45 protein-coding genes and 13 pseudogenes (1 of these 58 running past the window's edge) are annotated in these 57,526 nt (G+C 66.7%); 37 read left to right on the top strand and 21 right to left on the bottom strand.

The window, feature by feature from the left end; all coding sequences use genetic code 11:
• Positions 1–171 precede the first annotated feature (171 nt).
• Positions 172–504 carry an ArsR/SmtB family transcription factor gene (locus ACMATS_RS37510; RefSeq protein ID WP_414170584.1) on the bottom strand — a complete coding sequence of 111 codons (333 nt, stop codon included), beginning with the start codon at positions 502–504 and terminating at the stop codon, positions 172–174.
• A gap of 77 nt (positions 505–581) precedes the next feature.
• Here ACMATS_RS37510 and ACMATS_RS37505 point away from each other — a divergent pair, with 77 nt between their 5' ends.
• From ACMATS_RS37505 to ACMATS_RS37445, 13 genes and pseudogenes are all read left to right on the top strand, one after another.
• A complete protein-coding gene (locus ACMATS_RS37505) occupies positions 582–2,600 on the top strand; it encodes a heavy metal translocating P-type ATPase (RefSeq protein ID WP_414170583.1) in 2,019 nt (672 codons plus the stop codon).
• Between the two features lie 42 nt (positions 2,601–2,642).
• On the top strand, positions 2,643–3,473 hold the full coding sequence (locus ACMATS_RS37500) for a DUF998 domain-containing protein (RefSeq protein WP_414170582.1): 831 nt from the start codon (positions 2,643–2,645) through the stop codon (positions 3,471–3,473).
• Positions 3,451–3,852 (top strand): annotated as a pseudogene (locus tag ACMATS_RS37495) (IS5/IS1182 family transposase); the annotation flags it as partial. The gene ACMATS_RS37500 and the pseudogene ACMATS_RS37495, both read left to right, overlap by 23 nt.
• A 310-nt stretch (positions 3,853–4,162) precedes the next feature.
• Complete coding sequence (locus ACMATS_RS37490) at positions 4,163–4,804, top strand: hypothetical protein (protein WP_414170581.1); 642 nt, start codon at positions 4,163–4,165, stop codon at positions 4,802–4,804.
• Positions 4,804–5,631 carry an ABC transporter ATP-binding protein gene (locus ACMATS_RS37485; RefSeq protein WP_414170580.1) on the top strand — a complete coding sequence of 276 codons (828 nt, stop codon included), beginning with the start codon at positions 4,804–4,806 and terminating at the stop codon, positions 5,629–5,631. Before ACMATS_RS37490 ends, ACMATS_RS37485 begins: the two co-directional genes overlap by 1 nt.
• The gene (locus ACMATS_RS37480; protein WP_414170579.1) at positions 5,628–6,401 is read left to right on the top strand and encodes an ABC transporter permease; all 774 of its coding nucleotides are present in this window, start codon (positions 5,628–5,630) and stop codon (positions 6,399–6,401) included. Before ACMATS_RS37485 ends, ACMATS_RS37480 begins: the two co-directional genes overlap by 4 nt.
• 96 nt (positions 6,402–6,497) lie before the next feature.
• On the top strand, positions 6,498–7,517 hold the full coding sequence (locus ACMATS_RS37475) for an ABC transporter substrate-binding protein (RefSeq protein ID WP_414170578.1): 1,020 nt from the start codon (positions 6,498–6,500) through the stop codon (positions 7,515–7,517).
• Positions 7,518–7,768: 251 nt separating this feature from the next.
• Positions 7,769–8,573, top strand: a pseudogene (locus ACMATS_RS37470) (IS5/IS1182 family transposase).
• A 119-nt stretch (positions 8,574–8,692) separates the two neighbouring features.
• Entirely contained in the window at positions 8,693–8,836 is a 144-nt protein-coding gene (locus ACMATS_RS37465) for a hypothetical protein (protein WP_414170577.1), read from the top strand.
• Between the two features lie 126 nt (positions 8,837–8,962).
• Positions 8,963–9,712, top strand: a complete 750-nt coding sequence (locus ACMATS_RS37460; RefSeq protein WP_414170576.1) for a transposase family protein — start codon at positions 8,963–8,965, stop codon at positions 9,710–9,712.
• Positions 9,713–10,894: 1,182 nt separating this feature from the next.
• Positions 10,895–13,285, top strand: a complete 2,391-nt coding sequence (locus ACMATS_RS37455; protein ID WP_414170575.1) for an FG-GAP-like repeat-containing protein — start codon at positions 10,895–10,897, stop codon at positions 13,283–13,285.
• A 180-nt stretch (positions 13,286–13,465) separates the two neighbouring features.
• Positions 13,466–13,768, top strand: a complete 303-nt coding sequence (locus ACMATS_RS37450) for a transposase (RefSeq protein ID WP_414170574.1) — start codon at positions 13,466–13,468, stop codon at positions 13,766–13,768.
• Positions 13,769–13,834: 66 nt separating this feature from the next.
• Positions 13,835–14,785: pseudogene (locus tag ACMATS_RS37445) on the top strand (ISAzo13 family transposase); the annotation flags it as partial.
• Between the two features lie 17 nt (positions 14,786–14,802).
• On the opposite strand, the gene ACMATS_RS37440 reads toward ACMATS_RS37445, so the two are convergent.
• On the bottom strand, positions 14,803–16,152 hold the full coding sequence (locus tag ACMATS_RS37440; RefSeq protein ID WP_414170573.1) for an IS4 family transposase: 1,350 nt from the start codon (positions 16,150–16,152) through the stop codon (positions 14,803–14,805).
• 72 nt (positions 16,153–16,224) lie between these two features.
• Between ACMATS_RS37440 and ACMATS_RS37435 the strand changes: the two are divergent.
• The 3 genes and pseudogenes from ACMATS_RS37435 to ACMATS_RS37425 form a co-directional block, all read left to right on the top strand.
• A pseudogene (locus ACMATS_RS37435) lies at positions 16,225–16,491 on the top strand (ISAzo13-like element transposase-related protein); the annotation flags it as partial.
• Between the two features lie 105 nt (positions 16,492–16,596).
• The gene (locus ACMATS_RS37430) at positions 16,597–16,989 is read left to right on the top strand and encodes a hypothetical protein (protein WP_414170572.1); all 393 of its coding nucleotides are present in this window, start codon (positions 16,597–16,599) and stop codon (positions 16,987–16,989) included.
• A 7-nt stretch (positions 16,990–16,996) separates the two neighbouring features.
• Positions 16,997–17,899, top strand: a pseudogene (locus tag ACMATS_RS37425) (IS3 family transposase); the annotation flags it as partial.
• A gap of 357 nt (positions 17,900–18,256) precedes the next feature.
• Here the strand turns inward: ACMATS_RS37425 and ACMATS_RS37420 are convergent.
• The gene (locus ACMATS_RS37420; protein ID WP_414170571.1) at positions 18,257–19,489 is read right to left on the bottom strand and encodes a sensor histidine kinase; all 1,233 of its coding nucleotides are present in this window, start codon (positions 19,487–19,489) and stop codon (positions 18,257–18,259) included.
• A 404-nt stretch (positions 19,490–19,893) separates the two neighbouring features.
• Between ACMATS_RS37420 and ACMATS_RS37415 the strand changes: the two are divergent.
• The 3 genes and pseudogenes from ACMATS_RS37415 to ACMATS_RS37405 all read left to right on the top strand — a co-directional run bounded on the left by ACMATS_RS37415 (position 19,894) and on the right by ACMATS_RS37405 (position 25,685).
• Positions 19,894–20,704: pseudogene (locus ACMATS_RS37415) on the top strand (IS5 family transposase).
• A 726-nt stretch (positions 20,705–21,430) separates the two neighbouring features.
• The gene (locus ACMATS_RS37410; RefSeq protein ID WP_414170570.1) at positions 21,431–23,053 is read left to right on the top strand and encodes a hypothetical protein; all 1,623 of its coding nucleotides are present in this window, start codon (positions 21,431–21,433) and stop codon (positions 23,051–23,053) included.
• Positions 23,054–23,561: 508 nt separating this feature from the next.
• On the top strand, positions 23,562–25,685 hold the full coding sequence (locus ACMATS_RS37405; RefSeq protein WP_414170569.1) for a glycosyltransferase family 4 protein: 2,124 nt from the start codon (positions 23,562–23,564) through the stop codon (positions 25,683–25,685).
• Here the strand turns inward: ACMATS_RS37405 and ACMATS_RS37400 are convergent.
• Together ACMATS_RS37400 and ACMATS_RS37395 are read right to left on the bottom strand one after the other, a co-directional pair.
• Positions 25,571–25,853: pseudogene (locus ACMATS_RS37400) on the bottom strand (transposase); the annotation flags it as partial. The gene ACMATS_RS37405 and the pseudogene ACMATS_RS37400 sit on opposite strands and share 115 nt — an antisense overlap.
• 544 nt (positions 25,854–26,397) lie before the next feature.
• Positions 26,398–26,589 (bottom strand): transposase, encoded by a 192-nt coding sequence (locus ACMATS_RS37395; RefSeq protein ID WP_414170568.1) that lies wholly within the window; start codon positions 26,587–26,589, stop codon positions 26,398–26,400.
• 430 nt (positions 26,590–27,019) lie between these two features.
• Between ACMATS_RS37395 and ACMATS_RS37390 the strand changes: the two genes are divergently transcribed.
• Positions 27,020–27,841 carry an IS5 family transposase gene (locus ACMATS_RS37390; protein ID WP_414166345.1) on the top strand — a complete coding sequence of 274 codons (822 nt, stop codon included), beginning with the start codon at positions 27,020–27,022 and terminating at the stop codon, positions 27,839–27,841.
• On the opposite strand, the gene ACMATS_RS37385 is transcribed toward ACMATS_RS37390, so the two are convergent.
• Together ACMATS_RS37385 and ACMATS_RS37380 are read right to left on the bottom strand one after the other, a co-directional pair.
• Positions 27,768–28,331, bottom strand: coding sequence for a hypothetical protein (locus tag ACMATS_RS37385; RefSeq protein WP_414166346.1), 564 nt, complete (start codon positions 28,329–28,331; stop codon positions 27,768–27,770). The two genes, ACMATS_RS37390 and ACMATS_RS37385, sit on opposite strands and share 74 nt — an antisense overlap.
• Positions 28,332–28,415: 84 nt before the next feature.
• The gene (locus ACMATS_RS37380) at positions 28,416–28,694 is read right to left on the bottom strand and encodes a hypothetical protein (protein WP_414166347.1); all 279 of its coding nucleotides are present in this window, start codon (positions 28,692–28,694) and stop codon (positions 28,416–28,418) included.
• A gap of 635 nt (positions 28,695–29,329) precedes the next feature.
• Here ACMATS_RS37380 and ACMATS_RS37375 point away from each other — a divergent pair.
• From ACMATS_RS37375 to ACMATS_RS37350, 6 genes and pseudogenes are all read left to right on the top strand, one after another.
• Positions 29,330–31,297, top strand: a complete 1,968-nt coding sequence (locus ACMATS_RS37375; RefSeq protein WP_414166348.1) for a glycosyltransferase family 4 protein — start codon at positions 29,330–29,332, stop codon at positions 31,295–31,297.
• A 59-nt stretch (positions 31,298–31,356) separates the two neighbouring features.
• On the top strand, positions 31,357–32,049 hold the full coding sequence (locus tag ACMATS_RS37370) for a PIG-L deacetylase family protein (RefSeq protein WP_414170619.1): 693 nt from the start codon (positions 31,357–31,359) through the stop codon (positions 32,047–32,049).
• Between the two features lie 41 nt (positions 32,050–32,090).
• Positions 32,091–32,810 carry a WbqC family protein gene (locus ACMATS_RS37365; RefSeq protein WP_414166349.1) on the top strand — a complete coding sequence of 240 codons (720 nt, stop codon included), beginning with the start codon at positions 32,091–32,093 and terminating at the stop codon, positions 32,808–32,810.
• On the top strand, positions 32,807–33,784 hold the full coding sequence (gene galE, locus ACMATS_RS37360) for a UDP-glucose 4-epimerase GalE (protein ID WP_414166343.1): 978 nt from the start codon (positions 32,807–32,809) through the stop codon (positions 33,782–33,784). Before ACMATS_RS37365 ends, galE begins: the two co-directional genes overlap by 4 nt.
• A gap of 239 nt (positions 33,785–34,023) precedes the next feature.
• A pseudogene (locus ACMATS_RS37355) lies at positions 34,024–34,961 on the top strand (transposase).
• 144 nt (positions 34,962–35,105) lie between these two features.
• A pseudogene (locus ACMATS_RS37350) lies at positions 35,106–35,582 on the top strand (transposase family protein); the annotation flags it as partial.
• 97 nt (positions 35,583–35,679) lie between these two features.
• On the opposite strand, the gene ACMATS_RS37345 reads toward ACMATS_RS37350, so the two are convergent.
• From ACMATS_RS37345 to ACMATS_RS37335, 3 genes are read right to left on the bottom strand one after another with little or no spacing between them, the layout of a single operon-like run.
• Entirely contained in the window at positions 35,680–36,120 is a 441-nt protein-coding gene (locus tag ACMATS_RS37345) for a DUF6262 family protein (protein WP_414166350.1), read from the bottom strand.
• Positions 36,110–38,380, bottom strand: coding sequence for a tyrosine-type recombinase/integrase (locus ACMATS_RS37340; protein ID WP_414166351.1), 2,271 nt, complete (start codon positions 38,378–38,380; stop codon positions 36,110–36,112). Before ACMATS_RS37340 ends, ACMATS_RS37345 begins: the two co-directional genes overlap by 11 nt.
• On the bottom strand, positions 38,377–39,486 hold the full coding sequence (locus tag ACMATS_RS37335; RefSeq protein WP_414166352.1) for a site-specific integrase: 1,110 nt from the start codon (positions 39,484–39,486) through the stop codon (positions 38,377–38,379). The genes ACMATS_RS37340 and ACMATS_RS37335 overlap by 4 nt, the downstream gene beginning before the upstream one ends.
• A gap of 116 nt (positions 39,487–39,602) precedes the next feature.
• On the opposite strand from ACMATS_RS37335, the gene ACMATS_RS37330 reads away from it, so the two are divergent.
• The 3 genes from ACMATS_RS37330 to ACMATS_RS37320 are packed head-to-tail and all read left to right on the top strand — an operon-like array spanning position 39,603 to position 41,243.
• Positions 39,603–40,166: a transposase gene (locus ACMATS_RS37330; RefSeq protein ID WP_414170867.1), complete on the top strand. Its 564-nt coding sequence runs from the start codon at positions 39,603–39,605 to the stop codon at positions 40,164–40,166.
• Positions 40,167–40,189: 23 nt separating this feature from the next.
• A complete protein-coding gene (locus ACMATS_RS37325) occupies positions 40,190–40,693 on the top strand; it encodes a transposase (protein ID WP_414170567.1) in 504 nt (167 codons plus the stop codon).
• Positions 40,638–41,243 (top strand): Tn3 family transposase, encoded by a 606-nt coding sequence (locus ACMATS_RS37320; protein ID WP_414170866.1) that lies wholly within the window; start codon positions 40,638–40,640, stop codon positions 41,241–41,243. Before ACMATS_RS37325 ends, ACMATS_RS37320 begins: the two co-directional genes overlap by 56 nt.
• A 19-nt stretch (positions 41,244–41,262) precedes the next feature.
• Here the strand turns inward: ACMATS_RS37320 and ACMATS_RS37315 are convergent, their stop codons facing one another.
• Positions 41,263–41,988 carry a dienelactone hydrolase family protein gene (locus ACMATS_RS37315; protein WP_414170566.1) on the bottom strand — a complete coding sequence of 242 codons (726 nt, stop codon included), beginning with the start codon at positions 41,986–41,988 and terminating at the stop codon, positions 41,263–41,265.
• 387 nt (positions 41,989–42,375) lie between these two features.
• Positions 42,376–43,116 (bottom strand): annotated as a pseudogene (locus ACMATS_RS37310) (IS630 family transposase); the annotation flags it as partial.
• A 264-nt stretch (positions 43,117–43,380) separates the two neighbouring features.
• Between ACMATS_RS37310 and ACMATS_RS37305 the strand changes: the two are divergent.
• The 3 genes and pseudogenes from ACMATS_RS37305 to ACMATS_RS37295 form a co-directional block, all read left to right on the top strand.
• Entirely contained in the window at positions 43,381–43,857 is a 477-nt protein-coding gene (locus ACMATS_RS37305) for a carboxymuconolactone decarboxylase family protein (RefSeq protein WP_390779303.1), read from the top strand.
• A gap of 148 nt (positions 43,858–44,005) precedes the next feature.
• Positions 44,006–44,929, top strand: a complete 924-nt coding sequence (locus ACMATS_RS37300; protein ID WP_390779304.1) for an RNA polymerase sigma-70 factor — start codon at positions 44,006–44,008, stop codon at positions 44,927–44,929.
• A gap of 224 nt (positions 44,930–45,153) precedes the next feature.
• A pseudogene (locus tag ACMATS_RS37295) lies at positions 45,154–45,858 on the top strand (IS5 family transposase); the annotation flags it as partial.
• Here ACMATS_RS37295 and ACMATS_RS37290 read toward each other — a convergent pair.
• Both ACMATS_RS37290 and ACMATS_RS37285 read right to left on the bottom strand, forming a co-directional pair.
• Complete coding sequence (locus ACMATS_RS37290) at positions 45,852–46,652, bottom strand: alpha/beta fold hydrolase (protein WP_414170565.1); 801 nt, start codon at positions 46,650–46,652, stop codon at positions 45,852–45,854. The pseudogene ACMATS_RS37295 and the gene ACMATS_RS37290 overlap by 7 nt on opposite strands.
• Before the next feature lie 71 nt (positions 46,653–46,723).
• On the bottom strand, positions 46,724–47,086 hold the full coding sequence (locus ACMATS_RS37285) for a MerR family transcriptional regulator (protein WP_390779306.1): 363 nt from the start codon (positions 47,084–47,086) through the stop codon (positions 46,724–46,726).
• 75 nt (positions 47,087–47,161) lie between these two features.
• On the opposite strand from ACMATS_RS37285, the gene ACMATS_RS37280 reads away from it, so the two are divergent.
• From ACMATS_RS37280 to ACMATS_RS37265, 4 genes and pseudogenes are all read left to right on the top strand, one after another.
• Positions 47,162–48,376, top strand: coding sequence for an MFS transporter (locus ACMATS_RS37280; protein ID WP_414170564.1), 1,215 nt, complete (start codon positions 47,162–47,164; stop codon positions 48,374–48,376).
• Positions 48,377–48,731: 355 nt separating this feature from the next.
• Complete coding sequence (locus ACMATS_RS37275) at positions 48,732–49,772, top strand: vWA domain-containing protein (RefSeq protein ID WP_390779308.1); 1,041 nt, start codon at positions 48,732–48,734, stop codon at positions 49,770–49,772.
• A gap of 348 nt (positions 49,773–50,120) precedes the next feature.
• Positions 50,121–50,438, top strand: a pseudogene (locus tag ACMATS_RS37270) (winged helix-turn-helix domain-containing protein); the annotation flags it as partial.
• 55 nt (positions 50,439–50,493) lie between these two features.
• A pseudogene (locus ACMATS_RS37265) lies at positions 50,494–51,003 on the top strand (IS630 family transposase); the annotation flags it as partial.
• Between the two features lie 105 nt (positions 51,004–51,108).
• On the opposite strand, the gene ACMATS_RS37260 reads toward ACMATS_RS37265, so the two are convergent.
• Together ACMATS_RS37260 and ACMATS_RS37255 are read right to left on the bottom strand one after the other, a co-directional pair.
• The gene (locus tag ACMATS_RS37260; RefSeq protein WP_391156745.1) at positions 51,109–51,519 is read right to left on the bottom strand and encodes a VOC family protein; all 411 of its coding nucleotides are present in this window, start codon (positions 51,517–51,519) and stop codon (positions 51,109–51,111) included.
• Between the two features lie 305 nt (positions 51,520–51,824).
• A complete protein-coding gene (locus ACMATS_RS37255; protein WP_414170562.1) occupies positions 51,825–52,466 on the bottom strand; it encodes an MBL fold metallo-hydrolase in 642 nt (213 codons plus the stop codon).
• Here ACMATS_RS37255 and ACMATS_RS37250 point away from each other — a divergent pair.
• On the top strand, positions 52,453–52,671 hold the full coding sequence (locus ACMATS_RS37250) for a hypothetical protein (RefSeq protein WP_414170561.1): 219 nt from the start codon (positions 52,453–52,455) through the stop codon (positions 52,669–52,671). The genes ACMATS_RS37255 and ACMATS_RS37250 overlap by 14 nt on opposite strands.
• Before the next feature lie 419 nt (positions 52,672–53,090).
• Here the strand turns inward: ACMATS_RS37250 and ACMATS_RS37245 are convergent, their stop codons facing one another.
• From ACMATS_RS37245 to ACMATS_RS37225, 5 genes are all read right to left on the bottom strand, one after another.
• Positions 53,091–53,381, bottom strand: coding sequence for a hypothetical protein (locus ACMATS_RS37245; RefSeq protein ID WP_414170560.1), 291 nt, complete (start codon positions 53,379–53,381; stop codon positions 53,091–53,093).
• Between the two features lie 695 nt (positions 53,382–54,076).
• Positions 54,077–54,985 (bottom strand): DMT family transporter, encoded by a 909-nt coding sequence (locus tag ACMATS_RS37240; protein ID WP_414170559.1) that lies wholly within the window; start codon positions 54,983–54,985, stop codon positions 54,077–54,079.
• A complete protein-coding gene (locus ACMATS_RS37235) occupies positions 54,982–56,289 on the bottom strand; it encodes a PLP-dependent aminotransferase family protein (protein WP_414170558.1) in 1,308 nt (435 codons plus the stop codon). The genes ACMATS_RS37240 and ACMATS_RS37235 overlap by 4 nt, the downstream gene beginning before the upstream one ends.
• Entirely contained in the window at positions 56,286–57,221 is a 936-nt protein-coding gene (locus ACMATS_RS37230) for a phytanoyl-CoA dioxygenase family protein (RefSeq protein ID WP_390779317.1), read from the bottom strand. Before ACMATS_RS37230 ends, ACMATS_RS37235 begins: the two co-directional genes overlap by 4 nt.
• 13 nt (positions 57,222–57,234) lie before the next feature.
• Positions 57,235–57,526, bottom strand: partial view of an alpha-hydroxy acid oxidase gene (locus ACMATS_RS37225; RefSeq protein ID WP_414170557.1) — the 3' end only. 839 nt of this gene lie beyond the right edge of the window; only the last 292 of its 1,131 coding nucleotides appear in the window; the start codon falls outside the window, past its right edge — the gene reads right to left on this strand; the stop codon is at positions 57,235–57,237.

Raw genomic sequence — 57,526 nt, 5'->3', positions numbered from 1 at the left:
TACCGGCCTCTGCCTGGGCAGGGTTCGTCTGCGTCGCTTTCGTCGTGGAGGTCTGCTCCCGGAAAGTCGTCGTCGGCGGGCCGTCGGCCGCGAGCGCACCGATCTCTGCTGGATGCCCTGGGGATGTGTGAGGCGCGCCTTTCTGCGGCGGCGCTCTCGCCAGTCCGCGGATCAGGCGGTGTGGTGTCCGGGGGTGTGGTGGGCCACATGGTCCACGGTCTGCTGCACGAGCGTTGCGACGTGCTGGTCGTGGATCTCGTAGTGGACCTGGCGGCCTTCGCGGCGGCCGGTGACCAGACCCAGGTGGCGCAGCAGCCTCAGGTGGTTGGAGACGGCGGGCTGCTCCATGGCGACGGCTGTGGCGAGTTCGCCGACGGTGCAGGGCGAGCGGCGCAGTCGGTCGAGGATGCGGACGCGAACTGCCGAGGACAGCGCTTGCATGATCTCAGCCACGGCGGTGGCCTGCTCGGGTGAAATCAGTTCGCGGTCATCGCCTGTGGTCATGCGCTCAACTTTATCTGCAGGTGACAGTCCATGGAACACCAGGTCAATAAATAATGATGTCATGATACTTTGAATTCATGACATCAAAGTATCAGTCCTCGGGCATAGCCTCAGCGCGGCCCGCTGCCCCCCGCGAGAGCGGATCCCATGACCACGCGGACGGCTTCTTCGGGCGGGCCGGCGAACTCGTCTTCGCGGGGCTCGCTGCCGCCACCTTCTTCGCCGGGCTGCTGCTGAATCTCGTGGCGAAAGAGCCTGACATGGCCTTCGGCTTCTTTGTCGCCACCTACTTCTTCGGCGGCTTCTTCACGGTGCGCGAGGCCATCACCACTATTCGCGACGGCCGGTTCGAGGTGGACTTCCTCATGCTGGTCGCTGCCGCGGGTGCGGCGGCCGTGGGCAAGTGGGAAGAGGGCGCGGTCCTGTTGTTCCTGTTCAGCGTCGGACACGCCCTGGAGTCGTACGCCATGGGACGCGCGCGGCGCTCCATCGAGGCGCTGGCCGAACTCGCCCCCTCGACCGCCCTGCTGCTGCGGGACGGCGAGAGGTGCGAAGTGCCGGTGGAGTCCTTGGTGTTCGGCGACGTGGTGGTGGTCAAACCGCATGCCCGCATCCCGGCCGACGGCTTCGTCCTGACCGGAACCAGCTCGATCGACCAGGCTTCGGTCACCGGCGAGAGCATTCCGGCCGACAAGCGCCCGGTCGCTGACAGGGAAGTGGCGCTGCGCGCCCCTGTGGCCGTCCCCGCCGACAGCCGTGTTTTCGCGGGAACGGTCAACGGTTCCGGAATGCTGGAAATTGTCACCACCGGCGCTGCCAAGGACAGCACGCTGGCCCGCGTGGTCGAGCTGGTGCGCGACGCGGAGTCCCAGCAATCGCCGACGCAGGTGTTCACCGCCCGCTTCCAGCGGGTCTTCGTCCCCTTCGTCCTCGCGCTCGTGACCGTGCTGCTGCTGGCGGGACCGCTCCTGAACGAGCCTTTCTCGGCGACGTTCTACCGGGCCATGGCCGTACTGGTTGCCGCCAGCCCGTGCGCCCTGGCCATCGCGACGCCGGCGGCCGTCCTGAGCGCAGTGGCCCGTGCGGCTCGCAGCGGTGTTCTCGTCAAGGGAGGCGGGCCGCTGGAGCGTCTGGGCAGGCTCACTTCCTTTGCCTTCGACAAGACCGGCACCCTCACCGAGGGCCGTCCCCGCTTGACCGATGTATACCCCTCCCCCACGGTGAGCGAGGGTGAACTGCTGGCCGTGGCCACCGCCGTCGAGCGCCTGAGCGACCACCCGGTGGCATCGGCAGTGGTGCGCGATGCTGCGGACCGGCTGGCGGATGCCGATGTTCCCCAGGCGGAGGCTCTGAAGGCAGTCGTCGGACGGGGAGTTATGGCCCGCGTTGGCGATGACACCGTATGGATCGGCAGCAGTGCTTTCTTCGACGGCCTCCCGGGCGCCCAGCCCCCTCATTCGCTCATCGCCCAGGTCAAGAAGCTGGAGCAGGGCGGCCGTACCGTGATGATCGTGCGACAGGGCGAGCGCTACCTGGGGGCGCTGGGTGTCATGGATACCCCCCGTGCGGATGCCGCGCTCGTCGTCGCGCAGCTCCGCGCGCTGGGGATCCGGCGAGCGGTGATGCTCTCGGGCGACAATCAGGCCGTTGTGACAGCGGTGGCACGGCAGATCAACCTCGACGATGCTCGTGGTGGTCTGCTGCCCGAGGACAAAGTAGCTGCGGTGGCACAACTCGACGCCGGCGCGGGCAAGGTCGCGATGGTGGGCGACGGGGTCAACGATGCCCCTGCCATGGCCAACGCCACCGTCGGTGTGGCCATGGGCGCCGCGGGCTCCGCCGTCGCGCTGGAAACCGCCGACATCGCCCTGATGTCCGATGATCTCGGCCGGCTGCCGATGGCCACGGGGCTGAGTCGCAAAGCCAGCCGAATCATCAAGCAGAACCTGTACTTCAGCCTCGGCATCGTCGCCCTACTCGTCCCGGCCACCCTTCTCGGGCTCGGTATCGGCCCCGCCGTCCTCATCCACGAGAGCTCCACCCTCGTCGTCGTCGCCAACGCGCTGCGGCTCCTCGGCTACCGGCACCAGCGGTGAGCGTCGGCCCGTCGCGCCCGCTCGCAGTCCAGGAGTGATGTGATGGCTGGCCGGCGTCCTGCCACGGCTGATCGGGTATCCAGCGGAGTCGTCCGGGAACACCGGGCGGTCTCCCTGACGGCGGCTCGGCTGCTTGTCGCCGCGGCGGGTCTCTACCTCCTGTGGTCCCTGGAGTTCGGCCTGGGAACGAGGCTGAACTACGACCATTCCTTCGCCAGTGAACTCTTCGCGGCCGACCAGCCCTACCGATGGTTCTTCGGCACTGCGGACGCCCTGGCCGGAGCCGCGGCTGCAGCCGCCGGACTGCTGATGCTCCGGGCCAGGGCGAGCAGCGTAGGCCACGGTGCATGGGAGCTCGTGGGATGGGCCGCGGTGACGGTCTTCGGGGTGGTGACGATTGCCGATGTGGCAGTCTTCCCGCTGGACTGCGCGCCTTCCGCCAACCCCGGCTGCCGGGCCGCCGAACTTGCAGGCATCGTCTCGTTCCGTCACCAGGCCCACGCCTACACAAGCTCAGTTGCAAACGCGTCCCTGCTCACTGCGATGGGGACACTGGCCCGAGCCGCCCGTCACCGCGGGCCGGCCTGGTGGTTCCGGTGGGGCGTATCGCTCTTCGCCGCCGAGCTGCTGAGCATGGCAATGACCTTGGTGCTCCTGCCGTCCGCGGAGTGGTTCGGGGTGCCGCAGCGCATCGGGGTGGTCATCGCGGCAGTGTGGCTGCTTACCGTCGCCTGGGTACAGCGTGGCCCAGGGGCCCGACGCACTACGCCTGAAAAGCATCCCGTGTGCCCCGGTCAGGCGTGTGATGATCTTGGTGTGGGTGCTGTGGTGACGGCCTCGGAGCCGGGCCGGAACCCTGCTACCGGCCCGTGACCGCAGCATTGCCGCCTCCAGCAAGAACTACCGGTACTCCACCAACCGCCAGTACTCGTCGGCGCCGACACCCGCCTGGTCATGGCGGCTGGCCGACCGCTTTCCGGCAGCCGCCACGGCGCACGCGCCTACCGGGAGTCCGGCGTGAACCGGGTGGACCGGGCCGTCAAGAACGCCCCGGTCAGCGCCGACGGCTACCGCGGCACCGGGGCAGGAAGCGGACAACACGGTCCGCAGGCGGGCATGGGCCCGCGTCGAGTACGCCTTCTCCCGGATGAAGACGCACAAGATCCTCCGCGACTGCCGCCTGCGCGGCGACGGGGTTCACCAGGCCGTCCTCGGTGTCGCCCGCATGCACAACATGGCCCCCGCTGGCTGATGCAGCACCCGCCAGAGAAACTCCAATCAACCCCCAACACCCCCTTACGTGGCATTGCTTGGGACATTTTCGGTCGGCCATGGGGGAAAGTTGAGACCGCGCCAGCCATTTAAGGCGAGATTTTGCATACGAAAGGAGACTATCCCCCGGAAGGCCTTCACCGATAGCGTCGCCACGTGAACATCCCGGCCAGCAATGGCCGTTGCCCGACACTGTCCGATGAAGGAATAGATTGCTTCTGTGCCTCCCCGGAGAAACGGGAATTTGGGCGAAGAGGCCGGCAAGGCATCAACGATGCACAATGGTAAAGGTGGCCTACATTCCTTCCACTCTCTTTGCTCCGCTGTATCTGACCGGTGTCACGAGCTACTTCGAGCAGGGTCTGGATGTCGAGCTGCACAGAGCGCATGCAGGGCAGGATGCGATACCGCCAGTGGGGACCGGAAGCAACAGCGCGGTCGTCGCCGGAGTCTCCGCCGGACTGTTCAACGGTCCTGCCCAAGGCCTCAACGTGAAGGACGCCCCCTCCATGCCCGCTTCGGCTGGGGAGCAGTCCTCTCCCACCTCTCTGGAGGTCGCGCAGCAGCTGCTGGACTTCAGGGGCCTCGACGAGTCAACTGGTTTGCGCGGCCGCAAGATCGCGACAGTCGGTGGCGCCAACGCAGCGGACTGCTACCAACTCGCTGCCATCCTGCGCGAGTCGGGCCTGCCCCTCAAGGAGATTATGGTCACCACTGTGCCGATACCCGACGCAGTGAGCGTGCTGCCTGACATCGACGCGACCTTGGCCCCCGCATCGTCCACCACGGCAGTGGAGGAGCACGGCGTGGCCAAGCCGCTGGTCACCCGGCCATGCGGCACCACCATCACCGGTGCCGTCTTCGGTACCGCCTTCGCCGAACAGGCCGTCGCGGAGTCGAACCTGCTGAGGGGCCAGGCGGTGAAGCAGTAGTGGACACGGCCGCATGTGGTTCCACCGCGCGTACTGCAGGAGCGCGCCCCGCTGTCGTCCTGGGCGGGGTCGGATTCTCCTACGGGTCGGCGCGGCCCGTTCTCGACGACGTAAACCTGACCGTGCCGCCCGGCCGTTTCGTGTCCATCGTGGGCCCGTCCGGCTGTGGCAAGTCCTCCCTCCTCCACCTGATCGCCGGCCTGGCAGCTCCGACCACGGGGACGGTCGAACTGCTGGGTCGGCCTGTGAACGCGCAGCGCCACGAGATTGGTTACGTCTTCCAGCAGGACGTCCTGCTGCCCTGGCGCACCCTGGAGCAGAATGTCGCGCTCGGCCCGCAGTTGGCGGGTACCAGGCGGGCGGCGCGGTTGCGGGAGGCCCGGGAGTGGCTGGCCCGGGTGGGCCTGGCAGGGTTCGAGGACTCCTATCCGCATCAGGTCTCCGGTGGGATGCGCCGGCGTGCCGCCATCGCGCAGACGTGGATCACCGGCCCGGACGTCCTGCTGATGGACGAGCCATTCAGCGCAGTGGACGTCCAGATGCGCACGCTACTCGGCAACGCACTGTTGGGCCTGTGGGGCGAGTCGGGGCAGACGGTCGTCTTCGTGACGCACGACTTGGAGGAGGCCGTGTCCCTGTCCGACGAGGTGATCGTGCTGTCGTCGGGGCCTGCGAGTACGGTCGTGGGCCGCTTCCCGGTGCTGTTGGAACGGCCGCGGGACCTGCTGGACATCCGCACCCGTCCGGCCTTCCGTGAGGTGTGCGACCGGGTCTGGCAGACCCTGCGCGACGAGGTGGCGGCGACGTACGGGGAGGCCCGGCGATGAACCTCTCCCTTCTGCACGGGCGCCGCATCACACGCCTTGCGGTACACGTAGCACTGGCGGTGCTGTTGGTCGGGGGATGGGAACTGGCGGCTGCCCAGGGCTGGATCGACCCGTTCTACGTCAGCCGGCCCGGCGCGATCGGCGGCCGGGTGCGCGAGTGGTTCGCCTCCGGCACGATCTGGCCGCATCTGCGGGTCACGGCGACCGAGGCACTGCTCGCGCTGGTGCTGGGGCTGGTCCTCGGGCTGGCGGCCGGCTTCCTGTGCGGCCGGTCCCGTACGGCCTCCGCGCTGTGCGGTCCGTACCTGAAGGTGCTCAACTCGCTGCCGCGCGTGGTCCTCGCGCCGCTGTTCCTGATCTGGTTCGGCCTGGGGATCTGGTCGAAGGTCGCCTTCGGCGTGACGCTGGTGTTCTTCGTGGTCTTCTTCAACGTCTACCAGGGCGTACGGGACGTCGACCCGGCGCTGGTGGAGCACGTGCGGATGCTGGGCGCGGGCCAGGCCGCGCTGCTGCGGCATGTGTATCTGCCGTCGGCGCTGACCTGGGTGTTCTCCAGCCTGCACGCCGGGGTGGGGTTCGCGCTGGTGGGCGCGGTGGTCGGCGAGTACCTGGGGGCGGCCGAGGGCGTCGGCTATCTCATCTCGCAGGCGGAGGGCGTCCTCGACACCACCGGCGTGTTCGCGGGAATGGCCGTCCTCAGCGCACTGGTGATGGTGATCGACGTGGCGACACGGTGCGCGGAGCGGCGGCTGCTGAGGTGGAAGCCGTGACCCTTCGCTCACAACTGAGCTGCTTTCCCTGATCCTTCGAGAAAGGCCAACGAAGCCATGCGAACTCTCAGGCTCCCCCGTCGGCAGCTGCGGCGTATGGTGGCAGCCGGGCTGGCCCTGGCGGCGGCGCTCGCCCTCGCCGCCTGTCAGTCGTCCTCCGCCGACCAGACCGACGGCCGTACCAAAGTCGTGCTCGGCATCGGCGGGCGGTCGCTGCTGCCGTACCTGCCGACGACGCTGGCCGAACGGCTCGGCCATTACAAGGACGAGGGCCTCGACGTCCATTTGCAGGACTTCAAGGGAGGGTCGAAAGCGCTGCAGGCTCTCCAGGGCGGCAGCATCGACGCCGTCTCCGGCTACTACGACCACACCGTACAGATGCAGGCCAAGGGCAAGGACGTACGCGCTTTCGTCAACATGCTGCGCACCCCCTCGCTGGTCCTCGCGGTCTCGCCAAAATCCGACCGGACGATCGGGTCGGTCAAGGACCTCAAGGGCGCCAAGGTCGGCATCACTGCTCCCGGGTCGTCGACCGACTTCTTCCTGAAGTATCTACTGGTCAAGAATGGGCTCCGGGTGGACGACGCCTCGGTGCAGGCGGTCGGCGGCGAGGCTGGCGCAGTGGCCGCGATGGAGTCGGGCCGCATCGACGCAGCCGTGATGGTAGATCCTGCAGTTTCATTGCTGCAGCAAAAGCTCGGCGGCGGGGAGTTGCGGCTTCTCGCTGATACCCGCAGCCCAAAGGGCACTGAACAGATCTTCGGTGTCAAGAGCTACCCGGCAGCGGTCTTCTACGCCGATGGCTCCTGGCTGCAGCGCAACCCGGACACCGCGCGGAAGCTAACCCGAGCGATGACCCGTACACTCCGCTGGATTCAGGAGCACTCCGCCGCGGAGATCGCGCAGAAGATGCCCGAGGCGTACGCGGCCGGCTCCGTGAATGTCTACCGCGAGGCCATCGACCGCGCCAAACCCGGATACTCCCCGGATGGGCTGATCAACAAGGCCGGGGCGCAAGCAGCAGCCGAGCTTCAGAAGTCGTTCTCGCCCGAGGTGTCCAGCAAGGACATCGACATCTCCCGCACCTACACCAACGAGTTCGTCGCTACCCGATGAGCGGGAAGCCGTGCTGATCAGCATTCTCCGGAATGTCGCGCGGCCCATCGACTGGGCGGCGCAGCGGTGGAGGCTGTCGTGCTACCGAAGTTCGTGATCGTCGAGCCGCGGGACGTGGGGGTCGGGCAGGGAAGAGCCGCGCGGTTGGGGCCAGTGCTGGGGAAGGCACCACTGAACCTCTTCGTCTTGACCTGACGGGGTGAAATATGGATGTCAGGCGGGGTGGTGCGATAGCGCCCCTTGCCGTTGGCGTGGTGATTCCACCCATCACACCAGCGTCCAAGGGGGCCCTGTTGGTTCCGTGTTCATCCACAGTTGATGTGTCCTGCATGCTCGTTGAGCATGTTTCATGCCTGATCCATGCCCGTCGGTGCGATCTGAAGTCGCCCTGGCGGAGGCGGGATTGCTTCAAGCAGGCCTCTTGGCGCTGGCCCATCTTCGGAGGAACGAGACGTTCGGCGTCCTCGCCGCCTGGGCCCCGGGTCTGTACGAGGCGTTGGTGGGCCTGGACGAGGACGGCTTCGTCATCGTTGACGTGGCGCTGATCCCGACCGGCCGCATCGGGGCGGACGAGCCGTACTGCCCCCGCAGAACCACAAGAAGCATGGCATGAGCCTGCAGGTCGTCGCCTGCCCGGACGGGACCCCGCTGTGATTCTCCCGCGCACTGCCGGGACGGGCCTACGGCCTGACCGCAGCCCGCGCGCACGGCATCGTCCAGGCCTGCCTCACCCTGCAGATCCTCGTCCTGGCCGACCACGCCTACCAGGACGCCAGCGCCACCGTCCGCCCCCGCTGCTTGGCGCTCGGGCCCATCCCTCACCCATGCACTGCGCACAGCCCGGCCGGAGTACGTGCCCGTGGACGGCACGATCACCGAGTGAGATCGGGCTGGCGACCGGGAAAGCGACCACTCGGGCAAGGCCAGGCGACACGGGGTGAACATCCAGGCCGTCACCGGACCCGCTGGCGAACTCATCTGGTACTCGCCCGCGCTGCCCGGCCGCGCCGTGGGCATCACCGCCGCCCTCACTCATCGCATCGTCACCATGTGTGAACGGCTGAGGATCCCTGCCCTGGCCGACAAGGCGCATGAAGGGACCGGCGGCATCTTCTGCGCGCCTTTCAAACGGCGCTGCGGGCGTGACCTTACGCTCAGACAGAAAGCCGTCAACCTTGGCGCATGCCCGGCTGCGGATGCCGGTCGAGCGGGCCTTCGACCGCCTCAAGCGCTGGCACATCTTCCGGCGGGCCCGCTGCAGCCCCAACAGGCTTGCGTCCCTCACCGCAGCCGTCCTCACCCTGGAGCAGCAACGCTGAGGGTCCTTACTAAGGATCTTCAGCGTGGCCTCTGATCGGGTGACGGTTGCCGGCCCGTAACGGGCAGGGCTCCCTGGCTGTTGGGCGAGATGTCTGACGTCTCAACCACCTGGCCAGGGAGCCCTGTTGGTTACCTATCCTTGCGCACTGGACCTGCCGCATGCCCTCGTGGAGTGGGTCACGATGCTGATCGTCACCCGTGAAGGTGACCGCCGCTGCAAGCTCCCGCCTTCGCAACGCGCGCTCGTGGCCTTGGTGTACCTGCGCGAGCACATCACTCTCGCCAAGCTCGCCGCGGGCTTCCGGATCAGCGAGGGCACCGCCCACGCCTACGTACACAGCGTGACCGCACTCCTCGCCGCACGGGCCCCGTCCCTCACCCGCGCACTGCGCAAGGCCCGGCCCGAGTATGTGCTCGTGGACGGCACGATCGCCGAGTGCGACCGCGTCGGCGACCGGGAAGCGGACTACTCGGGCAAGGCCAGGCGGCACGGGGTGAACATCCAGGCCGTCACAGGACCCGCCGGCGAACTGCTCTGGTTCTCGCCCGCGTTGTCCGGCCGGACCGTGGACATCACCGCCGCCCGCACCCACAAGATTGTCACCATCTGTGAACGCTTGAAGATCCCGGTGCTGGCCGACAAAGCCTACGAAGGAGCCGGAGGAACCTTCTGCACACCCTTCAAACGGCACTGCGGACGCGACCTGACCGTCAAACAGGAAGCCGTCAACCGGGCACACGCCCGGCTGCGGATGCCCGTCGAGCGGGCCTTCGCCCGCCTCAAGTGCTGGCGCCTCTTCCGCAAGGCCCGGTGCAGCCCGAACCGGCTCACGTCAATGGTCCAGGCCGTCCTCACCCTGGAGCAGCAACGCTGAAGATCCTTACTCATGCAGTTCGACTTGGACGGCCGGTGGTTGATGAGGACGGTCAGCGCAACGAATCGGGGTATGCGCCGCCCGGGACGGCGACGCCGCTTGCACAACGGGCCTCCGGTACGGAGTTTCCTGGCCGATGTCCTGCTCAGACCGCCCTTGTTGGGACGCCCGGCCCGCTCGCGGCGGTGGTGATGGGCCGGGTCGGCGTCGTAGGTGCCGTTGTCGTGCGGACGGCTGTTGCGCCGTTGCTCCCGGCTGGCGTTCCCGGCCGACCGTCGAGGGTGCTTGGCCGAGCCAACAGACTGTCTTCCGGATCGTCAGGCAGCGTTCGCGCGGCGACGCGATCCGCTGTCGTTCCAGTGACGACATGTACCAGCCCGACCGGGACGTCTCCGGAAGATAGTCCGGCTGCAGACATCCGTTCCCCGCCCACCACCAGTACCCTGTCGCTCGTCCGATTCTGGGCTGTTTGCGCGCGTCCACGGTGCATACCGCAGCTGCCAGTAGACGCCAGTACTCGGCCTCGAGCTCCAGCCTGCTTACGCCCTCGCCACCAACACACCTTGATGGTCAAGGAGTGTTGCGACAAGCGTTAGGGCCCAAGCGTCGACGGTGGGTTGCGGTTCACGCGTCGTCGGCACCCGTCCCTGGCCTGGTCCGGGCACAACCGGGCGCGCACTGGCTGCTTCGGCGCCCCGGATATCGCTGCTGTCTTCCGGCAATCTGCCGCCCGTCGCGGCTCCGTCACAGCCACCGCCCGTAGCCGCATCATCTTCTGCGTGGCAGGCAGCAGCCACAGTGCATCCCCGATGCGGTCAACTTCCCTCAACAACCAGGAATCCAAAGTGATTCGGCTCCGCCGTTAACACGCTTCCTGAATTCAGATGGAAGAACCTCGCACGATGGGCACGATGTCTACCTTTCGTCCTCATACGATAGGCACCATCGTTGTCTCTTCGTCCTCATGTGATATGCGTCCCGGATCCCGTGGCGGCCGTACGCTCTTGGCATGCCAGTCAGGCCGTTCAGCGCATCCATGTCCTATGGCCTCTGGAGGAGCCCGACGACTTCCGCGTCGGGCATTGTCACAAGTCATTGCTCTTGGAGAACACTTCAGTGAATCCTCGCCTTAGCAAGCATTTGGTCACCGCGTGCACGACGGCCGTCGTCGCCCTGGGGGGAATGGCATCGGCAGCCCCAGCCTTCGCCACGTCGGCTCCCGTCCCCAATACACACTCCTCGGTACAGCAGCCCGGACAGCAGTCTGCGCACAAGAGCACGCCAGGCAAGAATCCGAAGAAGACCGCCGACTCTACGAAGGTGAGTAGCGGGAAGTGGGACGGCTATTCCGGCAGCGGCGGCGATATGGACAATTTGCCCTCCCTGCAGGACAAGGAGATACGCACCAGTGACGCGCACCTTCAGGCGTACATCGATGCTGCCGACACGAAGAGCCAAGACTGGGGTGCGGACGCACAGCTCCACTTGCATGTGAAGAACACTGGCAGCACGTCCATCCAGGGTGGCTGGAGCGTGGCGGTCCAGTTCCCCAAGGGGTTCAAGATCAACCACCAAGGCGCCGCCCCCTGGGGTGCGTTCTCCGGCGCTCAGGTTGAGATAATCAACGGGGGGCAGGGGATGAAGATCACCTCTGCGTCCGGCAAGACCGAAAACGCAGGCGTGGACGAGGACGGGGTAATCCCGATCAACTACTCGTACACACCGTCCACAGACCTTGACCCGGCGGACAAGTCGGTTCAGGGATTCCAGGCGTGGTCACCGTATCTGGACACGGGTGTGGGCTGGGACGGCACCATTGAGGGGGATGCCACCTCGGGCGGTACCACGTGGTCCCAGTACATGCAGGATCACAAGACCAAGAACGTCACACTGGCGTTTCTGAACTCCTGTCAGAAGAGTCAGTGGGGATCGAACTGCGACGGCCTGGACCCGAAGGATCTTTACTGGGCCAGTTCCTCCAAGCTGCCCGCAACCGGGGTGTCGGCGTTCAACGACCAGATCAACCAGATCCGCGCCAACGGTGGTGACGTCACCTACTCCTTCGGTGGCTGGGACGCCAAGATGATCGACAAGTTCTACGCGAACGCCGACGATCTGGCCCGGGCTTACGAGAATTTCATCACGCAGTACCAGGCCACCAAGCTGGACTTCGACATCGAAGACGGCGACAAGGACGGTACCAAGAACCTCTCCGACACAAAGACCAACAAGCTCCGCGACGACGCACTGGCCAAGGTGGAGCAGTGGGCCAAGAAGAACGGCCGCCAGCTCCACATCTCGTTCACCGTCCCGGCCCTGACCAAAGGCTTCAAGGACGCGGGCACGGCGCTGATCCAGCAGGTCAAGAAGGAGGGCTTGGACCTGGAGCGGATCAACGTCATGACCATGGACTACGGCGCCGACGACTTCAAGCCGACCGATCACAGCATGGCCTGGGGTGCCGAGCAGGCAGTGACCCATGTGGTGGACCAGCTCCGGAAGATCTACCCGGAGAATTCCCAGGCCGATCTCTACAAGATGATCGAGATGACTCCGATGATCGGCAATAACGATGTCAAGGACGAGACGTTCCAGCTGAAGGATGCCGACGAGCTGGACCAGTGGGCCAAGAGCCATGGCATCAGCTCGCTGCACATGTGGGAAGCCGCCCGCGACCGGACCGGGGACGTGAAGGGCTGGCCGGTCGACTCGCACGGCTCCGGCATTCCGCAGAAGCCATGGGAGTTCACCGACAAGTTCGCGAAGTTCGACGGACCTGGGCCTGTGCCGTCTCCGGTGAAGGCGTCGGATTTGTCGGAGGATGTGCTGGGGGATTTCACGGGGGATGGTGAGGCGGATCTGGTCGGTAAGGACAAGGCGACCGGTGGGCTGTATCTGTGGCAGGGCGAGGGGGACGGTTCCTCCTTCAAGGCGGGCCGTGAGCTGTACAAGAGCTGGGACTACACGCAGACCACGGCCGGGGACTTCGACGGTGACGGCAAGACCGACCTGGTCGCCGTCAAGGACGGCGTCCTGTACCTGTGGAAGGGCGACGGCAAGGGCGGGTTCGCCAAGCCCGTGAAGCTGACCGGCGGCTGGGGCCGCTTCACCCAGACCACGGCCGGGGACTTCGACGGCGACGGCAAGGCCGACCTGGTCGCCCTGGACACCAGGACCCACCAGCTCAAGCTGTGGAAGGGCCAGTCCGGGACGAAGAACCCCTTCGCCAAGCCGATCGTCCTCACCCCCTGGAAGGGCTTCACGCAGACCACGGCCGGGGACTTCGACGGTGATGGCAAGGCCGACCTCATCGCCAAGGACCCCCACGGCAAGCTGCTGGCGTGGAAGTCCAGCGGCGACTTCAAGCACAATCCCTTCGCCAGGCCCGTCACCCTCACCCCGTGGAACGGCTTCGACCGGATGACCGCCGGCGACCTGAACGGCGACCACAAGGCCGACCTCCTCGCCGTCGACACCCGCCACAACACCGTCAAGACCTGGACGTCCACCGGCCACCTCACCTCCAAGCTCTTCGGCTCTTCCCACAAGGTCCAGCTCACCATCCAACCCTGACCCACCAAAACCACAACAACCCCGGGCATCGCCACCAGGCACGATGCCCGGACCCACCTCCGGCCAAGCCCTCAGCGGCTGTACGGTCAACGGGCCTGGCTCGCACGGGCCTTGACCCCGGATCTTGGACACTTGAGACATATAGATCTTGAGGGTCTGAGAAACGGACATGTCGTGGTCATGAAGCACTATCCGGCCGGGTTCAAGAGGGACGCGGTCGAGCTGTACCGGTCGAGGCCCGGGGTGACGATCAAGCAGGTCGCCACCGATCTGGGCGTCAACACGGAGACGCTGCGGAACTGGATACGGGCGGCGGACGGCCGGCGGACCGGCTCGCACGCAGCCTCCGGGACGGCCGGGGAGCCGTCCTTGCCGCTGGAGGCCGAGCTGGCCGCCGCCCGCAAGAAGATCCGGGAGCTGGAGGAGGAACGGGACATCCTGCGGGGGGCCGCGAAGTATTTCGCCGGGGAGACGCGCTGGTGAGGAGCCGTCAACTAACTACTGCCTGATTTCGGCCAGTTACGGTCTGCTGCGTGGTAGAGGGGACCCGTGGGAATCACGGAGGCCGCTCTGGCAGCGTTGGATGTGAAGTTCGCGGCGATACTGCCGCATCTGGACGAGCGGCAGCGTCGCCTGTATCTGGCCTCCGAGGCCGATGCGCTCGGGCACGGCGGGATCGCGGCGGTAGCCCGGTTGGCGGAGGTATCGGAGTCGACCATCGCACGGGGACGCGACGAGCTTGTGGGTGGTGCGCCGGCGCTGGGCCGGGTGCGCCGACCTGGCGGCGGACGCAGACCGGCCGCCGAGCGTGACCCCGGTCTGATGCCGGCGCTCGAGGCCCTGATCGAGCCGCGGGAGGCCGGCGATCCGGTCTCCCCACTGCGCTGGACCACTGCCTCGCTGCGGGACCTGGCCCGGGAACTGACCATGGCAGGCCATCCGATCAGTGCCCCGGCCGTGGGCAAGCTCCTGCACTCGATGGGCTTCAGCCTCCAGGGCATGGCCAAGACCCGTGCCGGGAGTCAAGTTCCAGACCGTGACGCCCAGTTCCAGCACATCAACGCCACCGTCCAGCGGTTCCTGGACCAGGGCCTGCCGGTGGTGAGCGTGGACACGAAACAGAAGGAGCCGATCGGTGACTTCGCCCGGGCGGGCCGCACCTACCGCCCCAAGGGGATGCCGATCACGGCCCCGGACCACGACTTCGTGGACCCCGACACCCCGTTCGCAATCCCGTACGGCATCTACGACCTGGGACAGGACACCGGCTGGGTGAACGTGGGCACCGACCGCAACACTGCGGCCTTCGCAGTGGAGTCCATCCGCCGCTGGTGGAGCCAGCAGGGCCGACAGGACTACCCCGGCGCCACCCGGCTACTGATCACCGCCGACTCCGGAGGAGCGAACTCCGCCGACTCTCACCTGTTCAAGAAGGACCTGGCCGTCCTCGCCGACGAATGCGGACTGATCATCACCGTCCTGCACTTCCCGCCCGGAACTCAATGCCGTTGTTTGAGCTACTGAAGCATCGCCGGGCTGAGGGTGATCACCTTCGCGGGGACTTGCTGGGTGGGTCCGTGTTGCTGCTTCTTCACCGAAGGCGAGTACTTCGAGTCCGGGCGTTTGAGGACTCGTGGCGCACTGCGGCTGCGGCGAGGACCGGTGTCGAGTTTGCGGCGGACCTTGGCCTCCAGTATCGCCAGGAATGCCCCGACTGCAGAGACGGCGTCCTTGGTCTGCCGGATCACGCTGCGCCGTACGTGCTTGAGGACCTTGACGAAGGAGATCCGATGTGGGTCGGTCTCCTCACCGTAGGCGACCTGCATGATGATCCCGTTCAGGCAGTGGTGCACCACCAGATGCGCCCAGACCTCCTGGTGCACCAGCGCCGGAGTGGCCGAGCGCAACACCTGCGCAGGGCCGCGCTGGAACGTCTTGACCTGCCGGTAGGCCGATTCCGCCTCCCACCGATCATGGTAGAGCGCGGCCAACTCCGCCGCCGGGTAGGCCTCGACGTCCAGCAGATCGGTCAGCAACCTGATCAGCTCGCCGCCGTCGATGCGGTACTCGACGACTCTGACCGTCACCCCGCCCGGATGCGAGGCCCGCTGCCCGGCCAGGCTCATCCGCCCCAGATAGCTCCCGTCCGCCAGCACCTCAAGCGGCCGGGAGGCGACTGTCGACCGAGCCCTCAGCAGCAGATGCGCTCCGGCGTGGGTGTACGCCTTCCACAGTTCCACCCCGGGGAAGTTGCGGTCCATGATGACCAGCATCCCGGCCGCGGAGGAGGCCATCTGCACCGCCAACTCCCGCTCGCCACCGTTGAAGCCTCCTATCCGGGCGTCGATCGAGGCGTGCGTGCCGGTCTCGGTCAGCGTCACCACCCGCACCTGCGGAAACCCGGCCGGCGCCCCGCGCGCGTCGCTCCACCCACCAAAGAACTCCCGGTTGGCCTTGTTGTCCGGCAGGTCCAGTACGAAGCCGTCGACGGCGGCCAAGCGCATCCCGTGCCAGAATGCCCTGCCCACCTTGGCGGGGGCCACCGGTCCGCGCACCCGGCGGAAGACCGCCTCCAACACCTCCGGCCCCAGGCGCTGCCGGGCACGGGTGAACGAGGCCCGGTTCGGGATCGTCTCGTCCATCCCCTCCAGTGCCCCGACCAGGTTCTCCGCGACATCGTCGTAAGAGTCTTGCGCGAACAGCGCCAGCGCGAGCGTGAAGTAGACCATGAACCGCGGCGACAGCGCCCCCGGCTTCACCCCACCCCGACCACACTCGGCCAACACGTCATCCACCAGCTCCGGCGTCACCCAAGCAGTGAGCGCACCCAGCCGCACGTCATCGGATCGCCCTATCCACGGATGCATGACCTGCCAACGCCCGGCGGGCCCAGCACGTCCCCACCACCGAACTGATGAGCAGTCAAGCAACGGCATTGGCCCGGAACTTCAAAATGGAACAAAGTCGAACATCGCCTGTTCTCCCGCATCACCCACAGCCTGCGCGGACGGCCCCTGACCAGCTACGAGGTCCTGCTCCAGAGCATCGCAGCCACCCGCACCAGCACCGGCCTTACCGTCAACGCCGTCCTCGACGAGAACGACTACCCCACCGGCCGCACGCTCACCAAGGACGAGCGCAAGGCGACCCTGCAGCGCGTCCAGCGTGACGACTTCCACGGGGAGTGGAACTACACCATCGCCCCGTATGACCCGCAGACGGCACCGCCGCCTGCCGAGCCGGAACGGGCGAAGGCACCCCCGATTCCGGCCGAGGCCACCCACCTGCTCACGCACCCCGCTCTGACCGGCATGCCCCGCGAGCTGTTCGACCGTCTCGTGGAGGAACTCGAGCCCTGCCGCCGGGTCCTGGCCGAGGCGGAGCGGGAGAAGAGGAAGGGCCTCAACCGGCGCGGATACAACCCCGGCTTCGGCTTCCTCGACCACCGCCACCGCGTCCTGGCCGCCGTCCTGAACCGCCGCAACACCGTCACGCTCACTCTGACGGCCCGGCTGCTCGGCCGGGACCGCAACACCCTGAGCTACCACGCCCACCGGACCATGCCCCTGCTGGCCTTCGCTGCTGCCCCCGACATCACCGCAGCACTCACCCAGCCCCGGCGAACCCACCCACCCCGCACGATCGACGCTCTCCAGGACGTGATCGCTGACTACGAGAGCAACATCAAGTCAGGCAGTAGTTAGTTGACGGCTCCTGAACCGCTTCCAGTTCGTTGAGGACCACCAGCGCCGCTTCGGCGTGAAGCGGTTGTGCCGCGTGCTGGGCATCGCCCGCTCCAGCTTCTACCACTGGCGCAAGACCGCGCCCGAGCGTGCCGCCCGGCAGGCTGACGACGTCAGGCTCGCCGCGAAGATACGGAAGATCCACCGCGAGTCGGACGGCACTTACGGCGTCCCGAGGATCACCGCCGAGCTCCGCGACGGCGGCGAGTGCGTGAACCACAAGCGCGTCACCCGCCTCATGCGCACTCTCGGCATCGCTGGCCTGAGGCTCCGCCGCAAATGCCGCACCACCGTCCCGGACCGGTCCGCGGCGAAGGCCCCGGACCGGATCGGACGCGACTTCACCGCAGAGCAACCGAACACCAAGTACGTCGGCGACATCACCTATCTGCCCGTCGGCGGCGGGAAGTTCTGCTACTTGGCGACCGTGATCGACCTGTGCTCGCGCCGCCTGGCCGGCTGGGCGATCGCGGACCACATGCGCACCGAGCTCGTCATCAACGCGCTCGACGCGGCCGAACGCACCCGCGGCAGCCTGAACGGCGCCATCATGCACACCGACCACGGCGCCCAGTACACCAGCAAGGCGTTCGCCGGCGCCTGCGCAAGGGCCGGCGTCCTGCAGTCCATGAGCGCCATCGGCAGCTCGGCGGACAACGCCGCCGCGGAGAGCTTCAACGCAACCTTCAAAAGAGAGACGCTCCAAGGCCGCAAGAGCTGGTCAAACGAACGCGAAGCCCGCCTCGACACGTTCCGCTGGCTCCACCGCTACAACACCGTCCGCCGTCACTCCCGACTCGCACACCGCAGCCCGATCGCCTACGAGACAGCACGCCACACACCATCAACTACCCTGACAGAAGCCGCATAAGCCATGTCCAAGATTCGGGGTCAAGGCCCCCTGGTGAAGGCGCGTTCGCCTGGGGCTCACAAGCGGGCGTGGACACGGCTGAACCGCTTGCAGTGCTCGGGGAGTTCGTGGTGCCAGTGGTAGGGGGTGCGGACGGTGGCGCCGACTCCTGGGAACCACAGGGTGCGCCATCCCGACGGGCAATGGCCTGAACATTCATGCCGTTGAACCCCGGCGGGTATTGCTTCACCGCCACGAAGCGGTTCCTGTCTTCGAATCCTCAAGTCCCGCTGCCTCAAGTTTTCCAGACAGGGGACAAACTCCTTGCGCTGAGGCCGACGTGCATCAGGGCGTCGTCATCGACGATCACGAAACGAATCACACAGATGCCTCCAATGCCGTCGGGATGGGGATGAACAAGTCGACCTCGAATCCACCGTCATTAGTGGGGCCAGCGCGCAAGCTGCCTCCGAGAGACACAGCGCGTTCCTCCATCCCGACGAGACCGAAGCCCGCGCTTTGGTCACCGGAGGGACCACGTTGGCCCATGGTGTTGCGCACGATAAGTCGCACGCCGTCTTCCGTCCGGGCACAGTCGACCCGCACCTGCGACCCGGCAGCGTACTTGATGATGTTGGTCAGTGACTCCTGAAGCGTGCGGTACAGCGCCGCTTTGGCTTCCGGCGGCAGGGGGTCGACGCAGTCCCATCCGTGTTCCATACGCAGATCCAGCCCAGTGGTCGCAGCGTTGGCAACCAGCTCGGCCATGGCTGCTCCAGAGCTGGCATGTTCGGGCTCTGCCTGCATAGGTGAGGGGGTGTCACGCAGCATTCTCAGGATCACCCGGAGATTATCGTGCGCTGCGATGCTGGCCTTGTTGATAACCATGCCCAGCTTGCGGACTTCCCCCGAGTACCGGGCCTGGTTCTCCAGAGCTCCTGCATAGAGGCTGATGAGAGAGAGGGAGTGGCCGAGCTCGTCGTGCATGTCACGAGCGATGGCAGTGCGCTCGCGCCGGCGCGCCTCTTCGATGCGCGCCCCGTGCTGTCGCTCGATTTCCCAGTTGCGTTCACGGAGCTCAGCGAGAAGGTAGTGAGACAGCCCCAGCATGAAGGCGGAAACAACCGGAACAGAAAGCCGAAATACCCAGCCTGGTAGCTGAGCTGTGCTACCGAAATACCCGATGCCAGCTTTGAGGACTGTGTTTCCGGAACTGCGATAGCCACCCGTGAGCATGGCCATGAGGGTCAGTCCTACCTGTGCCACGGCCCGGCGGCGCGGTCGAACACGAAACCCATCCCCGAGGGCGTACGCGGCAGCCATCAAAAGGGCATACAGGTCGGTGATGATGTAGATGGTGCACGCGAACGTTGCGTACAGGACAGGGCTGCTGCGGCGCAGGAGAGGAAAGGCGAGTGCCCCCGCAATGTTCAAGATGACGCTCGTGACCGGACCACTGTGCGGTGCCGCCCGGACGAGCACGACACTCACTCCGTGGCCGGCAAGCGCCACTGCGACCAGGGCATCGCCACGTGAGGCGGGTAGCTTCCAAAGCGGCGATCCGAGCCATGCACGAAACCGTTGCATATCGACAGGGGAAAATCTGATCACGCGAACCGTGCACCTCCTTCTTGTTCCGTCAAGGGACTACTCATGAACACCACTTTCATGCCGTATACCACTTCGGCGCGGGACCGGTGACGTCTGCTCATGCATCAGACCGGCATACACCACCAGAGTGGTCGAATGAGTGACTTCAGTCGTGTAAGCAGACGTAGTGTCGAGTCGATAGTTATAGCCGAGTAATCCGTGGTACGGCCCGGTTGGTCGTGAGGGCGTTCTCTGCGTCCTGACCTAAATTCCGTTAAGGACGGGTCGCACTCCGCGCATAGGTGATCACCTGTCGTGATACCTGCATCGTGTCTGCTGCGTGAGGGCCTAACAACAGCTAACACAATGAGGCGGATCGGTGCTGATGGCCGTGTCCGGGGTGGGAGTTGAGCGTTCGGTCCGGTGTGGGGACATCGCCTTGGATCGTGTCGGATGAGCTGTGGGACCGCCTGGAGCCGCTACTGCCGCAGCGCGAGCGCCGCTTTCGGTATCCGGCCGCAAGCTGCTGCCGGACCGGGACGTGCTGTGCGGGATCCTGTACGTGCTGCACACCGGCATCCAGTGGGAGTACCTGCCCAAGGAACTGGGCTTCGGCTCGGGCATGACCTGCTGGCGACGCTTGCGGGACTGGAACGAGGCCGGCGTCTGGCAGCGGCTGCACGAGGTCCTGCTGGCGGACCTCAACGCGGCTTCACGGCTGGACTGGTCCCGTTGCGTGGTCGACTCCTCCCACGTCAGAGCCCTAAAAGGGGGAGCCACACGGGCCCCTCGCCGGTCGACCGGGGCCGGGCCGGCTCGAAGCACCACCTGATCACCGACGGGCACGGCACCCCACTCGCGGTCCTGCTCACTGGCGGCAACCGCAACGACGTCACCCAGCTGCTGCCCCTGCTCGATGCGGTCCCGCCGGTCCGCGGCCGGGTGGGGCGCCCCCGCCGCAAGCCCGACTCGCTCTTCGCCGACCGCGGATACGACCATGACATCTACCGCGACCAGGTCCGCGCTCGCGGCATCGTGCCGGCCATCGCCCGCCGCGGTACGCGACACGGCACCGGTCTGGGCACCTACCGGTGGGTGATCGAACGCAGCTTTGCATGGCTGCACGGCTTCCGACGTCTCCGGATCCGCTGGGAACGCAGGGCCGACATCCACGAAGCCTTCCTCAAACTCGCCTGCTGCCTCATCACCCACCGACAACTCAGCTCATTGTGTTAGCCGTTGTTAGCAGGGCACCATCGCCGAACTCCTTTGCGAGCCCGGCGATGGTACTCACCGATACCCGCTGCCTTCGCTCACACAGCTCGATGTGACGCGGGAGCTTCGATCAGGTCACAGCATCGGTGAACAGGAAACAGACCGCTGTCGGACGCTTCGGCGGGGAATGTGCTTGTCGGGCCACGGGCACAGGTCTCCTTCGTACCAACTTGGTGTTTCTGCATGGAACTTAGCTTCATATCCTCTTTTCCGTCGATGCCTGTATGTGACCGGACGAAGCCCTCGGCTTCCGAGGACCGTAGCGCCAGGTTCCGTCATAATAATTCGCCAGCGCGGTATCCCTGATGCGCCTCGCGGGTTGACGAAAGTTATTTGCTGTATCTACAGGACCGGCTGACAAGGTACTAATTGATACAGAGCTACACCAAGTGGATACTCTATGCTGGATTCCGCGAGTCGACGTGGCGGCCCGGGAGATATCGTTAGTCGACGGCGGGAGTACGCGCGGCTCCAACTTGCCGACGGTTTCCTGCACCAAAGTCAATGTAATACTGTGCACGGTTGACGTCATAGCATCGAACGACCATCCTGCAGATACCTGCCAGGGGTTCCTGCAGGAGTTCTTGAAGTCTTGCCCATTTGATTCACCCTTGCCTAGGATTTCCTGGCCGTGGTACAGAACTCGTAGCAGCAGGTGACGGAAAGACAATCTGTCCGGAAACCCAGATGTTGGTGGCCGCGGCGGAAACAGGAAGAAGGGGTTCGGCGATCTTGCCGCACGACATAGGGAATCCTTTGGCCGACGATTCGATGACGGCCAAGCGTCGGAGTATCAAGGCGATTGCCTCCAACTGGAGGCAGCGTCTCGAACCCCCGGCCACGCACACCCGCCCCCACGATGCGCCGACCGACCGCAGGGACCAGGTGCGCCGTCGGCGGAAATTGGTCATCGCTTCGGATTCGGTCGCGACCGAGCGCAGTGAGAGCAACGAGATCGTGTCCGGCTGGGGGCAGCATCTCGACGACCTGGTGGGGGCTTCGCTCGAGGTCGTCAATACAGCAAGCGACAGCTGCACGACGCACTGGTACTTCCGAAACAGGCTTCCTATGATCCTCAACAGTTTGACCGACGGGGATATCTTTCTAGTTGGGTTCGGGGTTTGCGAGCAGGCCATGGTCCGGCCCGATCTCTATCGGACTCCGGAGGAGTTCAAGGCGTATCTGGGTCTGTACATCGATGTGCTGCAGGCCCGTGGCGTGATTCCGGTGCTAGTTACACAGGCGGCACGGCATATTTTTGACGCGGGTGGATCATTGCAGCCGGTCGCCAATGATTACTCTGTATATACGCGTGCGGTCGCTGCCGAGCGCGGGGTCGCCCTCATCGACCTGCAGCGCAAGAGTGCCGAGCTGTTCTCCGAACTGGGAGCGGAAAAGGCACGGGGGTATTTCCGATGGTTCGATGTCGGCGAGCATCCCCAGTGCCCGGAGGGAATTATCGACACTCTTCATCTCAACCAGCGAGGGGCACGGGCGGTGGCCTGGTTGGTGGCCCAAGACCTGAGCAATCTGGGACTGGCGCCGGGCGGCATACCCGATGCCGGCCCTGTTCCTGTGGAGCCGTGGACCCGGCCTGCCCGAATAGAGGATTGCGTAGCCCAGTGGCCGGACTGGTCCCAGTCTCCGGTGGCATTTACGGCGCCTGATATCTACTCGCCTACCGAAGATGCAACTGGGCATCCCACTCTTAAATTTAGAGGGAACGCGTCACCGGGAGTTTCGTGGGTGCTGTTTCTTGAGGGCGACGAGGTCATCGGCACCGCCAGGGTTGGCGCGGACGGGCGCTGGATCTGGCGGCGTCAGGTGTGCTGGTCGGCCGGCCAGCACGAGGTCGGGGTGGTCGCCATATCGAACCGCGGGCGATCCAAGACGGCCCACGTACGGTTCTCGGTGCGATCACGAGTGCCTTCTCCTGTGGTCACCGTTCCCAAGCCGGGGTCTTTGAACGGCCCCGGCGCAGTGTTCAGGGGCACCGCCGCTTCGGGGGTGCAAACGGTTGTGGCCCTGTGCGAGGGCCGTTGGATCGGGGAGGCTCAGGTGGCGGCGGACGGCACCTGGCGGTACCGCTTGCCGCACGAGTGGCTGCCCGGTGTCCACAGCATCGCTTTTGTGGCAGCGGGAGAGGGAGGAACCTCACAGGCGACCGTGCTGCCCTTCGAGGTTCTGACGATCCCCCCGGACAATTGGCTGCGGCAGGATCCGGTGTCCTGGCAGCACTGCGCGCCAGGGGCGCCCTGCGCACATATGCGCCGGCTGAGGCCGGAGGGCGCGAGAAACATTCTGGAGTAGCAGTACCGAGCATGTTGAACGTTTGCGTTGTGACCAGTATCGCCGTGTGAGGGCACAGTCGACGGCAGTGTGCATTTGCTCGGCGATGATCAGGCGTGGACTGACGCGTCTGGTACTTGACCCGGGGCCAGCCGCACTCGGTGCCGTTCGGCTCCGGTGGTTCGGTTGAGGCTAGTGCAGGTGGCCCCTGAGGGCAGCCGATTTCTCGCGCCGTCCCTCGAAGACCTGACTGTGGTGGATGCCGCCTCGCGCTATGGGCACGGCCATGGCATCGCCAGCTCGGCGGCGGCGCGTCGAGGTGATGGGGGGGAAGTACGCGCTCTCATCCCTGCTGGACAGGCTTGACGGCTTCGCCGGTGCGAGCGGGCAGGCCGAGAGGCAGCCCTGGTTGCGTAGGTGCATCGGGGTGCCGGGCTGGCCCTCGTCAGCAAGCCGGCCCCGCCGAACGCGGTGCGCATGTGGTCTCGGGGACCGCAGGACAGTTCGTAGGAAAATTGCAAGGGCAGTCGTGAAGATTTCGTTTCTCATTCATAACCGCTATGCCATCGGCGGAGTGATCAAGAGCACAGTGAACCTGGCGAACGCATTGGCCCACCACCATCAGGTCGAGGTTGTCTCAATGCTCCGGGACCGGGAGAGGGCCCAGTTCCCACTAGACCCGCGGGTCACCACAGTCGACCTGGTCGATCTGCGGGAGACCTCCCCCCATTTCGACGGCCATGACCCGCGCCTCCACATGCCGGTGCGTATCTTCCCGGTAAAGGATGGAATGCGGACCAAGGACAACAGCCGTCTGGCCGAACTCCGGCTCGCCGAATACCTCTCCGCCACGTCGGCGGACGTCGTGATCTCGTGCCACCCCGGCATAGCGGTGTGCCTGGGGCGCCTCGGCGGCAACTTCCTCAAGATCGCACAGATCCACCAGGCAAGCTATTCTCTCGGGGCCAGCCAGCGACAGGCCCTGCTGGAAGCAGCCCGCAACCTTGACGCGCTGGTCTCGGTCAGCAGCGAGGACTCCGCCAACCTCCGCAATATGTTCGGGGAGTCCGGGGTGCTCGTCACCGCGATCCCCAACGGTGTGCCGCCTCTGCCCGGGCGCCTTTGCGACCACGACAGCAACACGGTCATCGCGGCAGGTCGGCTCGACGAGGACAAGCGCTATGACCGCCTGATCCGGGCCTTCGCCGCAGTCGCCGGGGAGTTTCCGGACTGGCGGCTGAGGATCTACGGCCGCGGCGCCGAACGCGCCACACTCGACACCCTGATCGGCGAGCTCGGCCTCCACGACCAAATCCTGCTCATGGGCGCGTCGGGACACATGGACATGGAGTGGCCCAAGGGTGCGATCGCGGTCTCAGCCTCAGCGTCCGAATGCCTGCCCATGAACATCATTGAAGCGATGTCAGGCGGCCTTCCTGTGATCAGCACGGACTGCGACTACGGCCCCCGAGAGATCATCACGCACGGCTCAGACGGCCTGCTGATACCGGTGGACGACACGGAGGCGCTGTCGTCGGCGCTGCGGGCGCTGATGAAAGACCCGGTGCGCCGCGCCCTCATGGGAGCAACAGCCCGGCTCAGCGCCGCGCGTTACGTGCCCCAGAAGGCAGCACACCGCTACGAAGCGCTCTTCGAGACCTTGGCCATCGGACGCGAACTGCCCGCCACCGCCTCATGGACCGTATCCAGGCAAGGCGACGTCGCCCTCACCACGGATCACCCTTCGCAGTTCAGCGACCTCCAGCTGGTCTGCGTCAACACGGCAGCAACCCCACAAGTCGAAATATCCTTCCCGTTCATTCCCGCAACACAAGGATCGGAGGAAAACAGCTGCACGGCTGTCATCCCCCGGGACGGCCATTCCCTGCCCGAAGGAAACTGGGACCTGTATGTCGCTTCTCCGGATACCCAGCTCCGTCGGCGTCTGAGCACTGGGCACTACGACAACCGCAACCTGATGAAGATCACCGGCTCCTGTGAGACGGATCCCGCACTCCACGCCCTCGTCCCTGTGGTCCACCCGGACGAGACGCTCGCCCTCCGCAGTTGGGTACGGCACACACACGCCGAAGCAGAGCACATCCGGCTGGACGAGGACAGCTTCACCGTGCAGGGGCGGCTGTGGGGCACGGAATGCACCGAATCCAGCGAGGCGCAGCTGGTGGGACGCGAGCACGAAGAGATCGGCTTCAGCCTTCCCGTGACCCGCCTGCCCGAGGGCGGATTCCGCTTCACCGTACCCGTACGCATCCCCGCTCATCGGCGGGCCGTCGAGCATGACCGGTGGGACCTCTACCTCGTCCCGGACCAAGGCGCCACGCCAGTACGCATCGCGCGACTCCTCGGCGACTACACCGACAAGAAGCGGGTTCACAACTACCCGCCCATCATCCTGAGAAAGACCAAACGTGGTCCCGTCCGGGTCCGCCCCTTCTTCACCGTCGGCAACGAACTCTCCATGAACGTCGTCAACCTCGGAAGTGCAAAATCGACGGCTGATCCGTGCGGTTCGGTTGGTTACTTGTCAGCGGTGGTGAGGCGGCCTTCAAAGGCGTTCAGGGATTTCTTCCAGCGCATGGTCCAGCGGCGCTGGCCCTTGCCGGTGGGTTCGAGGGACATCAGCTCCGTGTAGACGCGCTTGAGGGCTGCTGCTTCGTTCTGGACATGCCCGCGTACGCGGATGGCTTTGCGAATACGGGTGTTGACGTCCTCGACGGTGTTGATGGAGCAAATGACCTTGCGGATCTCGATGTCGAAGGCCAGGAACGACCGTCTCAGCCCAGGCATCGGACGAGAGCTGGCATCTGATTGCCCGTAGTCGTGTCGCTCCTGAGGACTCGCTGGTGGTCACGTATCCGTTCCACCCGTGGCCGGAGCCGCGGGGCCCGGGTCTGCCTGATGCTGCGGCGTCGGGGCGAGCTGGTGTTCGTGTGCTCGCACGGTGACGGGATCACGGTCACGTTGCCGTAGTCGTGGACGCCGGGCCCGGAACCGGGCAGGCTGCGGCTTGAGCACGGAGAGCATGGCGGCCCTGTCTGCGCTGGTGGATCCACTCGTGCGCCGGTTGATGCGCCGACGGTGGCATCGGGGCGCCTGCGGGCATCCACGAGGAGGTGACGCAGCGTGCCGCTGGTGGCGAACATGCTGGAGGCGGCCGGGCGGAAGCAGGTCCCCGATGAGCGCGAACGTGAAGGTCACGGCCTCGTACCGCTCAAGGCTAGCGGTGGTGTAGGAGCATCAGTCGACCCTGCTGCAGGTGCGGGGGAACACCGAGTCCACCGCCCGCCGATACGCGCTGGCCGACGGTGCGCGGGAGCGGGGCTGGGCCGACAAGGGGACCTTGGTCATCGATACGGATCGCGCACCGTGATCCACAGCAAGTCGATGGAGACGACCGGCCAGACGGCGTCGAGCGGACGTGACGGCCAGGCTGTGATCTCATCGCTGACCGCGTCCGTCACCTTCGGGATGAGGCCCGGCGACACCTCGGTGCCGTACAACTTCGCGAGGTACCAGCGGATGTCGCGGACCGTCATGCCCCGGGCATAGAGCGCCAGGGCCTGCACGTCGAAGCCCGACAGACGACGGGCGCTCTCCGGACGATCTGCGGCTTGAAATCCCCGTTGCGGCCCCTCTGCATGTCCACCTCGACCGGTCCGAGGTCTGTCAGGACGGTCTTCGCCGAGGTGCCATTAGAAGCCGTTGTCCTATCGATCACGGGGACGGTTCTGATCGAACGGGATCTCTGGCCGGGTGGTCTTGGCGGGGTGGGGGCATGAAAGCAGGACCTCCGGTGCAGCACGAGGGTTGCGAAGCCAGCTCGAGTGCAGGGAGGCCCTGTTGTCCCAGTCTTGCGTGCCGGTCCCGGTCCCGTCCAACTTGCCTGTCCCGGTGTGCGATTGTCTCGCGCACCGGTTCGGGAATGCGGCCGACTGCCCCGGCCGGGTGCGGCGGTATCCCTCCGACATGACGGACGCGGAGTGGCAGGTGGTGCGGGAGGCGATGCCGGTCCCGGCCTGGCTGGAGGGCCGGGGCGGCCGGCCGGAGGGCTACTGCCACCGGCAGATGCTCGATGCCGTCCGCTATGTGACCGACAACGGGATCAAGTGGCGTGCGATGCCTGTCGACTTCCCTGCGTGGGACCGTGTGTATGCCTTCTTCCGCAGGTGGCGTGAGAGAGGGCTGGTCAAGGAGTTGCACGACCGGCTGCGCGGACGTCTGCGGCTGGCCGAGGGCCGCGGGGCGGAGCCGACTGCGGCCATCATCGACTCACAGTCGGTCAAGGCCGCGGCCTCGGTGCCCGCCGCCACGCGCGGCTATGACGGCGGGAAGAAGATCAACGGCAGGCGCCGGCACGTCATCACGGACTGTCTCGGCCTGCTGCTGGTGGTGCTGGTGACCGCGGGCAACGTCACCGACCGCCAGGCCGCCCGGGTGCTGCTGCCCCGGCTGCGGGAGCGGTTCAGGAAGATCACCCTGGTGTGGGCGGACGGCGGCTACCGCGGACGGCTCGTCACCTGGACGCGGGAGAAACTCCAGCTCACGCTTGAGATCGTCAAGCGCAGTGACGACATGACCGGGTTCGTGGTGCTGCCGAGACGGTGGGTGGTGGAGCGCACACTAGGGTGGTTGATGCGAACGCGTCGTCTGGTGCGGGACTTCGAGACGCTGCCCGCGTCCAGCGAGGCGTTCATCTGCTTCTCGCTGGCCATGCTCATGAGCCGCCGCCTCGCCCGGAGGGCTCCGCATCCGCAGCCCGATCGGTCCCGGTGGGCTGCCGCGGCGTGAACCGTCCGGTCGGCAACGCCTCCAGCCAGCCCCGCTCGGCCAGGCGCTTCGCCTTCGAGCGCACGCCCTCGACCTTCGCCGGCACCGCCTCGAGCCCCAGCCGGGCCGCCAGTTCCCTCGCCAACACCCCCTCGCCGCCGCCCCCTTCGTCCTCCACCAGCTCGATGATCCGGCGGTAGTCCGCCGCAAGCGCCTCCACGGGCATCCCCGGGTGCCACCTGGGCACGACCGATCCCGTGACCGGGGTTGTCTTCGCTTGCGGGGACACCCCGGCCACGGCCTGCCGCGGACCCTCGCCCGGCGCGTCCGCCGCCCCGGGCACAGGCGCCAGGGCCTCGGCGACCTCCACTCGTGCGATCACCCGGCGTTCCAGCACTGCCTCCGCCTCGGCGAGTTCAGCAAGAACACGCTCGGCCTCCGCTCGAAGCTCCTCCGCCCGCACCCGGGCAGCCGTCTCCCGCTCCTCCAGCAGCCCCATCACCGACGCCACCGCTCACCTCCGCATCGCCGAGAACGAACTGATCGTCCGAACCCTCCCGCAACAACGCGGAGACCATGCCTGACCAGCAGAAACTCAGCGATCACATCCGGAAAGACAACAGCTTCTTACGCAAGTTGCCCTGCCGCGGCCGGCTGGCTCGCCCTTCTCATGGACCAGATGCTCGGCCATCTCGGTCTGCAGGGCCCGCTCGAGCCGAGCCTTGGACAACTGCTGGAGCAGCCCGCCCTCACCGGCCAGCGGGGCACCGGCCGCGTCCGCGGAATCCATCAGCTGCTTGACCGGAGCGTTGCCCTGCTCAGCCGGGAACTGCCCGTCGACCGCAGCCGTCTCCGATATATGCGTCTCACTCACGCGAGCACGCCTATCCGGAAGGGCGGAGTCCAGCATAGAGCACCCGCTTGGCGGAGTCTGCATCATATGGCATCTCATTAAATCAGTTTAGTAGATGAGGTGGGCAACTTTCGTCGACCTGCAAGGCGGGTTGGGTGCAAAAATCTACTATGGACACCCAAGAACTCATCAAATAGGGATCCGTACCCCCAAATCCGTTCACGAGCAGCCCCCCTAAGACGCAGAGCGACACCCTTTTGCCGCGGGGAAGCAGAACGACTGTGACGTAGCTTCGGTAGCAGCTTCTGGGCGAATGAGGCGATTTCGCTGCGGAGTGCGAGGGGATCGACAGGAGGCTGGCGATCGGGGCGTCAGAGGGCCAGGAATTACGGCATGCCGATGATGCATCGCAAAGAAAAACCCCTTGCCTGCAAGGAACCCATCGAGGTGCGCACGACCAAACAGGCGCAGATCGACGGGGCGGAAAGCCACTACGCCGCCTAGGCACTGGAGCGCGCGACACCGAAGCCAGCACAGTTCGGCATGGGCTTCTGCAGCCGCAGCGGCTACGCAAAATTCCCGATTCCACCCCGTAGCATTTGACGCCATCGGCATAAATAGGTCCGGCAACTTCGCCATAGGAAAAGCCCAAACCCATGAATATCTCTTTCCTGGTTCACAATCGATACGGCATAGGCGGCGCCATCAGGAGTACCGTAAATATTGCGGCCGCCCTGGCTGACAGAAACATGGTGGAAATCGCCTCCCTGGTGCGTGATCGGGATACTGCGGACCTTCCTGTTATCCCCGAGGTGGGAACCGTCGATTTTGTGGACCTGCGTGAGACGTCCCGTCACTTCGCCGCCCATGACCCTCTGTTCCACGCACCCCCGCTCATCTTTCCCGAGGATGGGCCCTTTAGCGATGATTTCAACCGGCTCCTGGAAATCCGCATGATGGACTACCTGGCTGACGCGAACCCCGATGTGGTGGTCACAGCACATCCTGGAACTGCGATAGCCCTGTCGAAAATCCAAGGAGATTTCCTTAAAGTTGCCGTAATGCACCAGTCCCGAAATTCTTTTAATGCGTCGTACCGTAGAAAACTGATCGAGGCTTATGAGCGCCTCGATGGAGTGATCCACGTGAACGCGGAGGAAGCTGAAAACGTGCGTCGCGAATGGGTTACCCCCGGTCTTCGCGTCACGGCGATCCCGAACTGCGTTCCGGATCCTTTGGTCGCCCCGTCGGACTGCAGCCATAAGACGGTCATTGCGGCTGGTCGCCTTGTCAAGGACAAGCAGTTCGCCAGTTTGATCAGGTCCTTCGCCACGGTCGTGGGGCAGCGGCCCGACTGGCAGCTCCGCATCTTCGGACGCGGCCCTCTGAGAGGCGAACTCAAAACGCTCGTCGGTGAACTCGGGCTTTGTGACAATGTCCTGCTCATGGGGGCTACACGGCGCTTGGAGATGGAGTGGGCCAAGGCGTCTATCATGGCCTTCTCTTCCGTCAGAGAGGCTCTGCCGATGGCCATCATCGAGGCCATGCGTGCCGGGTTGCCCGTCGTGAGCACCGATTGCGACTACGGGCCGCGAGAGACCATTACCCATGGCGTCGACGGCCTACTGGTTCCGGTGGGTGACGCGGACGGGCTCGCTGACGGGATCCTCACCCTCGTCAACGACGCGGAACGCCGTCAGGCCATGGGCCGTGCGGCCGAGCGCAACTCCGCTCGGTTCTCACCGCAGGTGGTGGCGGATCAGTACGAGTCCTTCTTCAGAGAGCTCCAAGAGGCGCGGAACCTCCCGACCACGGTGGATTGGTGGGCGATGCCTCACGGTGACCTTGTCTTTCGGCTGAATTCCGCTACTTCATTCAGTGGGTTGCGGCTACTCTGTGCCTCCAGGGAGGATTCTCAGTCCGAGCTGTCCTTCGCCTTTCAGCAGACCAACCTGGATGACGATCCCGATGGCTCGCTCACAGCGGTGATACCAAGGTCCGCGCTGCCCGAGGGGGAATGGGACCTCTTCATGGCGTCTGCGGACGGCCTTTTGTGCAGACGATTGCGGACCGGGACCGGTGACAACCGTTACCTCATGGACGCCACTGGTCCCAGCCTTGACGGCCCCGCTCTCCAAGTGCACATCCCTCTCGTCGATGAGGACAGAGCACTCTCGATCCGCAGTTGGAGGCGGGAGGTCCACGCTGAAGCGGTGAGTGTAGGCAATGCCCGGGGAGAGATCAGCGTAGAAGCCGAACTCTGGGGGGCGACGCTGTCGGATTCTGCCGAAGTGCTGGCCGCCGGCCGAGCGCACGAGGAGCTCAGCTTTCGGGTACCACTGAGCGCGCTCTCGGACACACGGTTCCGATTCAGCATCCCCTGCTCCACCGTGGCGCAGCGTCGGGTTACCGAACATGACATCTGGGACGTGTACGTCACGCCTGCCGAAGGGGCCACTCCTATACGCATTGGCCGGTTCACAGGCGACTACATACATAAGAAGTCGGTGCACGACTACCCGTTCACGGTGCTCGAGTCGACTCCTCGTGGCCGCTCCCGGGTCAGGCCGTTCTTCAGTGTCGACAGCGAGTTGTCACTGAACGCGGTCGACATGTCGAAGTGACCCCTGGTCCGTCAGAGAAGTAACGCTCGTGAAAGGAACGACCAGTAGTGGTTGATCTCATGCCCCCTGCCCCTCCTGGAGGGGTAGCATCACAAACTCCCCGCAGGAAATCCGTCGTTGCCGTGGGCGCCCATCCTGACGACATTGAATTGGGCTGTGGCGGAACGCTACGTGCTCATGTCATCGCGGGTGACCGAGTCGTCATGCTGGTCATGACGGACGGTGCGAAGGGGCCCGGGCTCAAGGCTGAGGTACGGCGCGCGGAGCAGATCGAGGCGGCGCGTCGACTCGGCGCGGAAATACGGTGGATCGGCTACCCGGACGGCATGCTGGCCAGCGGCCATGAGGCCATCACGATCGTCGAAGACGCGATCGAGGAGGTCGGTGCTGACATCGTGTACACCCACTATCCCCATGATTCGCACCAAGACCACCGTGCCACCGCCGAGGTATCGGTGTCTGCTGCCAGACACGTTCCTCAGGTACTCCACTATGAGTCACCGACGTCGCTGGACTTCGAGCCTCGTCTGTACGTCGGCGTCACACCATACGCCGAAGCGAAACTGAACGCCCTGGAGGCCCACGGTTCACAGACCACAGGCAGTCGTCAAGTCGACCTGGAGAGCATCCGTGCGCTCATGCGCGTCAGGGGGTTCGCCGCCAAGACTCAATTTGCCGAGGCGTTCTACCCCCGGCGATTCGTGGTCGACATAGGCGTGAGCCCTGCGCGTGCCGTCGCCCCCATTTTTTAGGAACCCAGCTTCGCCCTGGTCGGCGGAGGAACGTGATTAAAATGTGCCCCAACATCGTCATCCCGCACCAGCCCGCCTACCTGCCCTGGTCCGGGTTCTTCTCCCGTCTGCTCGGCGCCTCGCAGTACGTCATGCTCGACCATGTCCAGTACCGGAAGAACTACTGGCAGAACCGCAACCATGTTCGGGATGCCAGAGGCGAGAAGATCCTCCTCACCGTCCCCGTGCGCAGCAGCCTCAGCACGACTATCGCCGAGACACAGATAGCCGATGACCGCTGGCGTGCGCGTCACTGGCGCACCCTCTGCCAGAGTTATGCGCGCGCCCCGTACTGGCCGGAGTGGAAGGACAGGCTCAAGGAGATCTATGACCGGCCGTGGGAGCTGCTGGTGGACCTCAATGAAGCCTTGATCCATCTCCTCCTCACAGGTTTTGGCATCGACATCCCCGTCGTGCGGTCCAGCACGCTGAACCCCCAGACGGACAAAGGCGACATGGTCCTTGAAGTCTGTCAGGCCGTCCAGGCGTCGAGTGTTCGGATCGGCATCGGCGCCGCGAGCTACCTCGCCCCCGAGAAGTTCCGCGCCACAGGAGTGGAGGTAGAGCTCGCAACCTACTCGAACCCGCCCTATGGCCGGATCCCAGGTGATGTGCCCTCCGACGTGAGCGCACTCGACCTTCTCCTCCACGAGGGGCCGAACAGCCGCGAGATCCTCGCGGCCGGCGAGAAGCGCGAGATGTGGACGGGAAACCAGGCATGACGTACTTGATCACCGGAGGAGCCGGCTACATCGGCGCGCACGTAGTGCGCGCCTTGCGACGGGCCGGCGAGCAGGCCGTCGTACTGGACGACCTTTCCACAGGTGACGCGTCGACCGTCCCCGAGGACACGCCGCTCGCCATCGGTTCCGTACTTGACCGGGCTTTCCTTGACCGTGTGTTCTCGGAGCACAGGGTCACGGGAGTGATCCATGTGGCAGGGAAGAAGCAGGTCGGGGAGTCGGTGGCACGGCCGCTCTATTACTACCGCGAGAACGTGACGGGGCTCCAGACCCTACTCGAAGCCACGGTCGAGGCGGGAGTAAAGAACTTCGTCTTCTCGTCGTCTGCCGCCGTCTACGGGATGCCCGACGTCGACGTCGTCACCGAGGACATGCCTTGTGCCCCTATCAGCCCGTACGGCGAGACCAAGCTGGTCGGCGAGTGGATGGTGCGGGCCGTCGGAGCAAAGTACGGCATGGCAACTGCGTGTCTGCGTTACTTCAACGTCGCGGGAGCAGCGATGCCCGAGCTCTCGGATAGCGGTGTCTTCAACCTCATCCCCATGGTGTTCGAGAGATTCACCGCGGGCGAGCGACCTCACATCTTTGGGAACGACTACCCCACTCCCGACGGAACCTGCATCCGGGACTACATCCACGTCGAGGACTTGTCCGAGGCCCACGTGGAAGCTGCTCACTACCTTGCCGCACTGCCAACGCCCCAGAACATCACCCTCAATGTAGGGCGCGGTGAAGGCACTTCGGTACTCGACATGGTCGAACTCGTCACCGAAGTCAGCCGCCACCACGAGTTGCCCCCCGTCGTGGTCCAGCGCCGGCCCGGCGACCCTGCTCGTCTTGTTGCCTCGGCAGATCTGATTTCCGCCAAGCTTGACTGGAAGGCTCGTCACGGGATCCGAGACATGGCCGTCTCCGCTTGGCATGGTTGGCTTCATCGTCACCCCAGGGGATGACAAAGGCAACGCAATGCTCCCTGTTCTCCCCGAGGAACGGCATCGATTGAAGGAGCACTCGCTCGACTCTGGCTTTCCGGCGGCCAGTTGATGCCTTCCCCGTCGTGACCTGGCCTCTCCCTATCCGGACAAGGAACAGTCCTCACCCATGACCAGCTCATGTGTACAGCGGGTCTGCTGCACGATCGGGTGACATCTGAACTGGCTTGCCCTGTGGGGCAGGTGGGAAGGATGTCGCTGTGCCCAAGCCCTATCCGGAAGAGTTCCGCCAAGACGTCGTGCGGGTCGCGAGGAACCGTGACCCGGGTGTGACGGTCGAGCAGGTGGCCACCGACTTCGGGGTCCACCCGATGACGTTGTGGAAATGGATGCGCCGGGCGGACATCGACGGCGGGGCAAAGCCCGGAACGACCAGCCAGGAGAGCGCACAACTGCAGGAAGCACGTCGGCGGATCAAGCTGCTGGAGCAGGAGAACGAGGTCCTGCGCCGGGCTGCGGCCTATCTGTCGCAGGCGCATTTGCCGGGAAAAGGATCTACCCGCTCGTGAAGGAGCTGGCCGTGGACGGGGTGCCCGTCACGGTGACGTGCCGGGTGCTGAAGCTCGCGAGACAGCCGTACTACCGCTGGCTCGGCAAGCCGGTTGCCGACGCTGTCCTGGAGGAGGCATATCGCGCGAACGCGCTGTTCGACGCCCACCGCGACGACCCGGAGTTCGGCTACCGGTTCCTGGCCGATGAGGCACGTGGTGCCGGGGCCGGCATGGCCGAGCGCACCGCGTGGCGGATCTGCCGGGACAACCGCTGGTGGAGTGTCTTCGGGAAGAAGCGTGGCCGGGGCAGGAAGGCCGGCCCGCCGGTGCACGGTGATCTCGTGAGCCGCAACTTCACCGCCACCGGCCCGAACCGGCTGTGGCTCGCCGACATCACCGAACACGCCACCGCCGAAGGTAAGTTGTACCTCTGCGGCGACAACGCGGCCATGGAGTCCTTCTTCAGCCTGCTGCAGAAGAACGTCCTCGACCGCCGGAGCTGGACCACCCGAGAGGAATTGCGGATCGCGATCGTGACCTGGATCAAGAGGACCTACCACCGACGCCGCAGACAGACCTCGCTGGGCCGGATGACCCCCATCGAATACGAGACCGTCATGACCACACCGGCCCTCCAGGCCGCGTGATCGAACCTGTCACCCAAACCTGCAGCAGACCCGGGCGGCGAATGGGGACTGTAAATAGAACGGCCCTGTCTCGCTTTCGGTGGTGACGGAGAGTCGTGAGGGGCCGTTGATATCCGCGTGAAGGATGTCAACGAGCTTGTGCAGATGGTGTTCTCAGGGCTGCCCCCGCTGGTCATCGAGGATGCGGTCGACGAGGGTGAGCGGATCGTGGTGCGGGCACGGACTCCGCAGGACACCGCGGTCTGCCCGGTGTGCAGGGCGTCGTCAGGGCGTGTGCACGGCTATCACTGGCGGACGGTGGCCGATGTACCGGTGGACGGCCGCCGGGTGGTGGTCCGTGTACGGGTGCGGCGCCTGGTGTGTCCCACGCGCGGCTGCCGGCACACCTTCCGCGAGTAGGTGCCCGGAGTCCTGGAGCGATACCAGCGCCGCACAACCCGTCTGGCCAGTCAAGTCAAGGCCGTGGTCAAGGAGTTAGCGGGCCGGGCGGGGGCACGCTTGCTGGCGGTACTCGCGATGGGCCTATCGCGTCACACGGCCCTGCGCGCCCTGTTGCGCATCCCGCTGCCCGCTGGGCGGGTGCCCCGCGTGATCGGCGTCGACGACTTCGCTCTGCGACGCTTTATCTTGAGCCGATCACTCGTGCAGGGCTGTGACCTGCTCTGTCTCGTCGAGGACGGTGTCGTTCACGAGACAGAGCTGGAGTTCGTGGGTGGCGTCAGCAGGGTCCGATCGTGACGGAAATGTGTCGTGGTGTGGTCGGTTCTTCGAGGACGGGGAGGCCGGCGGCTCTCAGTTGCCCGAGTGCGTAGGCGAGTTGGCGGCGGAGCCGCTGGTTGTCCTTGGTGAGGTCGTGGTTGCGGGTCAGGGCGATCTCCAGTCGTTGGGCCAGCGAGGCTTCGCTGCCGCGTTGCCGTGCGGGCGCCTGCGTCGGCAGTGGGCGACGGTCAAGGGCTCGCAGGCGTTCGATCTCGGCTCGGAGGTCGGGCTGGGTGTAGAGCCAGGAGCGGGAGACGTCCGCGGCTCGTGCGACCGCTTCGAAGGTCACCGGGGCGCCGGCGATGTCGAGTTCCCGCAGGGTTCTGATGGTCTTGGCGCGGGTCAGCTCGTGGCGCCGACGAGCCGAGACCGCGAGGTGGGAGCTGTTATCAGCCCGCATCGGAGACCACCTCCCCCGTGGGGTCGTTGTCCTGATCGAGTGCGGTGATGATGCGGTCGAGGTTGCCGAGGACCTTCTCGTTCATCTCGACGAGCCGCTGCTGGCCGCGTGCCTCGGCGGCGGTGACGATCTGGAGAACCTCCTCGCGTTGCCGCCGGTGCTGGGGCAGGAACTCTGGGGTCGTGATGAACATCGGGCAGGTCAGGCAGGCGTTCGCATGTGGACAGGTCTTGATCACCGGCAGTCCGCAGTAACCGTTGGGCAGGGCCTGGGTGGCGCGACCGACGCGCTGTTTGGCCCAGGCGGCCTCGGCGAGCGGGCCATCAGGGTCGAGCGTGACTCTCTCGCCGTTGATGTTGACCTTGCGTGCCTTCTCCCAGTGACGGCGGACGGTGGTGTCGTGCAGCCGGGCATAGTGAGCGGTCATCTCGTGCGAGTCGTGATCGAGAATCTTGCGCACGACTTCCTGTGGGACGTCACGGTTGATGAGTCTGGTGCCCAGGGTGTGGCGCCACTGGTGCGGGGTGAGGTGGACGGGGCGGCCGTGCTCGTCGCGGACGTCGCAGCGTTCCAGCCAGGGCGTGAGAACTTGACGGTAGGTGCCGCCGTTCATCGGCTCGGTGCCGTGGACGTTCTTCAGCTTCCTGGGGAAGAGCACCGGGATGCCGGACGGCCAGCGTTCGAGGAGCCGTTGCTGCTGGTCGCGGATGTCCTGCTGGAGTTCCTCGTCGATCGGGACGAGCGCCTCGCGGTTCATCTTGTGGTTGAGGTAGCGCAGGTAGGGGGCGCCGTCGGCGTCGTGCGCGAGGCAGTCGAAGGGCAGCCGGGTGGCGTCCTTGAGGCGGAGTCCGCAGCGCATCAGGATGAGGGTGATCAGCCGGTAGGCAGGGTCCTGCCAGCGGTCGAGGTTCGCGGGGTCCTCGACCTGGGCCATGACGTGCTCGGCCAGGGCTCTCGGCAGGCGCTTGGTCTCGCGCGGGACGTCCTCTGTGAACAGCACGGCGTCCGTGGGCAGGGTTGTGTCCCAGTGGTGACGGCGGATGTCGGTGAGGAAGATGCCGAGCTGGCCGATGATCCGCTGGTGGTGGTGTGTGCTGCCGCCCAGGCCGTGCAGTTCGGCAAGGTAGCGTTCCAGCACCGCGCGGTTGACCTTCGCCAGGCCGGGGATGCCCAGTTCGGGGCGGGCGAGGAAGGAAGCGAAGCGGGTGACGGCCGCGAGTCCGGCCCCGATGGTGGCGAGGCTGAGTCCGCAGGTCAGGCGCCATCGCGTCCAGCGTTTGGCGAGGTCTTTGATCCAGGGCTGTTCGATCGCGGTGAAGTGCAGGTGGGCCAGGGTGCCGGTGATGCCGAGGTTGCGCAGGCGCCAGACGTCTCGGGGGTATTCAACGTCCCAGCCGGCGCCGTAGTACAGGTTCTCCACCTCTCGTCGGGCGTAGGAGAGGAAGGCGCTGGATGCCTTGCGGGCGCCGGGGGCCGTCCGCAGCCGCTCGCGCCAGAGCTGTTCGGGCCACTCCAGCAGGGAGTTCATGCCGGTGGCGGCGAGGACGTTGATCGAGTGCCGGGCCAGTTTGGGGGTGAGACGTGCTTGCTGTTCGTCGCGCCGCTGTTGCAGGACGTACTGCATCTCCAGCCGCATCCGCGGCGGCAGACAGAGGAACGCGATCATTTCGCAGTGGTGCGGGGCGGACTCGAGGGCCGTCGTGAACTCCTCGATGTCCGGGCGGCCTGCCACCCGCCACCGTTCCGAGTGCGACACACACAGTGGAGCGTAGGCGGTGGACCACAGCTCGCAGCCTGCAATCCGGCACTGGCCGTGCGGCGCCGGCGTGGTCACCGGTCGCCGGGAGGAGAGCCAGGCTGTGACCTCGGGGCGGCCCGCCCGGTGCCACTGGCGTACGTGTGCGACGCAGAGGCCGGTGCTGTTCCTGCCGTATCCGCAGCCCTCGAACCGGCAGGCCGGCAGAGCACCGTGCCCGCGCAGAGAGGCGGACGTCGCCGCGGCGAACTCGCCCTTGTCCGGGCGGCCTTGGTTGTTCCAGCGCTGGTAGTGCCCCTCACACAGATCGTGCAGCCGGGCCGCCCGCCGACAGGCGCCGACCTGGCAGGCGACACCGCCGAAGACCGGGTCGGACGGTTCGATGAACCAGACGTCGGCCCGCGATTCGGGACGGACCACCGCCATCAGCTTCTCCCGAAGTCCGCCCGGATAGTTCCAGGACACGGGCTCGGCGCCCGAGGCATCGCTCCGACTTCCAGTCACAGGACGACCTCCCGTCCGGTGAACCAGCCGGCTTCCTCCAGCGTGCGGCGGGCGTCCTCGACGGTCAGGTGTCCGTAGACGTCGAGCGTGGTGGTGATGTCGGCGTGCCCGAGGATCTTGGAGACCACCTCGATGGGCACCCCGTCGCGCAGCATCCGGGTCGCTGCCCCGTGCCGGAACCAGTGTGGGTCGAAGTCGATCCCGGTGGTGCGGCGTACTCGCCGGACCAGGTCGTAGACGGCGGCGTAGGACAAGGGGCGGCCCTGCGGATGGGCGAAGAGGTTGACGAAGACGTAGTCGGAGTCGAGGTCCCCGTACTCGCCGTGCAGGTAGTCGGCATACAACCGGACCAGCTCGGCGCTGACGGGGATCTGGCGAGGCTGACGGGACTTGGTGCGGGCGCCGTTGTCGTTGAGGCGTGGGACGACGGACAGTTCGCGTTCCGCGGCACCGATGTCCTCATGGCGCAGGCCGAGCGCCTCGCCGATCCGCACCCCGCTTTCGTGCAGCACCGCGAACAGAAACCGGTCGCGCAGCCGGGTGCACGCATCCAGCACGGCCTGGGCCTCCGCTGCCGTCAGCACCCGGGGCAGCTTCTTGGGGGCCTTCAGGCTGATCGTGCGGCGAGCAACCGGACCGCCCTTGCTGACATGGTGCAAGAACGGTTTCCATGAGCCGCGATGCCGTCGGGCCGGCTGCCAGGTGATCAGCAGTTCGCCCAGGTCGTCACCGCGTCGGGCGGCGTGCTGGTAGAACGCGGAGAGCGCCGAGAGCTTCCGGTTCACCGTCGACTCCGCGCAGTGTGCCTCGACCGACGGCAACACCGTCACGTTGCCGCCACGGGCGCGGGGTGGGCGGCGCAGCCAGGCCACGAACTCGCCGAGGTCCTCCAGCCGTACCTCGCGCCAATCCAGATCATGTTGGGCCAGGAAGCCGAAGTAGTCCTTGAGATCGTGCGCGTACGCCTTCACCGTGTTCGGCGACCGCTCGATGTCCGTCAGGTACGACAGGTACCGCTCGATCGGCGCTACCGGTACGTCGTCGTCACCCAAGACCGTCCACGATTCCTGCCGCGTCATCGGCGACACGACACGCTGAACCAGCATGTTCCCTCCCGGAGTTCCGTGTGCTGGACGGCCGCAGATAACCACGTCCACCACGGAGAACACCGAGGCTCACGACACCGTGCACAACATCAAGGACGCCCTTCGGGCGGCTCAAGATAAGCAAGGGAAAGCGGTATGCAACCATCCTGATCGATGCCGCGAGCGGACAGCGCATCGACGTCCTGCCCGACCGGAAGATGGGGTCGGTCACCGCGTGGCTGCGCGAGCATCGCGGAGTGGAGATCGCGTGCCGGGACGGAGCCTCGGACTTCGCCCAAGCCGTCACCGACGCCGACCCCACAATGGTGCAGGTCATGGATCGCTGGCACCTGTGGCACGGCCTGGCCGAGGCGGCCTGGAAGGAAGCCGCCGCTCACAGCGCCTGCTGGGCCAAGATCGGCCCGCCAGTGTCCGACGGCCGACGGGCCGCGACCACCCGCGAACGCTGGCACCAGGTGCACCAGCTCCTGGACGCCGGGGTGGGACTGCTCGACTGCTCCCGCCGGCTGAACCTCACGTTGAACACCGTCAAACGCTATGCCCGCCACCCCGAACCCGGGCAGATGGTCCGGGCCCCGGCCTACCGGCCCACCCTGGTCGACCCCTACCGCGAGCACCTGCGCGCCGGCGCCGGGCAGAGAACCCGGCCGTGCCCGTCACCCCTCTCCTGCACGAGATAAGGGAACTCGGCTATCCCGGCAGCGTGAACCTGCTGGTCCGCTACATCAACCAAGGCCGCGTCGAAGCCGACCACGCCGCCCTCCCCCCACGCAAGGCCACCGGCCTCCTCCTCGCCGACCCAGCCCGCCAGCGTGTCGAGCAACGCGTCCTGCGTGACCAACTCACTGCAGTCTGCCCGGAGATGACCTCCCTTGCCGCCCTGGTGAGCGAGTTCGCCCTCCTGCTGTCCCCTTCGCCGCACAACGCCAAGGCCCTGACCGGCTGGATTGCCCAGGCCCGGGACACCGACCTGCCCTTCCTGCACTCCTTCACCACCGGCCTCGAACGCGACCGTGCTGCCGTCGACGCGGCACTCACCCTGCCTCACCACAACGGACGCACCGAGGGCGTCAATAACAAGATTGAACCCTCAAGCGCCAGACCTACGGCCGTGCTGGCCACCGCCTCCTACGCCATCGCATCCTGCTCAGCTGACACTCCAGCGGGCCGCGATCAACGGCTACGAAAATCTTGGAAGACTCGTTAATCAGACACTCCCCCTCGTCACCAACCAAGTCCGTGCCTACGACCTGTTGCGTATGTTCGGACGCGAGGGGCGCCCGACTCCGCTGGGTGCGGCGTTCGCGGAGTACGGGCGGATCGCGAAGACCGAGCACCTGCTGCGGATGGTCGGCCCGGTGGACGACACCTACCGGCGGCAGATGAACCGGCAGCTCACCGTGCAGGAGTCCCGCCACGAGCCGGCCCGGGACGTGTGCCACGGCAAGCGCGGCACCATCCACCAGGCGTACCGGGACGGGATGGAGGACCAACTCGGTGCGCTCGGACTGGTCCTCAACACCATCGTGCTGTGGACCACGAAGTACATCGACGCCGCCGTCGCCCAGCTTCACGCCGAAGGCCGCGAGATCCGGGACGAGGACATCGCCCGCCTGTCCCCGCTCAAGCACCGCAACCTGAACCTGCTCGGCCGCTACAGCTTCACCGCCTCCACCCCGGCCGTCGGCGCCCTGCGTCCGCTGCGCGACCCGGATGCCCCGGAGCTGGACGAAGACGACGACGGCGGGCAGGAGTGAGTATCAGGAACCGATCGGATCAATCCGTGACGGGCAGGCATTCGGCGAGCAGGGTGACGATGTCATGCCAGGCTCGCTGTGCGTGCCGTGGGTGGTAGCCGACGCCGGGAGGCGCGGTGTGATCGACCGGTGGATGGTGGAACGCGTGAAGGGCTCCTCCGTACACCACGAGGCGCCAGTCGACGCCCGCGGCCTGCATCTCTGCGGTGAACGCCTCTCGTTGCGCGGGCGGCATGATCGGGTCTTCCGACCCGACCCCGGCCCATACCGGGCAGCGAATGCGTGCCGCCTCGCCCGGTCGGCCCGTGGTCAGTGCGTTGACTGTCCCGATCGCGCGCAGGTCGACGCCATCGCGACCGAGTTCCAGTGCGACTGCGCCCCCGGTGCCGTAGCCGACGGCGGCGGTCCGGTCGGGGTCTGCCCGTGGTTCGGCACGCAACACGTTGAGCGCGGCGTGACCGATTCCTCGCATGCGGTCGGGATCGGCGAGCAGCGGCATGCAACGGGCCAACATTTCCTCTGGGTCTTCCAAATAGCGTCCGCCGTGGAGGTCGAAGGCCAGCGCCACGTACCCCAGCTCGGCCAGAGCCTCGGCCCGCCGGCGCTCGACATCGCTGAGCCCCATCCCCTCGGGTCCGATCAGGACTGCGGGCCGGCGCTCGGCACCGGCCGGGAGCGCGAGGTATCCGATCATCGTCAGGTTGTCGGCCGGGTATTCGACCGTACGGGTTGTGACCGTCGTCATGCGACTGGACGGTAATGACCGTTGCGCCCGCTCGGTGTGGTGTTCACCGATGGCAGACAGCAGTCTGTCCCGACTACATCGCCCGGACGCGTCGGCTGCCTGTCGTCAAACGACCGATTGACGACACCTTGAGTAAGAGGGGTGGGCATCTCGGTCTGTCATTACCTGCGGAGAGCTCCGCGCTCCCGCCCCCTTGGAGAATGCCTCGTGCGGTTCTCCTCGTGGTGCCGGTTCGGCAACCACAGTTGATCGCCGACAATGATCCCGACGGGCAGGAGAAGATCGTCAAGTTCTCCACCCTGCTGACCAGCGCGGTCATCCTCCACACAGCCCTGGACATGATGGGTGTGATCCGGGACCCGGTCGCCGAGGTCGGCGACCTATTGATCAGAAACTCAAAGGGTTCTCGTCCAGGACGTAGCGGACGCGCGGGCCGCCGAAGTAGCCTCGCACAATGTGTGGTTGACGCTGACGTCTGTGGAAGAATCTGCGGGTTTCGGCAGCGAGTTCGGCCTGGTTCCTGGCCCGGTGGGTGTGGGGGCAGGCTGCGTTTGAGGTCAGCGTTTACCAGCTCGTCCGGGTTCAGCTCGGGTGAGACGAGGGCAGGAAGTGGGGCTCGATCCGGTCCTGGTGGCCGACGAGCCAGGCCCGGACCGTCTTCGAGGGGTGGGCCGAGTGCCGGTCGACGATCAGGTGGATCTTCCGGTCGAAGTGCCCGACGATCCGGGCGAGGAAGCGGCACACGACCTTCGCATCGAACGACTCGGTGAAGACCATGAAGTGCATCCGGCCGCGGGTGCTGATCGCGGACATCGCGTTCACGGAGAACCGGTTCCCGGTGCGACGGACGATGGGAGTCGTGCCTTTGGCGCCCCAGGTGCGGCCGGTGACCTGGTCCGAGCGGATCCCGACCTGGTCAGCGAAGAGGACTTCGCCATTCTCCGCCTTCGCCATGGCCCGGATCGCCGGCCAGGTCTCCTCGTGCCGGACCCGGACCGCTTCCATGTCCTGCTCGACCGCCCGCTTGTCCGGACGCTGGAAGGTCAGCCCTCAACGCTTGGGGTACTTGCCCATCCCGGGCTCGGTGAAGCGGACCCCATACGGCTTGAAGATCAGCTCACCTATCTGCCGGACACCGCCAGCAACCGCGCGGCTCTTGCGCATCCGGCGACCGGGCCCGCGCATCCCCCCCACCGGATCACTCACGCACCGTCAACAAGCCTGAACAAAGCGTTTCGGATCGATAGGTCACCTATTGGCCGACGCTGAGCAGTGGGTGGTGCGGTTCGACGCCCGGCCGGGAGACGCGGGTCACATTCGTGCGTGTCACAGGGAGTCGGGCTGTCTCGTCTCAGGGGGTGTAGCCACTGACGAGCACTGAGGAGCAACACCATGGACGCGCGACTGAACTTCTTCGCCAGCCCGACCGTCGGCAAGGCCCTGAAGCACATCATGGCGGCGGGCAAGGTGATCAAGGACTCGCCGCTGCCGGCCGCGACGCAGGAGCTGGTGGCGCTGCGCGTGAGCCAGATCAACGGCTGCGCCGTCTGCCTCGACATGCACACCAAGGAGGCCGCAGCTGCCGGCGAGACCTCGGTGCGGTTGAACCTGGTGGCGGCGTGGCGGGAGGCCACGGTCTACACCGAGGCCGAGCGTGCCGCGCTGGAGCTGGCCGAGCAGACGACCCGGATGACGGACGGGGCCGCGATCCGGGTCACCGACGAGGTGTGGGCGAATGCCGCCAAGCACTTCGACGAGGAGCAGCTCACCGCCCTGGTGCTCCACATCTCCTTCATGAACATGGCGAACCGGATGAACGCCGTCACCCAGCAGCCGGCCGGTGACTACGTACCCGGGCAGTTTCACTGAACGACGTCAGCAAACGGCTCGGGGTCCCGCTGCGGGCCCCGAGCTGGTAGGCGTTGCCCTGGCCTGCCGGCCTGCCTGATGATCATCAGGAGATGCCTGCCCGGCGCGCACGGCCGGGTGGGAGGGGTTCAGGGGGAGGGGATTCGGCGTGAGCAAGGTCGAGGAGTTCGAGGAGCTGCGGCCGCTGCTGTTTTCGATCGCCTATCGGATTCTGAGCAGTGTGGGTGAGGCCGAGGACGCGGTGCAGGAGACGTGGCTGCGTTTCGATGCCTCGGCGACCAAGCCCACGTCGACCAAGGCCTTTCTGTCGGCCACGGTGACGCGGATCTCGATCGACGTGCTGCGCTCCGCGCGGGTCCGGCGCGAGGAGTACGTGGGCCCGTGGTTCCCCGAGCCGCTGCTGAGCGATCCGTACCAGAATCCGGCGCGGTCGGCAGAGCTGGCCGACTCGGTGTCGATGGCGGCGCTGCTGCTGCTGGAGCGGCTCAGCCCGCTGGAGCGGGCGGTGTTCGTGATGCGGGAGGTGTTCGCCTTCGGGTTCGACGAGATCGCCGCGGCGGTGGGGCGTTCGGAGGCGGCATGCCGGCAGCTGCTGGTGCGGGCGCGGCGGCACATGGAGGCCGGTCGGCCACGGTTCGGGGCGGACCCGCAGGAGCGGCAGGAGCTGGCCACGCGGTTCTTCGACGCGCTGAAGGACGGCGACGTGGGCGGGCTGCAGGAACTGCTGGCCGCCGACGTGCAGTTCGTCGGTGACGGCGGCGGCAAGGCCCCGCAACTGGCCAAGGCCCTCGTGGGCGCGGAGAACGTGGCCCGGGTACTGGGCACGGTCTTCCCCTGGCTCATCCGGATCGACGTGACGTGCGAGCCGCACGAGGTGAACGGCCAGCCCGGCGCGATCTTCCGCGACCGGGACGGCAAGGTGCTCCACGCCCTGGCCCTCGATGTGCTCGACGGGCAGATCCAGACCATCCGCGCCGTCATCAATCCCGACAAGCTCGGCCACATCGGCCCGGTTGCCGACGCCTGGGCCATCGACCGCAAGCTGAAGCAGGCCCGGCGGCGCTCGAACTGACCCCGGGAGCGGGAGCGGGCCGACCTCTCATCGGCGCCCGCCGGGCGGCCCTGGCCGGCGAAGGACCGTCGCTGGCCAGCGTCAACCACACATCGTGCGAGGCTACTTCGGCGGCCCGCACGTCCGCTGCGTCCTGGACGAGAACCCTTTGAGTTTCTGATCGATAGGCGATCTTGGTCGGCAAGGTGTTCAGGTGTGTGCTGATCTTGTGCCGGACGACTTACAGAACGGCTCTCGTCGGCACCCTGTACGCGCTGCGGACCGGTGTTGCCTGGCGCGACATCCCCGCCGAGACCGTGGGCTGCTCCGGCGTCACGGCCTGGCGCCGCCTGCGGGACTGGACCGAAGCGGGCGTCTGGCCACACCTGCATTCCACCCTGCTGACCGAACGGCGCCGCACGGACTCGCTGGACCTGGACGACTGCGCCGTGGACGGCTCCCATGTCCGGGCCCTGAGGGGGGGAGCATGTCGGCCCCTCGCCTGTCGACCGCGCCCGCCCCGGTTCCAAGCACCACTTGATCGTCGACCGCCACGGAACCCCGCTCGCAGTCACGCTCACCGGCGGCAACCGCCACGACGTACCCAACTCCTACCGCGGCTGGGCGCCGTCCCGCCGATCCGGGGCCTGCGGGCCCCCCGCAAGCCCCGGCGCCTGTACGCCGACCGCGGCTACGACTTCGACAAATACCATCGCCTGCTGTGGAAGCGCGGCATCAAACCGCTGATCGCCCGACGCGGCGTCGCCCATGACTTCGGACTGGGAAAGGTCCGGTGGGTCGCCGAGCGCGCGTTCGCCTGGCTGCACCAGTTCGAGCGACTCCGCACCCGCTACGAACGACGCGCCGACCTTCACCAGGGCCTGGTCGAACTCGCCTGCAGCATCATCTGCCTCCGGCGGCTCCGGACGGGATGCCGAAACGATCAGTAAGGGCGCGCGAGCCCGTCGAGCCAGTGCCCAACCAGGCCCCGTACGGTCTCGGCGCACTCCACCTGCGGGTTGTGCCCGGCGGCATCGAGCACCGTCGCCGCCATCCGGGGGTAGAGGTCGAGCAGGGCCAGCTGGTCGCGCCAGCCCACCAGGGCGTCCTGCCGGGTGGTGACCAGCAGATGGCGCCCGCGGTGCGCGGGGGTCTGGTGCTCCGGCCAGTGCGGCAGTAGGAAGTCGGTCTCCAGCTCGGCGGCGGCCGCCTCGTCGTGGGCCCGCCAGCCGGGCAGCACGTATCGCTCGAAGAGCTCCCACCTGGGTTTGTCCAGGCGGGCCATGACGTGGCCGAAGAGCTCGCGGTCGGCGGCCGGGAGGCGGTCGAGCAGTTCCTCGTCGCGCTCCAGTACCGTTTCCCCGGGCAAGGTCCGGTCGCCGCCCCAGCACACCACTGGCACCAGCAGCGCCGAGCCGAGGACCTGCTCCCCGTACCGCGCCGTCACCGCCCGGGCCAGCTGACCGCCGAAGGACTGCCCGACCACCGCGAACGGGCGGTCGCCCAGCTCGGCGTCGATCCATTCGAAGACGGCTCCGGCCAGGGCGGTCGCCGAGGTCGGGCCGGGCAGCCGGGGGCTGGCGCCGTGGCCGGGGAGGTCGAGGTAGAGGCGCCGCCAGCCGGGGCGGGCGGCGAGGGCGGGTTCGAGCGGGAGCAGGACGTGGTGGTCGACGGTGTAGCCGTGGATCAGGACGAGCGGAGTGCCGTCGCCGAATGCGGTGTGCCGGATGGCGGAGTCGGTCATGGCCACAGCCTCCGACCTTGACACTCGTGTCAGGGTCAAGCGGCAGTTTCGAGCCAGCCCCGACCGGGGGGTCAGGCGAGCTCTCTGACCACCGAGAGGTACTCCATGATGGCGTCCCGGTTGCGGGTCAGGCACTGGATCCGGCGGGTCATCCGCTCCATCTCGGACTCCAGGGTGTCGAGCATCTCCGGGGTGGCGTCCGCGAAGTGGATCGTCTGCGGGGTGTCCAGACAGGGCAGGATCTGCTTGATGATCCTGGTCGGCAGCCCCGCGTCCAGCAGCCCCCGGATCTGCAGCACCCGGTCCACCAGGTAGTCGTCGTAGTCCCGGTAGCCGTTCGCCTCGCGGCGAGGGGTGATCAGGCCCTGCTTCTCGTAGTAGCGCAGCAGGCGCGGAGCGCTCTCCGTCAGCCGAGCCAGTTCGCCGATTCTCATGTGACCGCCCCCACATCCCGACCAGGCCGTCCCGGCTGGACCTTGACATCCATGTCAATGATAGACGATCGGCCCATGTCGACGAACGAACTCCGCTCCCCCACCTGTCCGATGGCGCCGCCCGCGAGCTCGCCCCGACTGCCCTGGCCGGCGCTGCTGGCCCTGAGCACCGCCGGGTTCGTCACCTTGATGACGGAGGCCCTGCCGGCCGGTGTCCTGCCTGCAATGAGCACGGACCTCGGCGTCAGCCAGACAGGCGCCGGACAGTCCGTCACGCTCTACGCGGTGGGCTCCATCGTGGCCGCCATCCCGCTGACCGCCGCCACGGCCGGCTGGCCGCGCAAGCGGCTGCTGCTCCTGGCTGTCGGCGGCTTCGCGGCGGCCAACACGGTGACCGCCGTTTCCGGCAACTACCCGCTCACCATGGCCGCGCGCTTCACGGCGGGCCTGGTCGCCGGCCTGCTCTGGGCTCTCTTGGCCGGGTACGCCCGCAGCATCGTGGCGCCGGAGCAGCGCGGACGGGCGATGGCGGTGGCGATGAGTGGCTCGACCGTCGCTCTCTCGGTGGGGGTGCCGGCCGGCACCGCGCTCGCCGGTGCTGCCGGGTGGCGGGTCGCCTTCGGGCTGATGAGCATGATCGCGCTGGCCCTGGTCGGCTGGATCGCCGTCAGCGTCCCGGCCGTTCCCGGCCGCGACGAGCACGACCGGCCGCCACTGCGGAGGGTGCTGCGAATCCCCGGCGTGGCAGCCGTCCTGGGCGTCACCGCGGCTTTCGTCCTCGCCCACAACCTGCTTTACACCTACGTCGCCGCGCTGCTCGAACCGCTGAACCTCGAAGGGCGGACCGACACCGTGCTGCTGGTCCTCGGCCTGTCCTCGTTGGTCAGCATCCTCGCCACCGGGGCACTGATCGACCGGCACCTGCGCACCCTGGCCCTCGCCGCCTGCGGGCTCCTCGCATTCGCCGGCACCGTCCTCGCCACCGCCCTGCTCACCTCGGCGTCCTGGCCCGTCTACGGCGCCGCCACGGTCTGGGGCTTCGGCTTCGGCGGCGCCGCCACCCTGCTGCAGACCGCCGTCGCCGACGCCGCGGGCACGGCCGCCGATCTTGCCCAGTCCCTCCTGGTCACCTGCTGGAACCTCGGCATCGCCGCCGCCGCATTTGCCGGCGGCCTCCTCCTCGACCACACCGGCCCGAACTCTCTGCCCTGGTCGGCCCTGGCGCTGCTGGCCCTCGCCCTGACCGTCACGGCCACTGCCCGCCACCACGGCTTCCCGACCCGCCGATGACCTCGTTCGCGTGACGACCGCAGGGCGGTCAGGCTGCCGACGCCACGAGTGCTGCAGCACCATCTGCCTCCGGCGATACCAGACGGCAGTTTGAAACGATCAGTAAGTGGGCCTTCGGCGCAGCCGCCACCCACCCCAGGCGGGTCAAGTATGCGCTGCCGGGCGGTCGATGAGCCTGCCGGACACAGCAGCGCACACAGGCCCTGGGCTGTGACAGTGCCCGGGGCTTCGTGCACGCCTCGGCCGTGCTCCCCAGCCGGGCAAGGTTCCCCGTCCGGTCCGGGAGCCGCGACCGATTGTCAGTGGTGGGTGAGACGGTAGGAGCATCGAGCCGGAAAGAGGGGGAGCTGCTGCCATGTCCGGAAACCAGAACTACATCAACCACGTTGCCCTTGTACTGGATGCCAGTTCGTCCATGTCGCACCTGAGCCGCAAGGTCGTCGAAGTCGCCGACCAACAGATCGCCTACCTTGCCCGCCGGTCGCGGGAACTGGACCAGGAAACCCGCGTCACGGTGTACGTCTTCGCAGACACAGTGGAGTGCGTCATCTACGACAAGGACGTGCTGCGGATGCCGTCCCTGAAACAGCTGTACCGGGCCGGTGGAATGACGGCTCTGCTGGCGGCCGCACTGAAATCACAGCGGGAGCTGGCACAGACAGCCCAACTGTACGGCGACCACAGCTTCCTGACGTTCATACTCACCGACGGGCAGGAGAACGCAAGTCACCACTGTCCGGATGCCCCTGCCAGGAATCCGCGTGAACTGGCCGAGGCCGTGGCCGAGATGATCCGGACACAGCAGGACAACTGGACACTGGCCGTCCTCGTGCCGGACCAGATGGGCAAGCGCGAGGCCATGAACTGCGGTTTCCCGAAGGACAACATCGCCATCTGGGACGCCACGAGCACACAGGGCCTGGAGGAGGCCGGGCAGGTCATCCGGCAGGCCACCGAGAAGTTCATGATGGGCCGTACCCAGGGCATCCGGGGATCACGGGCAGTGTTCTCCACGGGCGCTGAAGCAGTCAACAAGGACACCATCAAAGCGGCCGGCCTCACCCCGGTGAACCCGTCGCAGTACCAGCTGATCCCGGTCACCCGTGACGCCGCAATCCGGGAATGGGTCACCGAATGCGGGCACACCTACCGCACCGGCAGTGCGTTCTACCAGCTGAGCAAAACGGAGAAGATCCAGGCACAGAAACAGATCGCAGTACTGGAGAAGAAAACAGACCGGGTATACACGGGGCCCGAAGCCAGAGCCCTGCTCGGCCTGCCCGACGCGGAAGCCCGCGTCAAACCCGACCACAACGACCACTTCACCATCTTCGTCCAGAGCACCAGCGTGAACCGCAAACTCGTACCCCACACACGGCTCCTGCTCATGCTCTGACACCCCGAAACCCCGTCGGGCCCCGCGGGACCCGTCCGCCCCTCCACCAGCGCCGACAAAAACGGAGCATCACCCGCTGTACCAGGCGCACTCGGATGATGCGACAACGCAGCGAAGCGCCGTTCCCGGGGCCCCAGCGATGGCAGGGTGGCAGCCAGGGGAACACCGATGGCCCGTACCGGGCCCGTCGGACCCGCCCCAGGGCGTGTCCGGCCTGGGAATCCGGCCGGGCCGGGACCCAGGCCTGCGGCCCGGCCGGAGCACGGCAACCTGGTCAACGCCCCCGCGGCGTTCCCCAAACACCCGCATAAAGAAGACGCTAGGCGGTTTGGGTGAAGTCGGCTGTGGGTGCTCGAATGCAATCCGGTCAGCGTCCGCGCGGCGGTCCACCGCTTCGACGACGGCGGAATTGGGGCACTGCCCGACGCCGCGCGTCCGGGCCGGTCAGCGAGGGTGCTGGGCGGCGTGGACCGCGCCGCGCTGGCCGACCTGCCGGACCGGTCCGCCGCGGCCGGCGTCGCCTGGACCGTCCCGGCCCTTCGTGACTGGCTGCGCGAGCGGCGTGGAGTGGAGATCTCCGCTGACTGGCTGTGGGAGTTGCTGCGCCGTGACGGGTTCCGTTGGAAACGGACCCGTGACAGCGTGCGGCACCAGGCCGGCCCCGTCGTCCAGCAGGCCGCGAAGGCGCAGCCGGAGGACTTGCGGACTTACGGACTTACGGATGGAGGCGCACGCGGGCGGGCGGGATCTGATCTTCCTGGACGAGTCCGGGTTCGCTCCGACCATGCGCACCGGATACACCTGGTCCAGGGGCGGGCAGCGGGCGGTGGTGCCGAAGGAGGCCACCCAAAACCGTCGGGTCAACGTGCTCGGCGCGAAGGTCGTCGGCAGCGAGCCGGACCTGGTCTGGCAGCGCACCAGCGGCAAGATCGACGCCGGGATGCTGCTGGAGTTCGCCTGTCTCCGCCTGGCGGGCCTGGGCGGCGGGGCAGCCGTGCTGGACCTGACCGCCGACGGCCTCGGCATCGACGTCATACCGGTCTGGGAGCGGCGACGGCCGTGCACGATCGTGCTGGACAACGCTTCCGCGCATGCGGCTACGGCATTCAAGGGCCGCCGCCAGCAGCTGGCGAAGATCGGAGTCGAGCTGTTCTACCTGCCCCCGTACAGCCCGGAGTTGAATGACATCGAACTGGTCTGGCGCCAGGCGAAGCACCAGGAACTACCCGCATCGCACGCAGACCAGCACCGACGCCATCGGCAAGGCCGTCGACCAGGCCATGAACCATCAACGCGACCGGATCCGACAGTCAGCAACGAACCGCATCCGAGCCGCTTAGTTGCGCTTGGGCCAGATCGGGCCCTGGTCCGTCCAGATGACGCCCTTGTTGCGGCACAGGCAGAACGGGTGGCCGATCGGGTCGGTGTAGACCTGCCAGCCGTAGCCGTTGGGGCCGATGAAGTCCTGCCTCAGCGTCGCGCCGAGGTCGAGGACGCGGCGCTGCTCGGACTCGATCTCGTCCACTTCGAAGTCGAGGTGGTACTGCTTGGGGTGCTCGCTGTCGGGCCACTGCGGAGCGCGGTAGTCGTCCACCCGGATGAATGCCAGCTCGATCTCGCCGAACTGGATGCCAGCCCAGTCCCCGGAGCTGCCTTCCTTGATCGGACGGCCCGTCACTTCGGAGTAGAAAGCCGCCAGCTTCATGGTGTCCGGGCAGTCGATGATGAAATCTGTGAGTCGCAGCATCCCGCGATCTTGGCACAAGCTCACACCCGACTTCGAGACAGGCCCTGAGCGGCTCCACTGAGGTGCGGGAACAGAAAGTTCCTGGGAGGCTATGGGGGCTTCGGCCCCAGACCCCGTTCACCAAGGGTGGCCAGGTTTGTACCGCAGGTGCGGATCAGCAGCGGACTTCGGCGGAGCCGCTTAGGCATCGCGTGGGCATAAGCCACTGGCCGGGCGGTCGAAGACCTGTCAGGCACACCAGCACGCACAGGCCCCGGGGCGAGACAGCACCCGGGGCTCCGTGCTGCACCTCGGCCGTGCGTGTCTCAGACCTCGACGCTCTCGCCGATCGGCACGATCGCCAGCGACACTTCGGTGAGCATCTCCGGGCTCAGGAACCGCGCGGTCGACTGCTGGCCGACCTCGCTGAGCATGACCTCGTGGATCTGGATCAGCCGGCTGGGCGCCACCTCCCGGACGAAGTCGGCCGCCTCGCCGAGCTTCGTCCAGGGGCCGCTGGTGGGCAGCAGCAGAGTGCCCACCCGGGCGTCGGGCACGTGGTACGCGTCACCCGGGTGATAGAGGCAGCCCTCGACGAGATAGCCGACATTGGCCACCCGCGGGATGTCGCGGTGGATGGACGCATGCAGGTCGCCGAACACCGCGACCTCGAACCCGCCAATGGTCAGGCAGTCGCCGGCCGCGACCGCCGTGACCTGCCCGCGGCGGGCCGACCACCGCTCCACCACCGAAGCGGGACCGTAGACCCGCAGCTCGGGCCGGGCATCCAACCACTTCGCGATCAGCTCCTCGTCGAAGTGGTCGAAGTGCTCATGGGTGATCAGCACAGCCTCGGCGGCAGCCACCGCCTGCGCGGCGTCGGGGGTGAAGGTGCCCGGATCGATGACGATCCGCGAATCCTCCCTGGCGAGGGAGACACAGGCATGCGCGTGCTTGGTCAGCTGCATCAGAACAACCTCTCCGGCATATATACAGTTCGAAGCCGACCGCCATGACCGCGTCAGCCAGCTGGCCGAGGCCATCGCCGACAGCCTGAGCGACGACGATCTGCAGGTCCTGGCCGAGGCCCTGCCCCTGCTCGACCGGATCGCGGCGCAGATCGCCGAAGGCGCTTCACCGGCCGACCGCGGTCCCGTCACCGGAGCCTGGTGACGTCCGCCTCGTGGGCATCGTCGGCTCGCCCGGCCGCCCCCACGCCATCGTGGTGGAGCTCGCGGACGGAAGCCGGACGGTCACCTCATCGCGGCTGACCCCGCCTCAGCTTGTCATTTATGGTCCAGAATCGAACACGGCTCGAACTTGGTCGGGGTTTTCGCAGTTCAAGGGCAAGCACCAGATGGTGCCCGGCTGGCCTTACTCGGTGCTGGCCGCGCTGGAGACCGGCCGCACGTCCTGGCGGATCGGCCGCCGCAGGACCGGCCGATGCGCATCCACGACGCGTACACAGCGCCGGCGAACGCGGCGGACGCACTCGAAGTGACCACCGACACCTGGTGCGTGACGGCCTGCTGGGCAGAGCACAACTCGGCGGACAGGCCCTGGGTGGCAGCCAGGACCTCTGGAACCACCGCCTACCCCTGCGCAGGACGGACCGCGCATTCGCTCTGCTTGAGATAGTTGTTGTCGTTCTGGCTGGTCACCACGATATCCCCCCGCACGCTTGTCACCTGGGCGAGCTCAAGGGGCACAGTCGAAGCGACCGTCCCCTGCGTGGAGTTCGCGCTGACCTGTGTCTTCCCCTGGTTGTCCGTGAACCAGTCGGAGCCGCCGTTGTCCGCAGCAGTCCTGGAGCCGTTGCCGAGAGCCTCGGCGACAGCGTACGTCGTGCCGTTTGTGCCGGTCACCGTCATCTCGTAGATCACGCTGTAGAGGTCACTGCTTCTGGCGCGTAAGGCTTGGCCGAGTCGTCCAGTACCAGCGCACTGAACGTGGACGTTCCCCGCCCCATCTGCGCGTCCTTGTACTGGATGATGCAGTTCCCGAGCCCCTGCTGCGCACCGCGCTCGAGCCGATGGGCATCGCTACTGTTTCGCTGCGCAGGACTGGGCCTGCGTGACGGCGTGGCCGTGGATCGCTTCACCGTGGCCGGACTGGCCGACGGTGCACTGCGTGCAGCGCTGGAGCCGGGCGGCGCAGGTTTCGCTGCGCTGGGGCGTGGCAGACCGGCGGCATATCGAAGCTCCGAGCCTCCGGCGACCCTGCAGGGTCACCCCGACAACCGGAGCCTCGTTGCATACAGGAAAGGCATCCTCCTGGGTTCGTTCAGGAAGAAGGGCTGTTTGCGGATCGCGCCGCTGAACGTGCCGGAGATGGCCCCGGGCACCTTCAGACGCCTTCGCCTTCCGCCATGCGGCACGAATACGACGCAGCAGCCGGACTCGTGACGGACGGAGTCAGGGGCACCTGCCGAGACCACGGGTATGGCGACCACTCCCCCAGGCGGCCGATGGCCACCGGACCGGACCGCCCACCGCGCACGGAACCCGCGTTCCGGGGCGCTGCTTGCACAGTGAAGCCGCTCCCGGAAGTCCGGCCGACGCTCCTGCACAACAAGAGGTCACGTCACGGCAGGCGACCGCTCCGCACGCCGGCGCAGCAGGACCGGGCCCGCCAGGGCCACGGCGTTGCCGAGCAGGATGCAGGCGACGCCGAGGACGTCCTGCGTGGTCCAGGTGAAGTCCTCGAAGGCGGTCGACAACAGGAGTGAGACGACGGGGAAGAGGACGGTGGCGTACGCCGCCCGTTCGCCGCCGATGCGGCCCAGCAGGGTGAGGTAGGTGCCGAAGCCGACGACGGAGCCGATGACGGCCAGGTAGACCAGACAGCCGGTGTACTTCCACGACGGCTCGTACAAGGTGCCGTGGCCGAAGAGCGCGGCGAACGGGGCGATGAGCACGGCGCCGTACAGCATCGACCAGCCGGTGCTCTGCACGACCGGCACGCCGGCCGCCTGGACCTTGCCCGAGACGACGTTGCCCAGGCAGAACACCAGGGTTCCGGCACAGGCCAGCACGATGCCCAGGCCGTCACCGGAGGAGGGATCGAAGGCGGTCAGGGCGGGCCAGAAGACGGTGACGATGCCGGCGAGGCCGAGCACGCCACCGGCCAGGACCACGCCGGGGACCTTGCGGTGGAAGAAGATGCGGGCGAAGCAGATGTTCACCAGGAGGGACATGGCGAACACCACCGAGACCAGCCCGGTGGCCAGGTGCTGTTCGGCGAAGTAGAAGAGGACGAAGTTCGACGAGAACATCAGGGCGCCCATGAGGGCGAACCGGGCGTGCATGCGGGCGGGGTAGGCCAGGGGCAGTCCGCGTGCCCGGGCGTAGGCCAGCATGATCACGGCGGCGAGGGCGAAGCGGTAGAAGACCGACAGGGTGGGATGGACGTCGCCCAGCTGGCCCTTGATGGCCAGCCAGGTCGAGCCCCAGATGGCCACCGTCACCGCGTACAGCAGCGCGTTCACTGTGCCATCCGCCTCTCCACCACTGCCGCCAGTCTGCGGACGCCCTCGCGGATGGCGTCGGGCGAGAGGTAACTGCACGACAGGCGGAGCCGGTTGTCGCCGGCGTGGTCGGTGTGGAAGTAGCGCATGGGGGTCCAGATCACGCCGTGCTCGCTCGCGGACAGGCGCAGCAGTGCGTCGTCCGCGGGGAAGGGCAGGGTGAGGGTGAGGAAGAAACCGCCGTCGGGGGTGTTCCAGCCGATGCCGGTGCGCTCGCGCACGGCCGCGGGGAAGTGTTCGTCCAGGGACGTGAGGAGGACGTCGAGGTTGGTGCGGTAGAAGTCGACGGCCTGTTTGTTGGCCTCGCGCAGGCGGCAGTCGTGGGTGAGGAGCATGCCGCCGATGAGGGCCTGGCTGAGGGTGGGGGTGTTGACCGTCACCATGCTCTTGATCTTGGACAGTTCGTCGGCGAGAAGAGTGCGGCGTCCGTCCGGGCCTGTGACGGTCTGGTCGGCGATGATGTAGCCGACGCGGGCACCGGGGAAGCAGGTCTTGGCGAACGAGCCGAGGTGGATGACGCGGCCGCGGGTATCGAGTGCCTTGAGGGTGGGGCGGACGGTGCCGGTGCGGGTGAAGAAACCGTAGGGGTTGTCCTCCAGGACGAGCAGGTCCTCGCTGTCCGCGATGTGCAGGAGTTCGTGGCGGCGTTCCAGCGGGAGGCTGGCGCCCGAGGGGTTGGAGAAGTCGGGGATGGTGTACAGCGCGCGGGGGCGCTTGCCGGCCGCCCGTACCGCCTGTACGGCGGCGAGCAGTGCTTCGGGGCTGACGCCGCTGTCGTCCTCGGCGACGGGGACGGTCTCGATGTCCAGCAGCCGGGCCGCGCCCGCGATGCCGACGTAGACGGGGTCGGTGACCAGCAGGACATCGGAGGGGCCGGCGAAGAGGGCGCGCAGGGTGATGAGCATCGCCTCCTGACAGCCCACCGTGACGACCACGGCAGCCGGGTCGGTCTCGATGCCCTCGTCGTTGCGCAGGGTCCGGGCGATCAGCTCGTGGATCTGGCCGTTGGTGCGCCCGTACTGGAAAAGGCTGGTGCGCACCTGGTCGGGGGTGCGGCCCAGGTCCTCGGTGAGGTGGCGGGTCCAGGTCTCGAGGTAGGCGGTGATGCTGCCGGTTTCGAAGAAGCCCTCGTAGGGGCGTCCGGGGCCGAAGGAGATGGCATCGGGGTGGCGCAGGGTGATCTCGTTGAGGAAGTTCATGACCTCCATCAGCGGATCGGCGAGGGAGCCGTGGAGTTCGCCGAGGGGAAGGACGAGAGGTGTCACAGCCGGCCTTCCCACAGGACCGGGCAGAACTGCGGGTCGGTGTAGTCGGGGTGGCCTTCGGCGTCCGGGCGGACGAGAACGTCGTTGTTGTAGACGACGTTGCCGCCGCCGGCCAGCGGGTAGGGGCGCCAGGCGTTGTCACGGTCCTGCAGGTGGAGGCTGATGGCGCGGCGGGGACGGCCGCTGGTGTTCAGACCACTGCCGTGGTAGGTGCGGCAGTGGTGGAAGCTGATGTGTCCCTTGGGGATGACGACGGGGACCTTGCGGACCTCGGCGCCGTTGAAGGCGGCGTTCTCCTGCAGCATGTCCTCGAGTTCGAGGCGGTCGCGGTCGGCGAAGTGCCGGGTGGTGGAGTCGTCGGCGCCGGTCTCCCGCCAGGTGTGGCTGCCGTCGACCATGCTGATGGTGCCCATCTCCTCGTCACAGTCGTGGAAGGGGATGAAGGCGGTGAGCATGTTGTCGGAGGTGCAGGTCTGCCAGTAGTGACGGTCGAAGTGCCAGGGCACGATGTTGCGTTCATCGGCCGTGCCGGACGGCTTGTAGATCAGCGTGCTGTTCCACAGCCGGATCTGGTCGGTACGGGCGATCAGTGCGGCCGTCGCCGCGATGACCGGCTTGGACAGGATCCGCCGGATCGTGGCGTCCTCGTAGAAGATGTAGTCGTTGTGCCGGTGCACCTCGCCCTTCTCCGGCGTCCAGTAGGCGAGCCGCGGCGGGCGGGTGGGCAGGGTGCGGTCGCGGTGGCCGGCGTAGAACCGCTCGCTGGCCTCGACGAGTTCGTCGACCTCGGCGTCGGTGAGGAGCTTGCGGGTGAGGAACCAGCCGTGCTCCTGGTAGAAGTCCACGTCCTCGGCGGTGGGCAGGAGTTCACGGTCGGCGGGGCTCAGGGAGAAGGCGTCCACGACGGTCTCCAGCTGCCGGTCTGCGGGCATGGGAAAGGTCTCCTCAGAAGTGGTGGGGGGTTGCGGGGGTCGTGTGCTGCGGCGCGTGGAGCAGGTCCGCGTCGACGGATGCCAGGTCGGGGCGGCCGCACAGGGCCAGGGCGTTCTCCAGTTCGGCGCCCAGGACGGACAGCACTTCGCGTGCGCCGTCGGCACCGTCCACGGCCATGCCCCACAGCACGGGCCGGCCCACCAGGACCGCCCGGGCGCCCAGGGCCAGCGCGACCAGGACGTCCGTGCCGCGCCGGATGCCGCCGTCGACCAGCACCTCGCAACGCCCGGCCGTGGCGGCCACC

The sequence above is a fragment of the Streptoverticillium reticulum genome (assembly GCF_047456005.1).
Classification (GTDB): Bacteria; Actinomycetota; Actinomycetes; order Streptomycetales; family Streptomycetaceae; genus Streptomyces; species Streptomyces reticulum.
The sequence above is the reverse complement of the archived record's forward strand: the minus strand, read 5'-3'. Positions and strand labels throughout refer to the sequence as shown.

Coding starts and splice junctions, on each gene's coding strand:
- ACMATS_RS37510 (WP_414170584.1), bottom strand. CDS start 504: ATGACCACAGGCGATGACCGCGAACTGATTTCACCCGAGCAGGCCACC.
- ACMATS_RS37505 (WP_414170583.1), top strand. CDS start 582: ATGACATCAAAGTATCAGTCCTCGGGCATAGCCTCAGCGCGGCCCGCT.
- ACMATS_RS37500 (WP_414170582.1), top strand. CDS start 2,643: ATGGCTGGCCGGCGTCCTGCCACGGCTGATCGGGTATCCAGCGGAGTC.
- ACMATS_RS37480 (WP_414170579.1), top strand. CDS start 5,628: ATGAACCTCTCCCTTCTGCACGGGCGCCGCATCACACGCCTTGCGGTA.
- ACMATS_RS37475 (WP_414170578.1), top strand. CDS start 6,498: ATGGTGGCAGCCGGGCTGGCCCTGGCGGCGGCGCTCGCCCTCGCCGCC.
- ACMATS_RS37455 (WP_414170575.1), top strand. CDS start 10,895: ATGGCATCGGCAGCCCCAGCCTTCGCCACGTCGGCTCCCGTCCCCAAT.
- ACMATS_RS37450 (WP_414170574.1), top strand. CDS start 13,466: ATGAAGCACTATCCGGCCGGGTTCAAGAGGGACGCGGTCGAGCTGTAC.
- ACMATS_RS37440 (WP_414170573.1), bottom strand. CDS start 16,152: ATGCATCCGTGGATAGGGCGATCCGATGACGTGCGGCTGGGTGCGCTC.
- ACMATS_RS37430 (WP_414170572.1), top strand. CDS start 16,597: ATGCCCCGCGAGCTGTTCGACCGTCTCGTGGAGGAACTCGAGCCCTGC.
- ACMATS_RS37410 (WP_414170570.1), top strand. CDS start 21,431: ATGTTGGTGGCCGCGGCGGAAACAGGAAGAAGGGGTTCGGCGATCTTG.
- ACMATS_RS37395 (WP_414170568.1), bottom strand. CDS start 26,589: ATGACGGTCCGCGACATCCGCTGGTACCTCGCGAAGTTGTACGGCACC.
- ACMATS_RS37390 (WP_414166345.1), top strand. CDS start 27,020: ATGACGGACGCGGAGTGGCAGGTGGTGCGGGAGGCGATGCCGGTCCCG.
- ACMATS_RS37375 (WP_414166348.1), top strand. CDS start 29,330: ATGAATATCTCTTTCCTGGTTCACAATCGATACGGCATAGGCGGCGCC.
- ACMATS_RS37370 (WP_414170619.1), top strand. CDS start 31,357: ATGCCCCCTGCCCCTCCTGGAGGGGTAGCATCACAAACTCCCCGCAGG.
- ACMATS_RS37365 (WP_414166349.1), top strand. CDS start 32,091: ATGTGCCCCAACATCGTCATCCCGCACCAGCCCGCCTACCTGCCCTGG.
- galE (WP_414166343.1), top strand. CDS start 32,807: ATGACGTACTTGATCACCGGAGGAGCCGGCTACATCGGCGCGCACGTA.
- ACMATS_RS37345 (WP_414166350.1), bottom strand. CDS start 36,120: ATGCGGGCTGATAACAGCTCCCACCTCGCGGTCTCGGCTCGTCGGCGC.
- ACMATS_RS37335 (WP_414166352.1), bottom strand. CDS start 39,486: ATGCTGGTTCAGCGTGTCGTGTCGCCGATGACGCGGCAGGAATCGTGG.
- ACMATS_RS37315 (WP_414170566.1), bottom strand. CDS start 41,988: ATGACGACGGTCACAACCCGTACGGTCGAATACCCGGCCGACAACCTG.
- ACMATS_RS37305 (WP_390779303.1), top strand. CDS start 43,381: ATGGACGCGCGACTGAACTTCTTCGCCAGCCCGACCGTCGGCAAGGCC.
- ACMATS_RS37290 (WP_414170565.1), bottom strand. CDS start 46,652: ATGACCGACTCCGCCATCCGGCACACCGCATTCGGCGACGGCACTCCG.
- ACMATS_RS37285 (WP_390779306.1), bottom strand. CDS start 47,086: ATGAGAATCGGCGAACTGGCTCGGCTGACGGAGAGCGCTCCGCGCCTG.
- ACMATS_RS37280 (WP_414170564.1), top strand. CDS start 47,162: ATGTCGACGAACGAACTCCGCTCCCCCACCTGTCCGATGGCGCCGCCC.
- ACMATS_RS37275 (WP_390779308.1), top strand. CDS start 48,732: ATGTCCGGAAACCAGAACTACATCAACCACGTTGCCCTTGTACTGGAT.
- ACMATS_RS37260 (WP_391156745.1), bottom strand. CDS start 51,519: ATGCTGCGACTCACAGATTTCATCATCGACTGCCCGGACACCATGAAG.
- ACMATS_RS37255 (WP_414170562.1), bottom strand. CDS start 52,466: ATGCAGCTGACCAAGCACGCGCATGCCTGTGTCTCCCTCGCCAGGGAG.
- ACMATS_RS37230 (WP_390779317.1), bottom strand. CDS start 57,221: ATGCCCGCAGACCGGCAGCTGGAGACCGTCGTGGACGCCTTCTCCCTG.